Below are 52,847 nucleotides of genomic sequence, written 5' to 3' on the forward strand. Positions count from 1 at the left end.
ATCCTGAACTCTCTTGTACTGGTGATCTGCAGGAAGTGCCTAATCATTGGGGCGTTTTTAAAGATATTTATTGTGCGGGAAATGATAAAACTTTTGAATTCATTGAAGATGTGTTGGATGAGGTTATCGATTTATTCCCAGGTTCTTATATTCATATTGGTGGCGATGAAGCTCCAAAAGACCGTTGGGAGGAGTGTGCGAAATGCCAAGCCAGAATGCAAAAAGAAGGTTTGGAAAATGAACACGAATTGCAAAGTTATTTTATCAAACGAATTGATAAATACCTGAGTTCAAAAGGAAAAAAATTATTAGGCTGGGATGAGATTTTAGAAGGTGGTTTAGCCAAGAATGCTACGGTAATGTCGTGGCGAGGAATGACCGGAGGAATTGCTGCTGCTCGTCAGGGAAACCATGTGGTTATGACTCCGGGAACGCACTGTTATTTCGACCACTATCAAGCGGATAAGGATTTTGAACCCAAGGCCATTGGTGGATATACTTCTTTAAAGAAAGTCTATGAATTTGAACCTGTTCCCGAAGATTTGTTTACCGAGCAGAAAGAATTGATTTTAGGCGCTCAAGGAAATGTATGGACAGAGTATATGCATACAACAGATCAGGTGGAATATATGATCTTACCACGAATGCTAGCGCTTTCAGAAGTTCTCTGGGGAAAGAAAGATGCTAAAAATTGGTCTGCTTTTCAAGAACGACTTCAAGATCATTTTAAGCTTTTTGATAAAAAAGGATATCGCTATTCCAAAGGGACTTATCGCCTTAGTTTTGAAATGAGTTTTGATAGTGTTGAAAATCAAAAAAAGGTGGAGATTATCTCTGAGCAATATCAAGCTAAGATTTACTATGCGCTAAATGGTTTAGAGCCTGATACCACTTCATTTTTATATGAAGGTCCAATATCAGTTTCTTCGCAAGACAGTATTATTACGGCAGGTATCTTTGAGCAAGGAGAACTTTTGAGAGCTGTTAGCGTGTTTAAAATAAGGTAAAAATACCAATAGCGATTATCCCGAAAGGCAGGTCGTAAATTGCTTTTAAGGGGCTCTTTTTATTTTAGCTAATTCTTCTCGGTTTTACCAAGTACAAATTGATTGTATAAAAATAGTGCAATAATAGTTCCAACTCCAATGGTACTGAAGATTATCCAAATACTATAAGGGTGATAAGTGTCCCAAAGCATATTTGTTAAACCTCTTTGGTCGGTGTGTAGCAATTCGGCTGCTTTTTTAAAATAATCGTTTTGTGTAAAAGATTGACTGATAGCAGGTATATCCAAACCGCGTTTTGCCATTTCTATTTGTAGCAAACTTACTTTGTCGGATGTTGATTGGTAAACAGGACCTGAAAAAATACCCGCAAGGTAGTTACCAACGGCTACTGGTAAAAAAGAAGTCCCCATATATAATGCTTCTTTATTTTTTGGAGCAATGCGTCCAATATATTCTGTAAATTTTGGTGAACTTGCCATTTCTCCTAAAGAAAAGATAAGAATAGCAGCTATGATATAAAAACCATTATTGGTTCCGAATGATAAGCCAATACCCACAGACATGACAGCAATACCTGTTATTATAGCATTTATAGGTTTTAGTTTCATTACGAGTGTAGAAATAATAATTTGAAAGAGAATGATAAATCCGGCATCTAAATTCACCATCATTTCTGGAGCAATTATACCTTCCTTTGTTCCTACTGCAGAAGCTATTGTGGGAGAGAAGCTATTAATCCAGTCATAGATCATCTCGGTATTTACCCATTGATCAATAAAGTTTGGTAATGTATAGAACAGTTGGTTAAACATAGTCCAAAAGCCAATCATAATTATTAGAAACAATGTAAGCTTTATGTCTGAAAGAGCAACAACAATATTTTTAAGTGACTTTGTCAGAGAGATGAGAAATGGATCTGAATTCTTAACCCTGTCAGGCTCTTTATAAAAAAGAAGTACCAGTACAATATTGACAAGAATTGCAGATGCTGCCATCAAGAAAACAATATGCCAACCATAAATATGTCTTAATTTTGATGAAAATACCGGACCTATAAAACCACCAATATTCACTATCATATAAAATATTCCAAATCCTATGGATGATGTAGATTCGTCAGTTGTTTTTGTAACTGTTGCTGATACTATTGGTTTAAAAATTGCGGCTCCAAGTGCGACAAATAAAAACGTAACATAAACAGCCGTATAACTTCTAAATTGTCCCATTAGATAATACGAGGAGGCTAAAATTACAAATGCAATAATGAGCATTTTTTTGTAGCCAAAGCGATCGGCAAGAGCACCTGTAAATAGTGGAAGAAAATATAAAATGGCGGTCACAGTCCCCATAATACTTCCCTTTTGTGTTTGGCTAAATCCTAAAGCTCCTGTATCTGTAGACTGAGTAAGATATAGTGCTAATACAGTAAATAAACCATACCAAGCCCAACGCTCAAATAGCTCCATAGAGTTAGCAATCCAGAAAGTACGAGGGAATTTTTTAAAAGTGGTAACGATAGAACTCATAGGATTAGAATTTTTTACTCGGGCAAAAATAACAGAAGCAAATTGATTTTCAAGTAAAATGCCAAATTTTGTTTTAGATTTGTATGCTTTAAAGACAAAGTTATGCTTGTAAAACTATATCCGGAAAATCCATCACAACGACATTTATCCACTATTTATGAGTGTTTAATGGATGGAGGAGTTATTATTTATCCAACAGATACTGTTTATAGTTTTGGAGGAAATAGTTTGAGTATGAAAGCACTAGATAAAATTGCTCGTCTCAAAGGGATTAAAAAGGAAAAAGCGAATTTTTCTTTAGTATTTAACGACTTAACTCATCTTTCAAATTATACACGTCCCTTTGATAAAACTACATTCAAGCTTCTGAAGAAGCATTTACCGGGTCCTTTTACTTTTATTCTAGAGGCTAATAATCAAATTCCTAAATTATTTCAAAATAGGAAGAAGAGTATTGGTATTCGTATTCCGAATCATCCCATTCCCATGGAAATTGTGAGAATGCTTGGAAATCCAATGTTTTCGGCTTCTATCCATGCTGATGATAGCATTATCGAATATGAAACTGATCCTGAAATTCTTTATGATGCGTGGGGAGACAAAGTAGATATTGTGATTGATGCAGGATTTAGTGGTAATATGGCTTCTACCGTGGTAGATTGCAACGGTGGTGGTATAGAGATTATCCGACAAGGAAAAGGGGAGCTGGAATTTTAATCTGTAATTCAAAAAATAATATACTTGATTTCTTAACATTTTCTACCTTTTTAAGACGTAAATAATTTGTAATTTCGCAGCTCATTTTAAAAAGATACCGTGTCCGATAGCATAGTCATTATCCCAACTTATAACGAGAAAGAGAATATAGAAAGTATTATTCGTGCTGTTTTCTCGCTTTCCAAAGATTTTCATATACTGGTAATTGAGGATAATTCGCCCGACGGTACAGCTGATATTGTTAAGCGGTTGATGGAAGAGTTTCCGGAACAGCTTTTTATTGAAGAGCGTAAAGGAAAGCTTGGCTTGGGAACCGCATATATTCACGGTTTTAAGTGGGCTTTAAAGCGTACTTACGACTTTGTGTTTGAAATGGATGCTGATTTTTCTCATAATCCTGAGGATTTACTTCGTTTGTATAATGCTACCAAAGTAGATGGAAATGATGCTGCTATAGGTTCTCGTTATATTACCGGTGTAAACGTAGTTAATTGGCCTATGGGTCGTGTTTTAATGTCGTATTATGCATCTGCTTACGTTCGTTTGGTTACAGGCTTAAATATTAGAGATACAACAGCGGGTTTTATGTGCTATAAACGCAATGTGTTGGAAACAATGGATCTTGATGCTGTTCGTTTAACAGGATATGGTTTTCAGATCGAGATGAAATATTCGGTTACAAAACTTAAATTTAAGATTATTGAAGTCCCCATAATATTTACCGATCGTACTTTGGGAGAATCAAAAATGAATAAAAGCATTTTCCGTGAAGCTGTTTTTGGAGTGATGGCTTTACGTTTTCGGAAAATTAAAGCAAGAAAATAAAATTATTTTTAAATCGCTACTTGAGCCGATTTATGATGTGCTATCAGCGTCGCATTATACCAAAGAAGAGAATACGAAGAACGTAATCTATCCTTTTTTCCATATTTCTTTTCTCCCCTTTTATTAATAGAGGAGTTTCCAAACCTTTAATAGCTGTTACTAATGCAATTGCAGCCAATTCGGGGTCTTGTATGGAAAATTCACGACTTTTTACACCTTCAATAAGGATGTCCTGTAGTATATTAATTTCTCTTTTATGGTATTTTTTTCTCAGTTCTACAATAAAGTCAAGTTGATGTAATGATTCGCTTTTTATTACTTCGTAAAAGTTATTTAATTCTCGAATCTTATTTAGTCTTGTAAAAATATATAGCTTGAACTTTTCATTGGCAGGAACAGGTTGCTTAATTTGATTTAAAATATTATTAAATAATATATTAGATTCAGCATCGACAACCGCTTCATAGATTTCTTCTTTACTCTTAAAATAGTAATAAATGGAGCTTTTGCCTTTTCTTGCACCAACGGCAATGTCGTCCATAGTAGTCTTTTTGTAGCCGTATCTACTAAATACATCGCGAGCAACTTCTATTATTAATTCCTTGACTTTTAATTTATTGGCCATAAGTATTCATTTTTTCGACTAATGGTATTTTAAAGTCCAAAAATACGAATCTCTTGATTCAAATCAAAGATATTTAAAAGAAAAATATTAAGGCTGAATTATTTACCAATAAACTGACTTAAATTAGTTGCAATACTTAAATAATTAGGTGAGGCAACTAAATGTTGAGCATTGCGTGCGTAGCTTATTTGGAATTTATAAATATTTAATCCAAAGCCCCAAGAAAAACCAACTGTAGATAAACGGCTAGGGATAGTCATCTCTTTGCGTTTTAGGTAGTTGTAGCCTAATCTTAGACTTAGTGCTTTCATAGGCTTTAGCTCAGCCCCGATTACAATATGTCTCATTAACTTATCGGCAAAATCATCTATTCCTGTGCTTTGATTAATATCTTCATCATTAATAAAAGAATTTGCTTGGTCGGCAAAAACGTCGGTATAACTGAGATCCCACCTTTGTAAATTTGTAAGTAAAACAGAAAAACGTAATGGCAAGTGTGCTAATTCTTTAGAAAAGCCTGCTTGAATTTCAAAAGGAAGATTCTCACGAGTATTTGGTGTATATGTTTTAATTTGGGTCCCAATATTCCTGAAAATAATACTGGCACTCATCTTTCTTGCTGTCAATATATAAGTTGCGGCAACATCAACGGCAATACCAAAGGAATTATATGATTCGTAACTGGAATAAAGTCCTTTAAGATTTGCACCGATAAAAAAGGTAGAATCTAATGCTCTACTCCAGCCAATATTCAAAGCATAGTCGTTAGCTGTAAAGCTTCCGTATCGGTCTCCAGTTTCGCTTGCATAATCAAATTCTCCATAATCCATAAATTGCATACTAGCCACAAAAGTACCGAGTTTTTCAATTGTTCTGCCGTAGCTTACTGAGCCGTAATTGATATTAGAAAAATAATCAACAAAATTAAATTGTAACTGATTATGCATATTTGCAGATATTAAAGAAGGATTTTCTACTGCCAAGCTAATATCATTATCGTATACGCTTTGAAAATTGCCTCCTAAAGCGATGCTTCTTGCAGAAAAAGGTAAGTTCAAAAATGCATAAGTAGTTCCTGATTCGCTTTGCGAAAAAACAGATAAAGGAATAAAGAATAAAATTAAGATATAAGTAGTAAAACGATTTTGCACTATTATCGGCTTTTTAATTTAATAAACGAAAGCGAAGCTTTTAAATTGTTTGATAATTTTTTATTTCACAAAGATAAAAATCCCGGTAATTTATAATGTAAATAATGTGAAAATATGTTATGATATTTGTGCTTGCAACTAAAAAAGGTACATTTGTATAAAGATAATTTTATGGCTAAAATTTTAGTAATCGACGATGAGAGAAGTATTAGAAATGCAATTAAAGAGATACTTGAATTTGAAAAATATGAAGTAACTCTTGCCTCAGATGGCTTTGAAGGTATTTCTATGATTGAACAGAGTGAATTTGATGTTATTTTATGCGATGTAAAAATGCCGGGTAAAGATGGTATGGAAGTTTTACATGAAGCTATGAAATTAACGGAGACTCCTTTTATTGTGATTTCTGGTCATGGCACTATTGAATTAGCTGTTGAGGCTATTAAAAAAGGTGCCTATGATTATATTGCTAAGCCATTAGATCTTAACCGCTTATTAATTGCTTTACGGAATGCTATGGAAAAAGGCAAGCTGGAAGTAGAAACCAAAAAATTACGAAAAAAGGTTAGCAATAAATATAATATGATAGGTGAGTCTGATTCTATGAAACAGCTCCGTATTTTGATAGACAAAGTTGCTCCAACACAGGCGCGAGTATTTATTACCGGCGAAAATGGAACAGGGAAAGAATTGGTTGCAAGAGCTATATATGAGGCTAGCAATCGTTCTAAAGCCCCATTTGTAGAAGTAAATTGCGCAGCTATTCCTTCTGAGTTAATAGAGAGTCAGCTATTTGGCCATGAGAAAGGTTCTTTTACATCGGCTGTAAAACAACGTAAAGGCGACTTTGAACTTGCAAATGGAGGAACATTATTCCTCGATGAAATTGGAGATATGAGCTTATCGGCACAAGCTAAAGTTTTACGCGCCTTGCAAGAAAATAAAATTGTTAGAGTAGGTGGAGAGAAGGATATCCCTGTTGATGTTCGTATTATTGCTGCAACAAATAAAAAAATAAAGGAAGAAATAGCAAAAAATAATTTTAGAGAAGACCTTTATCATCGACTTAGTGTTATTTTAATTGAAGTGCCTCCTCTTCGTGAGCGTAAAGAGGATATACCATTATTGGTTGATTATTTTCTTAGAGATATTGCCGAAGCACAAAGAAAAAAGAAAACTGAAATAAGCGATAAGGCAATCGTTGCGTTACAAGAAAAATTTTGGTCAGGGAATATTCGTGAATTGCGTAATGTGGTGGAGCGACTCGTTATTTTAGCCGGAAGCAAGATAGAGGTTAAAGATATTGAGAGCTATGTTTAAGCAGGAGCTAATATATCTCGCAGTATAGGTCCTAATCCGGCAAAAAAGAATTCAACAGCAATTACCATTACTATTAGTCCCATTAGTTTTAGCATTATTTTGTTTCCCGTTTCACCTAATATTTTTGTTATTCTACTACCTCCTAAATAGATTATAAGTGTTAATAACATAGTAAAAATAATAGTGCCGAATAATATAGCTTTCAAAGTAAAGCTGTTTGAATCTTCCATCAAAACAATAGAGTTAGTAATGGCTCCAGGTCCGGCTATCATTGGAATTCCCAAAGGAGTAACAGAAATATCATCTACATAATCCTTAATGTTTTCTTGAGGAATATTCTTAAGCGAACTTAAACGGGCATTAAGCATATCGTATCCCATCATAAAGAAAATTATCCCACCGGCAATACGAAAACTATTTACCGAAATACCAAAAAAATCAAAAAGCATTTGTCCTCCAAATGCAAATATCATTAATGTAATAAATGCAGTTAATACAGCTTTTAATGCTGTTTTGGTACGTTCGGCTTTACTTAAGTTCGATGTCATTGTTAGGAAAACAGGCATAGAACCCAAAGGGTTTATAAGTGTAAAAAAAGAAGTAAAATACAATAAGCTTATGGTTAACAATTCGTGGGTGTTATTCATATTAATTTTTTTGCAAAAGTAGCAAATAAAGAAACGAATATGGATTAGATAAACCCAAATATACAGTTAAGCAGATCGAATATAGATTTACTTACTTGGTTCTCTTTCAATATCAATACCTTTAAAGGAAAAACATGTGCTTTTAGAAGCTTAATATTAATTCACTAAAACAAATAAGATGAAAAGTAAAGTTCGCAGTTTAAGTATTTTATTTATGCTGATATTTTTAACTACAGTAGTTGATGCTCAGTGGGTTACTGATACGGAATATGGATTTAAAATAAAAGTTCCAAATGCTTGGAGCAAAGATAAAACTCAGGATGGTACTGATAGGGTACATGATTTTTTAGATCCAACAGAGAATGTTTTTGTTGAAGTAAGAGCTTTTGAGACAGGAGAGGGGTTTACTCCCGATATTTTGGCTCAAGTTTTTGAAAGTTCCGGACTGCCGGGAGCACAACGTTTAGCTTTTGAAGATTATACATTAAATGGGACTTCCGGTAAGTTTGCAGGATATAAAACTACAATAAATGGTTTAACGGTTGGTATTGGAGCGTTTTATGCTGTTACTCGAGATTATTCTTACATTCTTTGGAGTTTGATTCCTATAGAAGTTTATAATCAGTATAGTGCGAAAGGCGATGCCGTTTTAAATACATTTACCTTAATTCCAAAAGTAAATAAGCCAAGATATGTAGCTAAACAAGAACCTCAAATTGAATTGATAGCATTCAAAATTAGTGATAGAATAACTGATGATTATGATATTACTGTTGAGAAGAAGAGGTTTCCTGTAGCAACCCCTAATATTTGGGTGGTTTATGATTGGAAAGGGAATGGAAACGGAAGTACGTTTGTTGTAGATTGGTATTATGAGGGACAGTATATCCGTGGTGCATCTAAGGAATTTAAAATGCCTGATTTTCAAGACGGATATGGTTATGCTAATATTGATATGGATGGAGCTTTTAAAGTAGGGAAATATACTGTTGAAGCCAAAGTTGATTCCAAAGTGTTGGGAACAATTAGTTTTGAGGTTTTTGCTGACCAATCAAATACATTTCAAATAAAGCCTCCCGAAAATAGTCGTAATTCAGCTTCAGCAACAGTATGGGGAAAAGCTAATTCAAGTTATAGTGTTTCTGCACCACAGAGAGCTTCATCATCAAAAGTGAAAACCGTAAAGCTTGGCGGTTCTAAAAACTATTATAATTTCAAAAAGGGGATTGTTAAGTCTTATGATGATGCTGATTTATTAAATGAACCTTGGTGTACAGAATTTCCGGCATTATGTGGTAATTGGGTTAAAACAGGAAAATCGCAGTTAAATCAGGTTAACTCGGCTCCGGCTTTGGGTTATATTAGTGATGGTAAAGGCTTTACGGATTGTCAGCAAGTACCTGTAAACGAAGTTCTTGTTTTTAAGTTGAAGGATGGAACTTATGCAAAAGTATTGATTATAAAAGATCAGTTTTCTAAGACCAACAATAGATGTAATCACGATATTACCTTACAAATAATCTATCCTGCTTTCTAATGCAAAAATAATAAGGGCATCTCAATTTATGAAATGCCTTTATATTCTTTTTTAAGCTTTTAAAATTAGTTTTTTGCTCTGCCTTTTAAATAGACAACAAGTCCAACTAAGCCAAAAATTATGGCGAGTCCCGGATAAAGGTTAAGACCTTCCGGAAGGTTTTCGTAAATTTCAATATCTACATAATCTCCCGATTGTAAATCTGCTTCTATTAAAATTGTTTGGTCTGATTTAGATTGATAGGTAAAGTCAAGACCGTTTTCTGCACGTTTAATTCCTCCTGTTTCTTCTGAGTCCGAGACTGTGGCAATTCTTTTTTCTCTTTTGATTAATTCGCCAGATTGCGTTTTAACGCTTACGATTAATTGAATTTCAGCCCATTGTTGAATCCCTGTTTCTTCGTCAACAGCCCAAAAAAACATCGTATAGCTGTTGCTTTCTTTAGCCTCAAGCTTTACCTTATGGATTTTGGTTTGCGTAAAACGTTGCTCATAAATACGATAATTACTTTTGGCATTAGTAAAATAGAAAAAGCCAACAATTCCCACTATCAGTAGGAGAAGCCCAAATTGTTTTTTATTCATTTTTTTAATCGATTATTGAACTTGGAACGATTTTGTTATGGGCTCTTTTTCTGTTCCTACAATTGTAATTACAACTTCGTAATTACCCATTGGCCAGCCATTATTAGGTCTGATTAGGCTTGAGTTAAGGTTGAGAGTACCTATATTTTCTCCTGAATTAAGAACAACTGCATCAATAGGAATTTTGTCTTGACCTAAATAAAACCAAGCAAATTCTACATCTGTATCGTTGGGTGCATTATTCAAATGGCAACTCAAAAATATTTCCGGAGTGTTAGTGTTAAATACAGGATTGTCAGCAGGACACTGATTATCGGTTATTGATGTACACATTTTAACATTCGTAATATTTGCTGTGCTAAAATTACAAGAGTTAAATACGATTGCGACACCAAAAAAAACAAGAATTGAGATAATTTTTTTCATAGGAGTATTTTTTTTATTTGTCCCCTAAATTAAACTTTTGCAATTTGGAAATAGAGGTAAATAAAAATATGAGCTATTTTGATCCATATTCGATGCTTATTCGTTAAAATTCGTTTAGAAAAAATAAAAATTAAATTGCTAATTAGTTAATACTGAACGAAACTTTGTAAAAAAATTTAAAAAGGCGGCGTCGCATCAATTTTTTTTATGCAAAGTTGTTTTTTGTCTATAAAAATATTTTATCTTTGTCGCGATGCGTTAATTTTAAGTGGGAATAATAATTGGCCTCCAGTCATTGATTTGATTGGAGGTTTTTTTTTGATTTGTGGTGGTTGATTATTAGATGAAAGAAATAATGATTAATTTAGTAATCAGAAAAATTGTTGTTGGAAATTAAATGTAAAATAATGAAGTCGACTAATATATTACCTGAAAAGGGGAATATTCTTATTTCGGAGCCCAGTTTGCAAGATTTTTATTTTGCTCGCTCGGTTGTATTGTTGGCGGAACACAATGAGGAAGGCTCTTTTGGGATTATTTTAAATAAGCCTGTAGACCTTAAGTTTAACGAGATTGTTAAAGATTTTCCACATTATGATGGGAAAGTATTTTTGGGAGGCCCCGTTAGCACTAAGAACTTATTTTTTATTCATACCAAAGGCGATTTGATTGAGAATAGCCAGCCTTTAGGTCAGGATTTGTTTTGGGGCGGGAATATTGAAGATGTTAAGATCTTGTTAGATAGTAAATTACTCGATTCGAAATCTATACGTTTTTTTGTTGGATATTCCGGTTGGTCAGAAAATCAATTAGATGAAGAATTGAAAACTGATTCGTGGCTTGTATCAAAAGTTAATCACAATAAACTAATATCCTATAAAGCCGAAAATATGTGGGCAAATGTGCTAAAGGATTTAGGAGGCGATTATGCTCTTTGGGCTAATTTCCCTTTAGACCCCAGTTTTAATTAAATTTGATGTGAAATCATAATTTTTGTATATTTGTATATTAATCAAGCGATTGGAGAGAATTGCTAAATTATCTAATTAAGAAAATTTCCATTATATGGATATTTATTTTCTTTTGGATCATTTATCATTAATCGTTAATTATCTGTCAGTAAATGTATTACGATGATTATTGTTTGTTTGGTCTAATTATTGTCTGCAAATCGGGAGATAAAAATGAAGTTAAACTTAAAATTATATTACCATGAGAAAAAATGTTCTTTTACTGGTTGTATCCCTTGCCTTAGTTTTTACAGGTTGTAATAAAACTAAAACGGATATAGACACATCTACAGATCGTACGTTCGAGATGAATAACGATTTGGCTTCTTTAAGCGAGCGATTTACGGTTGTAAATGAGCCTATAGAGTGGACTAACTATATTTATAAGTCCTCACAATTAAACCCAGTATCTTTTAATGAGGATTGGCGTTTATTACCTTATATATCCGGTACTGATACTTTAAGTGCTAGTTGTGTAGATGCTTTATCTGGATTTGTTTATGTTGGTTCGCATCTCAATAACTATAAAGTTACTCCTGCTGAGGCTTGGGGTGGCGAAATAGCAATTGTTGATTTATCCGGTCCTTCACTAGTGGGTTCTGCTTATGATCCTCTTGTTGATTATAACGATATGGAAATTAGTTCTTCAGATCCTAATAATTTATGGATTACAGGTGAAAATAATAATCGAGGTTCAGTTATTTTAAGAGTTGATGTAAGTGCTCTTCCTCCATTTGTATCTGCAGGTCCTACTTTGGAAATGTCTATTTTTGGGACTTCAGGAAATTCTATTACTATTGCTGGTAGCGATCTTTGGGTTTCTAGTGCAACTCATCCTACTACTCCAACTATTGGTGGAGGTTTATTGGCAATTAATAAAAACTTCCCTGCTCAAACCAATTATTCTTTTAACGTGGCTCAGGCTAAGCAATTTGATGCTGATGGTACACATGGTGTTTTACTTTACGGAAGTTCTCCAACACAGTCTTACATTCGTGTTTTCGATATGAATAACCTTTATAGCTTTGTTGATTATCCTTTAAACGGTTATGATGTTACCGATTTAGGTAAAAATGCTGTTGATGTTAGTCAGGGTTATGCTTATTTAGCAATGGGAGATGATGGTGTTATAAAGGTTGATCTTACATCAGGTGCTGTTGTAAATCAGTTCCTTAATTATGGAAAAGGTTATGCTAATGGTGTTAAAGTAGATGGTACATATGTTTATGTTGCTTACGGACAAGGTGGATTCTATTTATTAGATAAAACTGATTTATCTGCTGTTGGCCATTGGGATACTGTATATTCTTGTAACTATGTTGCAATTGATCCTGTTGAACTTCCTGCAACTTCAAATCACGTATATCTTGCAAATGGTAGAGCCGGTTTGATTTGTTTATCCAGAATATAATTCTTAATAATATATAAATAAAGCCCTGATAGATTTTCTATCAGGGCTTTATACTTTTAAGGCATTTATCTGTTTCTACAGATTCTTCAACTTTTCAATATCTCGTCTGTCTCTTTTTGAGGGTCGTCCTGCTCCACGATCGCGCCGTTCCGTTTTCATTTGCTTTATAAACTCTAACCTTTCGTATTCTTCTGCCGAAGTCAGGTCCTCATAGTTTTGAGCTGCAAGAGTTGCATTTACCCGGTTTTTAATAAGTTTAACAACTTTAATCTTTTTATTTAAGTTATTCACTTTAAATTCAATAATATCTCCAATTTTGAGATCGCGACTAGCTTTAGCTGCAATACCGTCAATTTTTATACGCCCACCTTTACAAGCTTCTGTGGCTAAGCTTCGTGTTTTAAATGCTCTGATAGCCCAAAGCCATTTATCTATGCGTATGGAGTCCATTTTTTATTTATCTCTAAAATACAAACGAATTGGTGATCCGTGAAAATCGTATTCTTCTCTAATCTTGTTTTCAAGAAAGCGTGAATAAGAGTCTTTAACTTCCTGCGGTAGATTACAAAAGAAAGCAAAGGCAGGATATGCCAAAGGAAGTTGAGTAATATATTTAATCTTGATATATCTATCGCGTGAAGCCGCCGGAGGAGGAGTTGCCTGTATAAGTGGTAATAAATGTTCGTTTAGTTTTGAAGTTGTAATTTTGCGACTCCTATTTTCTAAAACAAGATTTGCGGCATCAAGTGCTTTAAATAAACGTTGTTTATCAAGTACTGAAACAAACAAGATGGGAACATCTGTAAATGGAGCAATTTTTTCTTTAATCCTTTGCTTGAATTCCAAATGAGTATTTGATGATTTATCAACTAAGTCCCATTTGTTTACAACAATAACAAGACCTTTATTGTTTTTCTGAATCAGTCTTAAAATACTAATATCTTGAGCTTCAATACCTTCTTTAGCATCTATCATTAGAAAGCAAACATCGCTACTTTCAATAGCTCTTATGGAGCGGAGAACAGAATAAAACTCAATATTTTCATGAACTTTTTTCTTTTTGCGAATTCCGGCAGTATCTACCAATTCAAATTCGTATCCAAAGCGTTTATATACTGTGTTTATAGTATCTCTGGTAGTTCCTGCAATTTTTGTAACTATATTTCTGTTATCACCAAGCAGTGCGTTTATAAAAGATGATTTTCCTACGTTTGGACGTCCTACAACAGCAAATTTTGGTAAATCGGATACTTCTTCTTCGGGTTTTTCTTCGAATTTCTTTACTACATCATCAAGTAAATCGCCCGTACCGCTTCCGTTAATAGCCGAGACACTATATACTTCACCTAATCCAAGAGCATAAAACTCTGTTGAGTCGTAATAACGTTTGGTATTGTCTACTTTGTTTGAAACAAGGAAAACGGGTTTATTCGTTTTGCGTAACATTTCTGCAACATCTTCATCCATTGGTGTTATTCCGTCTATAACATCCACTAAAAAAACAATCACATCTGTTTCGTCTATGGCAATTTGAACCTGTTTGCGAATCTCTTCTTCAAAAGTGTCCTCGGATCCTATAACGTATCCACCTGTATCTATAACGTCAAATTCTATACCGTTCCAATGCGAAACGCCATAGTTTCTGTCGCGAGTTACTCCACTAGTTTCTTCTACAATAGCATCACGCGAATCTGTAAGCCTATTAAAAAAGGTTGATTTTCCGACATTTGGTCGCCCAACGATTGCAAGAATATTTTTCATGATTTATTTTTTGAGGGTGCAAAAATACTAAAATTCCGCTATTTAGCTAATTATAAATAGAATAGCTTATGATTTAGCTATTTTGGCAAATTTTGTACAAATTTCGTATTTCTAATGCAGCTTTTTGTTTGTTTTTTTCGAGTAGTCTTTGAGCGGATTTTGTGTAATATTGATGGGTTTCAAGGAATTCAACTTGAATTTTAAGCCATTCAACTAAATTATAATTATGTTTTCCCATTAACTTCCACTCATAACGTAATTTGGTACTTCTGATAAAAAAATAATCTCTTCCCAAATAATCTAAATCAGCATCACAAATAATATTTTCCAGAATACAATTTGCTTTTTCCATTAGCTTAGTTTTTCTGATTAAACCTGATATTATTTTGATTTCATCGTTTGAATAAGAAAATTTGGGTAGTTCTTTTTCGCAAATATTAATAGATTCTTCTTCATGATTTTCATAATCAATGAGCATTCCGCTATCGTGATATAATGATGCTGTTAGTAGTAAAAGAGTATCGTAATCATTAACATTTTCCAGTCTGGCAAGCTCTTTTGCAGCATAATATACATTAATGGTATGCTCCAAATTGTGATAAACGAGATTAGGATTCAATTCACTATGAAGGCGATTAATTATATATTGTTTTGCTCGATAAAATTCCATACTAAATAAAATATGTAACTAAATTACATCTTTTTAACACCTTGGCATTGTGAATTTATAAATATGTGAATAAATTAACTTTTTTACAAGAATCTTACTAATAAGCTGAATTGAATATTTTTTTCGTTTTTAACAATAGGGCTAATTTTTAATCGTATTGTAAAGGTATTCTTTATCTTTGACACATATTATGAGCTTTAAAACATTTTTACAATTTGGTATATTCTTATTAGTCATATTTATGGCTATGGTTGCGTGTAGAAAGGATGATATAATAACAACTGATTCATCAGTTCGATTGAGCTTTTCAAATGATACTATTACTTTCGATACTATTTTTACCACTATGGGATCGGTTACTAAGCAGCTGAGAATATATAATAATGAGGATAATAGTGTTATTATTTCAAAAATTACTCTTGCCGGAGGATCAAATAGTCCATATCAGATTAATGTTGATGGTCGTGGTGGTACTTCATTTAATAATATTGAATTGGCAGGGGGTGACAGTCTATATATTTTTGTAAGAATTACAATCGATCCGACAAATCAGAATATTCCTATGATTGTTCGAGATTCTGTTATCTTTGAACTAAATGGAAATCAACAAGATGTAGATTTATATGCTTGGGGTCAAGATGCTCACTTTATTATGCCAAATCTAAGCATTGATGGATTACCTCCTCTAAATATTATTGCCGGAGAGAATGAGACCGTAAGATGGACTAGTGATAAACCTTATGTTGTTGTTGGATATGCCGTAGTTGATTCGATGGCTAATTTAATAGTCGATCCCGGTACTCGAATTCATTTTTATAATAATTCAGGTTTGTGGATTTATAAAGGTGCTAGTATTCAGGTTAATGGAACTTCAGAGAGCCCTGTTGTTTTTCAAGGGACACGATTAGATGAGGATTATAAAGATTTACCCGCACAATGGGATAGGATTTGGATTAATGAGAGTGCTGTAAATAGTAGTTTTAATTACGCTATAATTAAAAATGGAACAATTGGAATACAGGCTGAGACTTTAAACGAAAGTATGGGTAACACTTTGGTTTTGAATAATACTCAGATTTTAAATATGTCGGGATGGAGTATTTTTACGCGTTTCTATCAGATTGAAGCCAATAACCTTTTAGTGGTTAATGCAGGCAGTAGCTTATTAAATATTACAAGCGGAGGTAGCTATAGTTTTAAAAACAGCACTTTTGGAAATTATTGGAAATATGGTGTTCGTAAAGATCCTTTATTGCATATAAGTAATTATTATATTTTGCCAACAGCCGAAGGAGATATCGTTTATACAGGAGTGCTTGAAGAAGCTTATTTTGGCGATTGTATTTTTTATGGTCAAATGGATGATGAAATTTTAGTTGATCCATATCCCGAGACTGAGAGTGAATTTTCCTACCTTTTTGATTATTGTTTACTTAAAAGCTCTCTTGAATCAGATTTGAATTCGCAAAATAGTGTTTTTAATGAAGACCCGTTATTTATTGACCCTTTTGAACTTGATTTTCATTTAGATACATTATCGCCGGCAATTGATAGAGGAATCCCAATGGGAAATACCTTTGATTTAGATGCTGTTTTACGCGATGAAAAACCAGACTTAGGTGCATTTGAATATGTAACTCAATCAACTAATACAAAAAGAAGATGATAGGAACATTTGTAAATTTCGGAACCGTTATACTAGGCAGTACAATAGGTTTAATTATTCATCGAAATCTTCCTATACGATATGTTCAACTCGTATTTCAGATTATGGGCTTGTTTACTTTGGTATTAGGTTTTAAAATGGCTTTAGAAGGGCAGCAATTATTGGTAATGATTTTTAGTTTAATTTTAGGTGGACTCTTAGGAGAAGTGTTGAAAATTGAAGACTGGATAAATTCTTTAGGCAATCGTGTAAAGCGATTAACTAAAAGTAAAAACGATTCTTTTAGTGAAGGATTAATTACGGCTTTTTTACTTTTTTGTGTAGGTTCAATGACTATTTTAGGTGCCATTGAGGAAGGAATGGGAGGAAATCCTGAATTACTTCTTGTAAAATCGTTGATGGATGGTATTTCTTCTATTGCACTCACCGTTGCTTTTGGTGTTGGAGTGTTATTTTCGGCTATACCATTGCTATTATTCCAAGGGGGATTAACATTATTGGCAAGTCAACTTGGAGAATTTATAGATCCCGTAACCATAACCGAAGTAACCGCTGTGGGTGGTGTAATTCTTATAGGCTTAGGAATAAATCTTTTAGAGATTAAGAAAATAAAGGTAGTGAATCTTTTACCTGCAATGCTGATAGTTCCTTTATTAATGGAGCTTTTTGTAAGATAATTGTGGGATTAATAAAATACCCATAATCAAGTTCAGCTATTCCAAAATAATACAATATTGTAGTTTTCCGTATTTATTTTTTTTCAAAATTAGTCCAGTAGTCTTTTACTGTTTGTTTCATTTCTTTACGAAGCATAAGGATTCCAAAAAGATTAGGTAAAGTCATCATAGCAATAGCAATTCCTGAAAAAGTCCAGATAATTGTAGTATCGGTAAAACTGGCAACAAAAAATCCAAGAATATAAACAACTCTATATGGCATTACCCATTTTGAACCCCAAAGATAGGTTACTGCTCTGTCGCCGTAGTACGACCAAGCAATGGCAGTTGAAAAAGCAAATAGAAGCAAGCCGATAGTAACAATATATTCTCCATAATCACCAAAATACCCTTTTCGGAAAGCACGGATAGTTAGAGGTGCGGAGTGTAAAAGTGATTTTCCTCTAAAAGTTAGATTTGTATTCTGTACATCTCCGTTTTTAACCAAAACTTTGCCGCTATATGCTTCACCATTATCAAATACTTTAACATCTTCTGCAATTGAGCGAGCATGAAAAATGCTTAAGTTATTTTGTATTTCACCATCAACAACATCTAACTCACCGGAGAAAAATGCAATATCTGTTTCTTGATTTAGAATATAGGTTTTGAGTGTATTTTTATCTGCACTATCATTTTCATCATATATTTGATTGAAAATTTTTGTTTCAGAATATTGGAAATTGGTTTCCTGTTTTTCGTTCCAAACACCCGATGAAACAAGTGCAAGTCCGGTTAGCGTGCAAATAACCATAGTGTCGATAAATGGCTCTAAAATAGAAACCATACCTTCTGATACAGGCTCGTGTGCTTTTGCAGCAGCGTGTGCAATAGGAGCGGAGCCTTGTCCGGCTTCGTTGGAGAATAATCCGCGATTTACGCCACGATTAAAGGCAAAAGCAAAAGAGGCTCCAAGAAACCCACCCGTTGCAGCAGTTCCATTTATTACATCACCAAAAATAAGTCCCAAGGAAGGAATAATATTTTCCCAGTTGAAAAATATAACAGAAAAAACACCAACAATATAAATTAAAGCCATGCCGGGAACCAACTTATCTGTAACCTTTACAATGCGTTTGATACCACCAATAATTACAAAACCTAGTATTACGGCTAAAACGCCACCTGTAATTATTGGTTGGATTCCGAAAGTTGAAAATACAGAACTTGAAATACTATTAATTTGAGGCATATTTCCTGTGCCGAAAGATGAAATAATAGTAGCAAAAGCAAATATTGCTGCTAACCATTTCATATTTAAACGGTTTTTCATATAATACATTGGTCCGCCACTAATACTACCATCGGGAGCAATTTCGCGGTATTTATGCGATAAGGTTACTTCTACAAATTTGGTTGTCATTCCAAAAAATGCAGTAACCAGCATCCAAAATAAGGCAGCAGGACCTCCTAAATGAATGGCAAGAGCAACACCCGCAATATTTCCTGTTCCAACTGTTCCGGAAAGTGCTGTAGCTAAAGCCTGAAAGTGGGTGGCGTCTCCTTTGTCGGTATCTTTATCGTATTTGCCTCTTACAATACGAAGAGCGTGATTGAAATAACGTATTTGTGGAAATTTTAAATAAATAGAAAAGAATAATCCTGTTCCCAAAAGAGCAAAAACAAACCAAGTTGATCCACCGATGTATGAGTCTATATTAGCTAAAAAGGAGTTTAGTTCTTGCATGTTTGTATTTTTGTTTGCGAATATAAAAAAATTAGAGGTTTAAACGATTTCATTTTTTTTTGATAATCGAAGTAATAGTTTCTTGCTAATACTTATGGTTTGTTTTGAGCTTGGGAATGATTTCTAAAAAAGAGGCTGTCTGCATTAGCAGACAGCCCTTTAATATTTTTACAAATCTCTTTATTTCAAATGTTCAAACAAAAAGTTTGTCATTTTTGTGTATAGATTTAATGAAGTGTTTTTTCCCGTATAAATCCCGTGATTACTGTTAGGGTAAGCCATATAATCGAACTGTTTGTTTGCTGCAACTAAGGCTGTTACCATATCGAAAGAATTTTGAGGATGGACATTATCATCGGCTCCGCCATGAATTAAAAGATAGTTTCCTTTTAACTTTTCTACGTGGTTAATAGGAGAGTTGTCGTCGTACCCATCCGCATTTTCTTGTGGAGTACGCATAAAACGTTCAGTATAGATATTATCGTAATAACGCCAGTTTGTTACCGGAGCAACTGCAATTCCTGTATTAAAAACATCTGCACCTTTGGTCATAGCCAAAGAACTCATATATCCACCATAACTCCAACCAAAAATAGCAATTTTGCTTGCATCAACATAAGGTTGTTGTGCCATATGTTTTGCGGCTTCAATTTGATCTTGAATTTCGTATTTACCCAATTGTAAATAGGTCATTTTTTTAAATTCTTCACCACGGAATCCCGTACCACGATTATCAACAGAAACAATGATAATGTCGTTTTGTGCTAGCATTTGATACCAAGCACCACGACTACCACTCCAACGGTTTTGAACTGTTTGAGAACCCGGACCACCATAAACATAAAATAACACAGGATATTTTTTATTCTCATCAAAGTTAGGAGGAAGAATACGGTAGGCGTTTAACTCTATATTTTCGCTATTTTTAAGTTTGAAAAATTCTTTTTGTAAAAACCCGAATTCTTGTGTAGTTGCTGCTAATTCTTTATTTTCTTGCAATGTTTTAATCAGCTTTCCTTTTCTGCTTTTTAAACTGTAAACAGGAACATGATTGGCATCGCTCCAGTTGGAAATATAATAATTAAAATTTGAGCTGAAATTAACTGAATTCCAGCCTGTTGTTGTTTCTATGGGGTTTAGTTCTCCTTTTAAACTAACGGCATAAACTTCTCGATTAATAGCGGAGCTCTTTGCAGCATTAAAATAAACCACTTTCCTTTTGCTGTCGAAACCTAAAATACGGTCGATATCCCAAGAGCCGTCGGTAAGTTTCTTCAGCAATTCGCCCTTCATGTTATAGTAATATATATGTTTGTATCCTTCTGATTCACTTGTGAGAATAAAGCCTTGATTAGCTTCTTTTTTGCCTGAGATAAAATGCAAATCATCGGTAATATCAACATAATATTTATTTGATTCGGTATAGATAGTTTCTGTATTTCCTGTTTCAGGATCTGCTATAAGAAGCTCAAAATTATTTTGCAATCGGTTTAAACGAGATATAGATAGTGCATTGTCAGAATTTGTCCACTGAATTCGAGGAATATATATGTCGGTTTCAGTTCCGATATTCATACTTTTAATTTCACCGGTAGTAAGAGAGTAAGTATGGATACTCACTACAGAATTATCTTCTCCTGCTTTAGGGTATTTGTATTTTTCGTGTCTTGGGTATAAATCACCGTAATAGGTGAGTTCATATTCTTTGACTTGACTTTCGTCGAATCTGTAAAAAGCAATGTATTTGCCATTTGGCGACCAGAAAAAAGCTTTGGTGAAACTAAATTCTTCTTCGTAAACCCAGTCGGTAGATCCATTAATAATGTTTTCTATTTTTCCGTCGGTAGTAATTTGCTGCTCTGTATTTTTTTCTAAATCAACTAAAAACAGATTATTTTCACGTACAAAAGCTATCTTAGAACCATCAGGAGAAAAAGTAGCTAAGCTTTGTTTTCCATTAGGAGAGAGTGCTTTTAATGTGCTTGTTGCCAAATCGTAAATATAAAAATCGGCTTTAGTACTATGACGGTAAATTGCTTCGGTATTTGTCGATATTAAAACTTGTGTTTCGTCTTGGTTAAAATGATAAGAATTAATACGGATTAGTGTAGAATCTTCTAAAAATAACTTTGAGGCATCTACTATAAGCCGAGTTTCTTCGCCTGTTTTATAACTCGATTCAACTATGCCACGTGCATTTAGTTGGCAATAATGGTTGCCATCTTTCATAGATGCAATTCCACGAACAGATTTTGCGTAGAACTGTCGACTTTTAAAAATATCGTTAAGACTAATCTTTGATGTGGTATTTTTTTGACTAAAGCCCTGAAATACAAGTATTAATCCTAAGATAAGAGATAGAGATTTTTTCATGTTTGTGTTTTTTTGTTTAGCTGAACAAAGGTAATAATTATCGTGAAACAGCCTCTTGTAGAGTAATGAAAAGAAGTTTATGCTTTTTTTAATGTAAAGGCAAAAGTTGTTCCCAGCCCAATTGTGGACCGTACATTAATTACTTGTTTGTGGGCTTCGATAATATGTTTAACAATAGCTAAGCCAAGTCCGGTACCTCCAAAATCGCGTGAGCGTGCTTTGTCTGTTCGGTAAAAACGTTCAAAAATACGAGATAGCTCTTCTTTTGCTATTCCCGAACCATTATCGCTTACTTCTATTAAGATATTTTCATCCATTTCAAAAAAACCAAGTCTGACTTTTCCGTTTTTTGCCGCACCATATTTAATTGCGTTACTGATTAGATTAGCAAGGAGAGTATGGAGATGTTCTCTATCGGCATAAACAAAGATTGGCTGGTCATATTTTTTTATAAAAATAAGTTGACAAGATTTTTTGTTAGCTTTTTCCTCGTAGATATCAAATATTTCCTTTGTCAGATCAAGAATATTAAAACGGCTTTTATTTAAGATTAATTCTCCCGATTCAATTTTAGAAATGGTATCAAGTTCTTCAACAATTTTAATTAAACGCTCTACACTTTTTTCGGTACGGTTAAGGTATTTAAGGTTTATGTTTTCATCTTTTAAACCTCCATCCAATAAAGTAGAAATATAGCCCTGAATATTGAAAAGAGGAGTTTTTAATTCGTGCGAAATATTACCAATATATTCTTTTCGGTAACGCTCTAAACTTTGAAGCTCTTGTATCTTTTCTTGATATTCTTTACTCCAGGCAATTACTTCGTGGTGTACATTTTCTATGCTAGGTATAGCTTGTTTACGCTCAAGGATTTTGGTGCTTTTATTTCGTTTTTGATCTTTTATAGTTTTGTATATTACTTTTATTTTTTGGTAGATATAGTTTTCTGTATGCAGACGAATAATCCAAAAAGTAAAAATAGCAAAGATGAAAAAGACGCCTAAGAAGTAGCCAATTTCAATGTTAGAAATAAGATAAATATAAGCTAAACCCATAAAATAAAACAGGCTAATAATTCCTGTCATTCGAAGTGATAATCTGGTGGATTCACGCATATCAATACCTATTTTAAGTCGTTAAATTTGTAACCAACTCCTTTTACGGTTTTAATGCAATCAACCCCAATTTTTTCTCTAATCTTACGCATATGAACATCAATGGTGCGATCGCCCACTATTACCTGATTTCCCCATACTTTAGCGAATATTTCTTCACGAGCAAATACCTTATTAGGTTTGGATGTCAACAATAGGAGCAGCTCGAATTCTTTTTTAGGTAAATTAATTTCTTGCTCTTCTTTTATAACTAAATAACGTTCTTCGTCTATTGTAAAAGCGTTAAAACTAGAAATGCGATTTGTTTCGTTAGGATTGTTTTTGTCAGAATACCGTCTTAAAATAGAATATATTTTACTTATAAATAACTTTGGTTTAATAGGTTTAGTAATATAATCATCTGCGCCTGCATTAAAACCGGCTATTTGTGAGTAATCTTCGGCGCGCGCAGTAAGAAAAACAATCAGGCTGTTTTTTAATTCAGGAATTAACCTTATTTCTCCACAGGCTTCTATACCATCCATTTCGGGCATCATCACGTCTAGAATTATAAGCTGAGGCAATATTTTCTTGGCTAATTCAAGTCCCTTTTTTCCATTATTTGCAGTAAAGGTTTGAAAACCCTCGCGTTTGAGATTGTAACTTAGAAATTCAAGAATATCAGCCTCATCATCAACTAATAATATCTTTATGTTACCTGTATTCATTATTTTATTTTTTTAATATCACAAAGTTATTTAAAAATGTTAAAGCCTAGCCGTTTCAATATTAAACAATTGTTAAGTGCTCTACAGATAGAATTATAGAAAATAGAGTTTGTTTTCTATCCACATATTACTACTTTTGAATAAAATATAGAGCTTCGCAAACTATGGCTACATTTAATATACTAATTGTTGAAGATGAACTTATTAGCTCAAAACTACTCCAGAATTATTTAATTGGGATGGGACATAATGTTGTTGGAGTTGTGCCAAGTGGAGAAGAAGCCATTGCCTATGTTATTGAAAATAATCCGGATTTAATTTTAATGGATATTGAATTGTCGGGAAAACTAAATGGAATTGAAACCGTTGAAATTATTCGTCAAACAAAAGAAATCCCAACTTTATTTTTAACAGGTCAAACCGATAGGGCTTTGTTGGAAAGAGCTAAAGCTGTGGAGCCTATAGGCTATTTGCTAAAGCCTGTTCAGGCTATTCAGTTGGAGATAATTATTGAGATGACACAGAAAAAAATTCTGGTCGATCAAGAATTAGAAAATTATCAGAAATATTTAGAACGTTTGGTTGTAGACAGAACTAAAGGATTATTAGAGGAAGTAGAAAAGCATAAAAAGTCGTTAAAAAAGATTGAAGAGAATGAAATAAAATTAAGCGCTATAACTTCATCGGCTAATGATGCTATTATTATGTTTAATGAATATGGTCAGATTAATTTCTGGAACTTAGAAGCAACTAGGGTATTTGGCTATAAGGATGAAGAGATTATAAATCATAATATTCGAGTGCTTTTTTCGTCTGATAGTTTGAATGATGAATATAAGCAAAGTATAGAGCTTATTCAGGATGTTATTGAAAATAAACATCTCAGTAAAAATGTGGAACTCTCTGCTACTCACATGGATGGAAGAAGCCTGCCTATTGAAATGTCTATGGCAACCGTAGAGATTAGTGGAGGTCTTAATATTGTTTGTATTGTAAGGGATATTACAGAACGTAAAAAGTATCTTGAAGAAATTGAACGCTTTAAGTTGATAGCCGATATAGCAAATTATGGATTGGCAATTACTGATTTAGATGGACGTATTATTTATTTAAATAAATATTTTGCTAAAATTCATGGTTATGAGACTGAGGAAATTCTTGGCGAGAATTTTGATTTACTAAGTGCAGAAAATTCGCCTTATGATTTTAGTAGAATGGCTGAGCTTACTTTAAAGCAGGATGGTTTTGAGAGCGAAGAAATCTGGCACGTTAAAAAAGATCAACAACTACTTCCATTATTTTTGAATACTACTCTTATCAAGGATAAAAAGAATAACCCTACTTTCTTTGCTTTTTCAGGTATTGATATTACCCAAAATAAAGAATATGAAAAAAATATATTAAAATCTAAAAGTATTGCCGAAGATTCTGATCGTATGAAATCAGCCTTTCTTTCAACTATATCCCACGAATTACGTACTCCTTTGAATGCTATTATTGGCTTTTCGGAATTGATAAAAATAGGGGGGCTGGATACTGAAGATATAAATGATTTTAATGAAGAGATACTTGGTAGCGGATTACATTTGCTTTCTATTGTTGAGGATATATTAGATGTTTCTTTACTTGAAAAGCACGATTTGAAAATAGAACGTACGGAATTTTCATTGAATGTATTTTTGAAGCATATGTATGATAAGTTTAAAGATAGTAAGCGTTACGAAAATAAAGCCATCGAATTGTTAATGAAGGTAGATGTTAAGAGTGGCGATCCTTCCGTAGATCAAATTAATACAGACATTAAAAAACTAGAGCATATTTTTACCAAACTGCTTGATAATGCATATAAATTTTCTGACGAAGGGAAAATCGAATTTGGATATAATCGACGTAACTATAAGTATGAATTTTATGTAAAAGATCAAGGGGTGGGTATTGAGAAAGAGAAACTTAAACTTATCTTTGATAATTTTGAACAAGCAACAAATGATGAAAATCTTGTACATAATGGTTTAGGTCTGGGTTTATCCATTGTTCGTCACTTACTTGATGTTATGGGTGGCGAAATTCGGGTTGAATCAGAAGTGGGCAAAGGATCAACATTTTATTTTACTATTGAAAATTAATATTAAAAAAATGAACAATACTGATTTTAACATTAACAATTATGTTTGGGAAGGCAAGAATGTTTTAATTGCCGAGGATATTATGAGTAATTACAATTTCTTACGTCTTCTTTTGAAGAAATCTAAAGTGAACGTTCTTTGGGTTGAAAATGGAAGAGATGCGATAGATACTGTATTGAATAATGATACTATTGATTTGGTATTGCTCGATATTAATTTGCCTTTGCTTAATGGCTATGAAGTTGTTAAACAGATAAAAGCAAAAAAACCTGATTTACCTGTAATTGCACAAACAGCATATGCTTTGGGTGGAGATAGAGAAAAAAGTATTGCTGCCGGTTGCGATGATTATGTTTCAAAACCCATCTCCATTTCGGTTCTTTTAAAGAAAATAGATGCCTTTTTAGGTAAGAAATAATCAGCTGTAATTATTTATTATTTATCCAGGAGAGTGTTTCTTTCAGCCCACTGAATTTAGCTCGCTTTAAAGCACTTCCACGAAATATTTCACCAAATTCCATTTCTGTCATTGTATCCCAATCCTCTTTTCGTAAATTCATAAGCTCGGGAATTGGTTTTAGCATTTCTTCTGAATGTGGTATAATAAATTTATTGTTCCAAGGGCATACATCCTGACAAATATCACATCCAAATATCCAATCATTGTACAGTTCAGCATCACTCCGCTTTGCAAGTTTGGGAAATTCAATAGTTTGATAAGATAAACATTTTCTGGCATCCACTTTTCTGTTATCATAAATAGCATTAGTCGGACAGGCATCAATACAGCGCGTACAGTTAACACAATAATCTTTTATTTCGTTTGTATTATACTTTAGTTCTAAATCAAGAATTATATGGCCTATAAAGAAAAAAGAGCCTCCTTTTCTATTTATTAACAAACTGTTTTTCCCTATCCAGCCTAAGCCACTTTTTTTTGCCCATGCTCTATCTAAAACCGGTGCTGAATCAACAAAAACACGAAAGATTATATTTGGATAATACTGTTTGATGTAATCAGCCAAAAGATTTAGTTTTTTCTTTATTACATAGTGATAATCTTTACCGTAAGCATATTTAGATATTTTGTAGTTATTTTTAGTTTCTAATTGTTTTTCGGGATAATAATTCTGTAAAACGCTAATAACTGATTTAGCTCCCGGAACTAATAATCGGGGATCGAGACGCTTTTCTTTATTGCGTTCCATATATCCCATTAAACCATGTCGCCCTTCTTCAAGCCATTGGTTTAGATTATCTTCTTCCTCTTTTAAAAAATCTGCTGCCGAAATCCCACAATCAGTAAATCCTAAATCTTTTGCTTTAGATTTTATCAATGCACTTAGTTCGCTTGCCGATTTTATATTTACTTTTAATGGCATAGACATTGGAAAAGGAGAGATGTTAATTAATCGAAAAGTCCCGATTGACTGGCAGAACGGAATTTTCCAAGATGACGGTAAGCAGCATCTGTAACTTCTCTTCCACGTGGAGTTCTCATTATAAAACCCTCTTGGATTAGAAAAGGCTCGTAAACTTCTTCTATAGTTCCTGTATCTTCACCTACTGCCGTTGCAATAGTGCTAATTCCTACCGGACCTCCTTTGAACTTATCAATCATAGTTGATAAGATACGGTTATCCATTTCGTCTAAGCCGAATTTATCAACATTTAATGCGTTTAGGGCATATTGTGCAATTTTCAAATCAATTTTTCCATCGCCTTTTATTTCGGCAAAATCGCGTACGCGTCGGAGTAAGAGGTTTGCAATTCTGGGAGTTCCTCGGCTACGACGAGCAATTTCATTTGCAGCTTCAATATGTATGGGCACTTTTAAAATTCCTGCCGATCGAGTAACTATTTTTTCTAGGGTTTTTGCATCGTAATAATGTAAACGTGCATTTATGCCAAATCTTGATCGGAGAGGGGCGGTGAGCAATCCGGAACGTGTTGTTGCACCTATTAGTGTAAATTGGTTAAGCTCAATTTGTACTGTTCGGGCATTTGGTCCGGATTCAATCATAATGTCAATCTTATAGTCCTCCATAGCTGAGTAAAGATATTCTTCAACTACAGGACTTAAACGATGTATCTCATCAATAAACAAAACATCACGATCTTCGAGATTTGTAAGTAAACCTGCTAAATCGCCAGGTTTATCCAAAACGGGACCGGAAGTAATTTTTATTCCAACATCAAGCTCATTAGCAATAATAATAGAAAGTGTAGTTTTTCCTAAACCCGGAGGTCCATGAAGTAGAACATGATCCATAGCTTCGTCTCTTCTACGTGCCGCATTAACAAAGATATTAAGGTTCTCAACTACTTTTCCTTGACCGGAAAAATTGATAAACTGACCCGGTCGAAGCAACTGTTCAACATCTTTTTCTTTAGCATCTAAAGATTCTCCGCTGGCATCTAAGTTTTCGTTCATTTAGCCCTTTAGTTTAAATTGCTGTTTGAGATATTATAAATTGTGCTTTAAAATATTATTGAATTTCGACAAATGTAAGAATATTTTATGTTATGTATAGCTTGATTATTATAAACAAAGACCTTTATCTGTTTCGTTTTTTTCCTCGACTATTTAGTCTTATTCATTATTTTAGTGTAAGCTCGGGGCTTATTAGTAAATGTTTTTATTAATGTTCTTTTTTAAATAGCAAGACATAGCTCTTATTTAGATTTTATTTTGGCTTGAGCAAGAGTATTTTGGCTCACGAATATATTAATTTCACAAAAAAAAACTTCGTTATAAAATTTTCAAACAATGATTATTTCCTAATAAAGTCGGAAGCTTTTGAAAAAAATATATACCTTAGCGCAAGTAATACGGTTTAGTTTCTGTACTTCAAAAGAATTTTTTATTAAACTCTTTTAAGGAAGCTTAATTACTGAAGATAGGAGTATTGGTTGAATTAAAATCAGGTCGTATGAAAGATATTATAGTTGCTATGGATTTTTCAAGAGGTGCAATGCGCGCCTTAGATTATGCTATAAAAATAGCCAATAATACTCAATCTGATATTTTACTCGTTTGGGTCGATTCTCAGAGCACCAAAGAAATTTCTGCCGGTTTATGTAAGAATGAGCTTCGCCGAGATGCTAAAATTGAGCTTCAGAGAATTGTGAAAGAAAGGATGAATCTGCTAAAAGGAGGTAAGTTTAAAATAAAATTACGTAAGGGTAAGGTTTATCAAGAGCTGGCTTCACAGGCTAAAACATCTGATTCTGAATTAATAATAGTGGGAACGCATGGGATATCCGGTTACGAAGAGTTTTGGATTGGAAGTAATGCATTTAAAATTATTTCTTATGCTGCTTGTCCTGTAATTAGTATTCGTTATAATTATAATGTTAGAAAACCAATTGAAAGAATAATTGTCCCTATCGATAATTCCATAGACTCCATTAAAAAAATTCCAATGGCTGCTAAAATGGCCAAAGCTTTTGGAGCAGAAATTCACTTATTATCAGTTTATACCACGACATTAGTTTCTTTGAAAAAGAAAGTTGATAGAGTTGTTATGGAATCCGGAAAATATTTAAGCAAAGAAAGCGTTCCTTTTGTAATTGATGTTGTGCAATCAAATAATTTGCCGGTTACTGTAGTTGATTATGCTGAAAAAGTTAAGGGAGATATGATAGTGATTATGACAGATCAGGAAAAAGCTAACTTAAGTATCTTGATGGGAGATTATAGTCAGAAGATAATAAATTTATCTTCAATACCAATTTTAAGCGTTAAACCAGAAAGTTTATTTAATTAATGCAAAAAACTAAATACGTTTTATTTACTATTTGTGTAGTTCTTCAGCTATCTGTAAGTGCTCAAACAGAATCTCTTAAAGATATATTCCCTCCTCTGAGTAAGGAGCAGCGTTTAGATTCACTTATAATGTTACATAAGGAGTTGAATGCAATTAATAGTTCTATTCCCGGCTATCGAATACAAATTTATTTTGAATCAGGAAATTATTCGAAGTCGAAAGCCGTAGAAGTTAAGAAAGCTTTTGAATCAGACTATCTCGGTTACAGTGCGTATATATCATTTAATGAACCATATTATCGTGTCAGGGTGGGAGACTTTAGAACAAAAATTGAGGCTGTAGGTTTTTTAAAGAAAATACTGAGAAAATATCCCAACGCCTTTGAGGTAAAAGATATGATTTCTTTTGGTAATTTTGAAAGTGTAACTAAATTTTAAGTATATTTACCCCAATTAAGGGGTCAAAATTTATTTTTTATGAGAGCAATAGTTGTTGGTATCGATTTTTTAAATGAGTCGCTTTCTGCTTTAAAATTGGCTGTTATTATTGCAGCTAAAGCTAAATCTGATATTATTTTAGTTTTTGTAAATAAGTACGATAAGTCGAAACCTATTTTTAAAACTCCGGAAGATAAGCTGAAGGAAGAGGTTGAAGAAAGGTTTAAAGGTTTGATACTAAAATATTCAGATAAAATCCCTGCTAATAAATTTTCCTATCGCTTTAGAGAAGGTAAAAAAATATGTGATGTAATTAATGACGAAGCAGAGAATTGGCGAGCAGAGCTAATTGTTTTAGGTACTCAAGGGAAAATAGGACTAAAGTTATTCTCTCATTCTTTAGCTTTTGAAGTAATTGAAAAATCTACTACTCCTGTTATTACTGTTAGAGATGGAGCTAAAATTTCAAACGAAATTAAGAAGGTGTTAATTCCAATTGATGATACTCTGGAAACCCGTCAGAAAGTTCCATTTACAGTTCGTATGGCGAGAATATTTGGTGCCGAGATTCATATGTTGGCAATTTATCATTCTGCAGTACAGACTGTTAGAGATAATGTAGAGCGTTATACTCGTCAATCTGCTGAGTACTTAGAAGCCAATAATGTTAATTTTATTGTAAAATCAATAGACACTAAAGATGTTGTTAATGAAACTATTAAGTATGCCGAGGAGATTGATGCTGATATTGTTTCTATTATGACTACTCAAATTGGTGTTGTTTCAAATCTTTGGAAAGGGACTTTTGCAGAACAACTCATAGATCAATCATCAATTCCGGTTATTACTGTACCTCCCAAAGAATTGATGCGAACTTTGTCTCGCTAAAATTAAAAAAATAAACAAGGGCGTGATATTTATTATCACGCCCTTGTTTATTATAAAAGTGTTATGTTTTAAATGTATTTAGAAATTACACTTAACAATTCATTTGTTCTGATTGGCTTTAAAATATAGTCGTCACTTCCGGCAGCAAAACTTTTTTCGCGTTCTCCAGCAAAAGCATAAGCAGTTTGTGTGATAATCGGAATATTTTTATTTAAATTCTTAATTAAACGGATAGCTTTATAGCCATTCATAATTGGCATATTAATATCCATTAATATCAAATCTATTTGGACATCCGTTTTACAAGCATCATAAGCTTCCTTGCCATTTTTTGCCCATAAAACCTTTGCTTTTGTAGGTTTAATAGCGTGAAGAAGAAATTTGTAATTGTGATTAACATCTTCAACAACCATTATCGTCTTATCAGACCAATCGTACTTAAATGGTGTTTCTGTACTCATTTTTTTAGTTTTAGATTATATGCGAAATTATAGTATACCAAAAATAACAATTTTTATTGATATTAAAAATAAAACCTTAGAGTTCAATTTTAATTTCTGTTGATAGCATTCAAATCATTAAAAGCAACTTCAAGACGCTTGATTATTGATTCTTCTCCGGCTCTAAGCCACTTTCTTGGATCATAGTACTTTTTGTTAGGTACTTCATCGCCTTCGGGATTACCAATTTGAGATTGTAGATAATCTTTCTTTTCTTTATAATATTCATGAACACCATCCCAAAATGCCCATTGTGTATCAGTATCGATATTCATTTTTATAACGCCATAAGAAATTGCTTCTCTAATATCCTCCTGACTAGACCCTGAACCTCCATGAAAAACAAAATTTACGGGTTGGGGGGCTGTATTGAATTTTTTCTCGATATATTTTTGAGAGTTATCTAAAATTTTAGGAGTAAGTTTTACATTTCCTGGTTTATAAACTCCATGTACATTTCCAAAAGAAGCAGCAATGGTAAAGTTTGGACTAACTTTTAAAAGCTCTTCATAAGCATATGCAACTTCTTCGGGTTGTGTATACAGCTTAGAACTGTCTACCTCACTATTATCTACTCCATCTTCTTCTCCACCGGTGATACCTAATTCTATTTCTAAAGTCATCCCCAATTTAGCCATTCTAGCTAAGTATTTCTTCGATATCTCAATATTTTCTTTTATTGGCTCTTCCGATAAGTCGAGCATATGTGATGAAAATAGAGGTTTCCCGTTTTTTTCATAAAATTTTTCTCCGGCATCTAAAAGACCATCAATCCAAGGTAATAATTTCTTGGCTGCATGGTCGGTATGCATAATTACTGCAACACCGTAAATTTCTGCCAATTCATGAACATGTAACGCAGCTGTAATACCACCTGCAATTGAGGCTTGTTGTTTGTCGTTTGGGAGAGCTTTTCCTGCATAAAATGAGGCTCCACCGTTAGATAATTGAATAATTACCGGAGAGTTTACTTTTTTTGCACTTTCTAAAACAGCATTAACAGTATCTGTACCTGTTACATTAACCGCAGGTAAAGCAAATTGATTGGCTTTAGCTATTTTGAAAACTTTTGCTATATCTTCACCAAAAAGAACTCCGGGTTTAATGTGGTCGAATATTTTATCTGACATAATATTAATTTTTTGTAATATAAAAATGATTTTGATTAAATAAATCGTAATCGTTTAGCACGACTATGATTCGTCTTCAAAAATACGTAAAACAATTGTGAAATATCGATAAAAATATACAGATCGACTCAAATAATTCATTTTTGAATACATTTAATATTAAACAATCAAATAAAAGATTATTTTAGTTCAGCTTTTTTTATCTTTGAAAGACTATAAAATTAAATTTTAATGCTTTATAGAACTATAAGTATTTCCTCTTTTAAAGTGTGTATAGCCATTACTTTTATTCTGGGCTATAGCTTATCTTTTACCTATGCTCAACAACAAAGCTCTTCCGAATACTTTAAGAAAATAGATGATTTAATAAATCAAGATTTAAATAAAGCCTTAGATTATTCTATAGTTTTAGAAAAAGATTATCCTGGATTTAAAGAAGAGTTGATGCTCAAACAAGCTCAGATATTTTCCGGCTTAGGAAAGTTCAGTCAAGCCGATTCTTTATTGAGTTTAGTTAGTAGTTCAAGCATTAAAAATACAAGTCCTGAATATAGAGCTAACCTTTTTATTCTTAAAGCTGTTGCTTTGAGGTATATCGAAAATTATTCTGATGCTGTGCTTCAGGTTAATAAAGCAGAGATAATATATGCCGAACTTGATCCTCAATCTGTTCCCTATGATGTAAATATGCAGTATGCACAAATTTATTCATTGTTAGGAAATTATTCTAAGGCATTAGACTATATAGACATAAGTCTGAAAAAAGGTAAGGATTTAAATAGTGAACAAGAATTTGCATTACTTTTTCAAAAAGTATTATTGTATGACCAACTGAATAATTTAAAAGAAGAATATAATTCTTTAGAGCGTTTAAACAATCTATGTAAAGGCGATAGTTTATCAATTTATTTAGGAAAATTGAAATTAGCTTGGGCAGACTATTATTTGTCGGTACATAATTATGAGCTGGCATTAAAATTTTTAAATGAGTCAGAAAATGTTTTCCAAGAAAAAAATTATAGAAGGTATTTATATTCTGTATACATTAAAAAAGCAAGGGTTTTTGCTATAAAACATAATGAATTTGCCCAAAAATTATTTTTACAGCAAGCAATTATCCAAGCTGAAAATTTAGGCGATATATCTTTGATTTTTGAAGCAAAATTGAAATTAGCCGACTTATTCTATCTTCAAAATGAAAACGATAGTGCTTTTAGGTATGTTAATTCAGTGATCGATAATTCGCCATTTCTTAAACAAAAGATAATGGCTTATGATATCTTAAAATCCATTTGTTTAAGAAAGAATAATTATATTGATGGATTAAGTGCTCTTGAAAATCGGCAGATATTAAGTGATAGCTTAAATACATTTGAATTGAATAAGGCACTTGCTTCAGGTCAATTTGATTTTGATAATTCTAAGTATGAAGAGGATAAAGTGGAAATTGAAAACCAGTTAGCAGTGTATAAACTTGCAAGTAAGAACCATATACTTTTAATACAATTTATTGGGGCGGCTTTGCTATTAGCGATGATTTTTGGTTTTTCTTTGTATTTCTTTATCAAATCACAAAACGAAAGAAAGAACAGTTTGTTATCTCAAAAGCTGATATATTTACAATTAAATGCTCATTTTATTTTTAATTCTTTAACGGCAATTCAGGGTTTAATACTAAAAAGTAAGATAGTTAATGCAGAGCATTATCTTCAAATATTTGCTGATTTAATGCAAAATATTATAAAGTTATCTACTCATCCTCTTATTCCACTACATGAAGAGTTGAGTTTTTTAATGGCTTATATGCAACTGCAAAAGTTGCGTTTTGGAAATGATTTAAATTATGAAATTTCTATAAGTGATGAGATAGATCCACAGCAAATTAGCATTCCGCCATTTTTGATTTATCCTTATTTGGAGTATGCAATTGAATTTCGTATACAAAAAAAAGGAGCAAAAGGATCTATAAGTATTCAATTTATGATAGAAGAGAATAAATTACTTATAGAATTGGAAGATAATGGAATAGGATTTTTAGTGCCACAACAAGCATTCTTAAAACGACCAAATCAGGATGAGATTTTATTATTTGAATTAACATCTAATCGTTTAAGAGAGCTTAATTCATGGCGTTCTAAAAACTATCAAATGAATTTGATTAATTCAATAGATGAAAAAGGTGAGGAGAAGGGTATTTTACAGTTTAAAATAAAGATATAGCGTAGATGTCAGTACTTGTTAATTTTGCTATTTTCCCGACGGATAAAGGGACTAGTGTAAGTAAAGAGGTTAGTGAAGTTTTAAAGACCATTATCAATAGTGGTTTTGATTATAACTTAAATGCAATGGGAACCGTTTTTGAAACCAAAACAATGGAACAGGCATTGCAAATAATTCAAGAAGCATATAATGTTTTAAAGCAGCACGAAAGAGTGTATTTGGTTGTAAATATGGATATTCAGAAAAATAAAGATGGTCGTATTTTAACTAAAATACAATCTGTTGAAAATAAGCTTAAAACGCGGAGTTAAGGCTATTAGAAATTAACTAATTTATTTTTCTTCAATATGATATTTTATCTGCATTCCGTGAATAAAGTTACGTAGAATCTGATCTTTACAGTTACGGTATTGCTTTTGTGCAGGATTACGAAAGAAAGCACTTAATTCATGTTTCCCAACACGCATATCAACTAGTTTAAGAATTTCTAGTATGTCGTCATCTCTTAGGTTTAAGGCAATTTTCAGTTTTTTAAAAATAATATTATTATTTAATTTTTTTTCCGGCTTTGCTTGTTCTCCCTCTCTTTTACCACGTCTATCGTTTATAAATCCATTTAAAAATGTGGCAAATTGCACGTCATAAATTGTCTGAAAGTCGGGATCATCATCTTTTTTTAACCAGTTACTTATTTCAGAACGTGTTACTTTTGTGTCGGCTAAAGCAAATAAATCTATCATTTTTGCATCGCTAAAATTAAAAGTATATCGAATACGGCGTAGTATATCGTTATTATTCATAAGGGTTTATTTGTATTTCAGATTGCAAAGCTAAGCTAAAAGAAGGAATAAAAAAGCTGCAAATATTCCTCCCAAAAGCGGTCCAAAGAAAGGAATCCATGCATAGGTCCAGTCGCTTGAGCTTTTGCCTTTTATGGGTAAAATAGCATGCATTATTCTTGGGCCTAAATCTCTTGCCGGATTTATTGCATAACCTGTTGTGCCTCCTAAAGATAGACCTATACTCCAAACCAGAAAAGCAACAGGTAACGCTCCAATAGAACCTAATCCTATTGGTGTATTCTGTGTTGTTATAGAGGCATCAGTAAAATATAAAATGGTGATTAATAAAACGAAAGTACCAACAATTTCACTTAATAAGTTACGAAACGTATTTCGAATAGCAGGAGCTGTACAAAAAACAGCTTTTTTACAATCTTTATCTTCTGTAGCGTCAAAATGATCTTTATATATCAACCACACTATAAATGAACCTGTCATTGCTCCAATAAATTGTGCTGAAATATATGATGGTACTAGATTCCACGAAAATTTATCTGCAATAGCTAATGCAACCGTAACAGCAGGATTAATATGAGCACCACTATATGGTCCGGCTACCACCACTCCAACAAAAACACCTAATGCCCAGCCCGTTGTTATAACTATCCATCCGCTTTTATTTCCAAAAGTTTTGTTTAATACCACATTTGCTACCACACCACCTCCCAAAATAATAAGTAGTGCTGTTCCAATAATTTCAGCTATAAAAGGAGTCATATTATTTGGTTTTTATTTTGTCCAATATTGTAAAGTATTTATTGCTTTTTCCCAGTTTTTTATTCCGGTTTCAAATGTATCTCTTTCTTTTGAGGGAGAGAAGCGTACGTCTGTTTGCCATATTTTTTGGATCTCTTCAAGATTATCCCAAAAACCTACAGCCAATCCGGCTAAAAATGCTGCTCCCATAACTGTTGTCTCGATTATTTTTGGACGTACCGTAATAGTGTTTAAGACATCAGATTGAAATTGCATTAGCAGATTATTAACTGTTGCTCCACCGTCAACCCTAAGTTCTTTAATTAGGATTCCGGAGTCGGCTTCCATAGCTTTTAACACATCCATGGTTTGATAAGCTATAGATTCTAATGCCGCTCTTGCAATGTGAGCATCTGTACTTCCGCGTGTGAGTCCAAATATTGTTCCTTGTGCGTATTGATTCCAATGAGGTGCTCCTAATCCCGCAAAGGCAGGGATAAAATAAACTCCTTCTGAGCTTTCTACAGAACGTGCCAGTTTTTCTACTTCGTCGGAAGTTTTAATAATTTTTAAACTGTCACGTAACCATTGCACAACTGCTCCTCCAATAAAAATACTTCCCTCAAAAGCATAATGTGTTTTGCCGTTTATTTTCCATGCTACTGTTGTAAGTAGTTGGTTCTTTGATAGTAAAGGCTTTTCTCCAATATTCATTAACATAAAACACCCTGTTCCGTATGTGTTTTTTACCATACCGGCTTTGGTGCACATTTGACCAAATAACGCTGCTTGTTGATCTCCGGCAATTCCTGAAATAGGAATTTTACTAGCAAATAAAGTCGTTGTGGTATATCCATATATCTCACTCGATTGTTTTACTGTGGGGAGCATACTTTTAGGAATAGTAAATAGCTCTAATAATTCATCATCCCATTGCATGGTATTGATGTTAAAAAGGAGTGTTCTGGAGGCGTTGGTAACATCGGTTATGTGTAATTCTCCTTTGGTCAGATTCCAGATCAACCAAGTGTCAATAGTGCCCAAAACAAGTTCGCCGGCTTCGGCACGAGCTCTTACGCCTTTTACATTATCTAATATCCATTTTACTTTAGTTGCCGAAAAGTAGGAATCAATTACAAGGCCGGTTTTTTTTCGTATCAAATCGGTTTTTCCCAATTCTTTTAGCTCATCACAATATTTTGCAGTTCTTTTATCTTGCCAAACAATAGCATTATAAACAGCTTCTCCGGTTTTTTTATCCCAAACAATAACGGTCTCACGTTGATTGGTTATGCCGATAGCAGCAATATTCTCGGCACTCAAACCTTTTTTAGTGGTAGCTTCAGCTAGTATGCCTACCTGCGACGACCATATTTCTGTTGGGTCATGTTCTACCCAACCGGGTTTAGGAAAATATTGTGTGAATTCTTTTTGTGCTATGGAAACTATATTTCCTTTTTTATCAAAGATGACTGCGCGAGAACTTGTTGTTCCTTGATCAAGGGCGAGAATGTATTTTTTCATAAAAATGCTTTCTTTAATAGTAGTAAAATTAAGAAAAATATAGATATTCCGTTTATAGTAAAAATTAGAAAGCTAATATTCTTCCAATTGAAGAAGAATTTGTTCCCATTTATCCATTTGTTCAAGTGCTTTTTTTAAACGAGGAATAACCAATTCGCTTCTTGAAACAGCTCTATCCATTATTTTTTGTGCACGAAGCATTTCCCTGGAAGCATCATTAGCAATTTTTGCAGTTTTAGTTCCATTGTCTTGAAACCGGGTTTTAATTATTTGCAACATACGACGTGCTTCCACTGCTTCTTTTCTGTTCTTCGATTTGGCTTTTTTTTGATAAGGTAGTAATTCGGCTTTATAATTACTTTCTAAGTATTTAAAGGCTCTTTTTGCTTTTTTGAAGGTATTTAGACTGCTTTCATATTGTTGTGATGCAGCTTGGTATGTGCTGTCAATAGCGTTAAGTTGTTTATCGAAAATAAGAGCTGTTTTTTTATAGCTATCGAAATTCTTTTGTGCTATTTCTTTTTTAGCTTGATTATCTTTATCAACAGTTTGAGCTTTTAAGCTTTGCAAGAAAACTAAAAAGAAGCTGATAAGTAAAGAAATAGACAAACGTAGCATATCAATAAAATTATACGTTTAATAATTTTTGATAAATTCTAAAGTTTTCGTCTTCAAAGCAACAAAAAATAATATGATTAATATTTTTGGGATTTGATTTTTGGAAACTTATTACAGTATGTATAGCTAATTCAGCTGCTCTTTCTTTAGGAAAACCATATACTCCCGTACTAATATTTGGAAAAGCAATAGATTGACACTCAACAGTATCTGCGAGTTGTAAACTTTCCCAATAGGCGGAAATTAGAAGCTTTTCGGCAATATCTACCGGATGAAGCTCATAAATTGGGCCAACAGCATGAATAATATGTTTTGCTTTTAACAAAAAGCCGGGTGTAATTTTAACGAGTCCTGTTTTGCAACCGTTAAATTTTTTACAAGCTTCTAATAATTCCTTTCCGGCAGCTTTATGAATAGCTCCATCTACGCCACCACCACCTAATAAACTGGCATTAGCTGCATTTACAATGGCATCGACTTTCAATTTAGTAATATCAGCCTGAATGAGTTTAATGGTCATTATATTAAGTTTTATATATACTTATTTCTTTTTTCTAAGGTAATCCGAAATTCCGGAAACAAAATCCTCAAAAGAGCTGTATTTTTTTCCGATATACTCCGGATGTAAACCTAATTTTTTGGCATTATTACCAGTATAAGGTCCAAAGCAAACAACAGTTTGTTTGTCAATAAGTTCTGTTGACGTAAGCTTTATTAAGGCTTCAATTTCGGCAGTGCTCGTAAATGCAATTATGTCAATCTTTCCATTTTTAAGTAACTCTATTTCGCTTAAAAAGTTTAGAGAATCGGATAATTGAGTGATATATCCTTCTGCTTTTGTTACGTTTGCTTTTAGTCCTTTGAGATTTCGAATAAAGTTGGGGATAACGTTGGGTTCTGTAAGCCCGATAACCAATGGGGCAACAACTACAATATTTTTCCCCTGAATATTTGGTAATTTTCTTAATGCATCTACAATACCATTAGGACCTGATTCTATTGGTTCAATGGCGGCAATGATATTGTATTTTTCTTTTAGATAATGAATGTCATTTCCAATAGCGCAGAATTTTAGTTCAGAAATATTATTTGAGAATATTGTATCTCGATTTGATTTGTAAAAGAAAGCATCCATAGCTTTACGACTTGGTAAAATTACCCAATCGATATTTTTAGAATGCTGCCAAATACTATCGACATCATGGGTGTTGGGATTTATTATTGTTTCTACACTTGGTAACAGAACCGCTTTTCCTCCGGCTTCTTCAATAATATTTGCAAAACGAAGAGCATAATTGGAGGGAGCAGTAACAAGAATAGTTTTACCGTTTAAAGATTTTTTGGAGCTGTCTTGTGATTTACAGGATGTTAAAAAAATAACTATTGATAATATTATTATGCTTGAAGAGGAGAATATTTTCATCATTTTTTTAATCATATTTGTTTCATTACTATAAGTTGTGCATTTTCATAGCCTACAACTTCTATTTTTTCTCCTTTTTCAATATAGCCTATCTTAGCAACAGCATCGTAGTACGTATTTTCTATTTTTATTTTTCCCGAAGGTCTTAAAACCGTTTGTGCAATTCCTTTAGAACCTAATAAGTTTGCATAAGATGAATCTTTTATACTAAAGCCGTCTTCTTTTTTTTGAACGCTCATTAAGCTTAATGAGCTAAAATGCTCATTGCCAAATAATTTACTCGTTAGGTAGTAAGAAATTATCAAGCCCAAAAGCGAAGCAAGACTAACATAAAGCAAAGAATAAACTAATTTAGTGATATCAGGTATTTCAAAATGAAAACCAACATTACGTACAGTTGCAAGTGCCAAGGAGCCAATAATAAACAGTATTCCCGTAATCCCGCTAATTCCGAAACCCGGAATAACAAAAATCTCGATGGCAAGCAGAATAACACCAGCTATGAAAACAGCAATTTCCCAATGTTCTGCTAAACCTTCAATATAGTGAGGTGCAAAATATAATATTGCTCCTAAGATTGCGGCAGCAAAAGGAAATCCAATGCCGGGAGATTGAAGTTCGAAATAAATTCCTCCAACTATCATCATAATTAAAATACTACTGACCATAGGGTTAATTAAAAAGCGAATAATCTTATCTGTTGCTTTTAGTTCTTGTTTTTTAACTTGATAGTTTTCGATTTTTAGATATTGTAAAAGATCTGTAATGTTTTTTATTTCAGCTTCGCAAAAGCCATTTTCTATAGCTTCGGAGGGTGTGAAAGTGAGAACCATTGTAGAATCGATAAGCCCGGGAATAACAATACGGGGATCTACCATTGCTTGTGCTATTTGTGGATCTCGACCATTTGCTTCGGCAGTAGAACGCATCATGCTTCGCATATACGATTGGTATTTGTCGGGCATTGCTTGTCCTGTTTGGTTTACTACTGTAGCAGCACCAATATTTGATCCGGGAACCATATAAATACTATCGCAGGCGATGGAAATTAAAGCTCCTGCCGAAGCTGCATTGTTGTTAATGAGTACGTAAACAGGAATATCACAATTTAAAATTCGGGTACGTATGGAGTCGGCAGCATCTACTTGTCCGCCGTAGGTATTCATATTGATGATGATTAGTCCGGCATTTAAAGCTTTTGCTTCCTTAAATGCTTTTTGTGTTTTATGCCAAACGGGAGCTGCTATTTCTTCCTGAATATCAAATTGATATATTATTTTGTTTTTATTGTTAACAGTGGTAGAGTCGGTATTTTGACCAGCTGCATAATATCCTGAAAATTCTAAAATAACAAAGAGTAAAAATATATATTTTGATTTCATATTATTGGTTTAAGCGGTTTTGGTATTCAACTTTTTATGTGCTTCGCGATATCTTCGTTTCCAAGCTTTTCGTTTCCAACTTTTACCCCAATCTATATTTGTCCACATACGTTCGTGCAAATAATAAATAATCAACTTAGCAAAAAAATCTATTCCCGTTATCGCTCCGGCAGTTTGTAAGGTTTCGTTCATCGACTTGTCTGTCAGACTTCTAAAAATAACGAATGTTATTATAAAAGTTGTAAACGAAGCTATTATCCTCCAACTTATTGCTTTTAAAAGACTTCGTAATGGTGATTCTTTTAGTCTTTTATCTTTTTTTGAGTGTTTCATACTTATACTTTATCAAAGATAGTGAATAATACTTAGTATAGTTTGAGTTATGTTAATTGTATTAAAAGTGATTTTTTATCTGAATTAGAAATTCTTCTGAGATATTTTTGTTTACTGCAACAATTTCTTCTCCAAAAAGATAATCTTCTTTACCTGAAAAATCAAAGACTTCTCCTCCTGCATTTTTAACCAAAATAATGCCGGCTGCAATATCCCAAGAGTTTAGTCCATATTCGTAAAAGCCTTCGTAGCGCCCACAAGCAACATAGGCTAAATCAACAGCAGCAGAGCCTAAACGTCTGACTCCACGACTGTTTCTCATTAAATAGACAAAAAATCGCATAAAGTTATCGAGTTTACCATAATCCTGATAAGGAAAACCTGTAGCGAATAGTGAATGGTCGACATTTGTAATTGAGGATACGTGAATCTCTTTTCCGTTGAGATAGGAGGGAGCTCCTTTCCAAGTATAAAAACATTCGTCGAGATTAGGTTCGTAGATTACGCCTAAAATTAATTCGTTATTTTTTTTGAGAGCGATACTAACGGAATAAAGTGGTACCCCGTGGATGAAGTTTGTTGTCCCATCAAGCGGATCAACAATCCAATTGTAAGTTTCTCCAACTTTAGTACTTGTTCCTTCTTCGGCAATAAAGCCGGAATCAGGAAGTAGTTTACTTAGAGCTTCAACTATCTGTTTTTCTGCTTCTTTATCAACGTGAGTAACGAGGTTATGAAGGCCCTTTTCCTCTACATCGCTTTGCTTAAGTATTTTAATTTCTTTTAAAAGAAATTGACCAATGTTTTTGCTTAATTCAACAACCTTACGGGTAAGCAACTGATAATCATCCATAGACAAAAAATGAGAACAGAAAAAGTATTTAAATTTTCTCTGATACGATTTTACTTGTCAAATGTAATTAAAAAGTCGCCATTATCGTCTATATTATTAAGATAAACTTTTTCAATCGTATTGACTTTTTTTGGATTGTAAACTGCTTTTACCTGTATGTAATTTTCGGTAAATCCCTGAATAAAATCTTTGTTTTTTCTGTCTTCCCAAAGTATGGAAGCTTGAGTATCAAAATTTTCTTTATGAAAGAGTCTCGCTTTTCTCTCTCCCAAATTATGTAGTTTTTCGCTCCGTTCTTTTTTCACTTTTGATGAGACTTTGTTGCTAAACTGCTTGGACTTTGCTTCCGGTCTGTCAGAATAAGTAAAAACGTGCAAGTAGGAGACAGGGAGCTCATTAATAAAATCATGTGTGTTCATAAAATCTTCGTCTGATTCTCCCGGAAATCCAATGATAACATCGGCTGCAACACAGGCATTGGGAAGTAGGTTTTTTATTTTTCGTACACGATCGGCAAAAACTTTTCTTTGGTATTTGCGTTTCATCAGACTTAGTATTTTATCCGATCCTGACTGAAGAGGGATATGGAAATGGGGCATAATTACTTTAGATTTGGCCACCAATTCAATAATCTCATCTGTCAGGAGGTTAGGCTCTATTGAGCTTATCCTGATTCGTTTTATGCCTTTTAGTTTTTCTAGTTCCTGCAAAAGTTCAAAAAGGCTACTTCCATCTTTTTCGCCAAAAGTGCCAATATTAACTCCTGTTAGAATAATCTCTTGAGTCCCTTGATTAGCAATAATTTTCGCTTCATTTATCAGGTTTTCAATACTGTCGTAGCGACTACGGCCACGAGCATAAGGAATAGCGCAAAAAGTACAGAAATAATCGCAGCCGTCTTGTATTTTTAAAAAGCTTCTGGTACGGTCGCCTAAAGAATATGAAGGAGAAAAAATCTTACTTTGATTAATATTTCCTGTAATGGTATAACAATTGTCGTATGTTTTTTCTACATGCTCTAGCAGTTTGTATTTTTCTTCATTACCTAAAATGTAATTGACGCCATCAAATTTTTGCATTTCCTCAGGTCGTAATTCGGCATAACATCCCACAAGAGCAATTTGAACGTTTGGATTTTTTTTTCGTACTTGTTTTATGAGCGATTTACATTTCTTTTCAGCATTATCGGTAACGGTACAAGTGTTAATTACAAAGAGATCGGCTGTTTCTTTGTTTTCTGCTTTTTCATATCCTTTTTCGTAAAAAGAACGGGCAATAGTAGAAGTTTCTGCAAAATTTAATTTACAGCCAAAAGTATGGAAAGCTATTTTTTTAGGTTTTGAATTCATCGGGGCAAAGATAGAAAAAGGTGTCGGAGAATTTTATACACTTTTTGTTAATCAGAGTAATTAACATAAATTTTGTCTTTGTTTAGCTTAAAGTTGATTTGTAAATGTAATTAATCTTATTTTGTTTTCAACTTTAGACTTAAAAAAGCCATATCTTCTTTTGAAAATATGGCTTTAGGTATACTATCTGACAAATATTGTGTTATAAGTGATGTTTCATTTGAGCATCCATAACAGAAACCATAATCATATTAACTATTTCGTTAACACTACTTCCCATTTGTAGTACATGAGCCGGTTTATTCATGCCATTTAGTACCGGACCAATAAGTTCGAAGCCTGAAGTTTTTTGAAGTAACTTATAAGCTATGTTAGCCGCTTCAAGACTAGGGAAAATTAATGTATTAACACGTCTTCCAAGTATTTGAGAGAAAGGAAAACTCTCCTCCATTAGTTTTTGATCAAGAGCAATATTTGCTTGTATCTCACCATCAACATGTAGTTTTGGATATTTTTGGTGCAGCATTTCTACGGTTTTTTTAATCTTAGCAGTTTTTTCATCGCTTGCCGAACCGAAATTAGAATATGAAAGCATGGCTATATTTGGCTCCATATTAAAACCTTTTACCATTGCAGCAGTTTGTAATGTAATCTCCATAAGTTCCTCCGACGTAGGATTTTTATTTACTGTACAATCGCTTAGGAAAAGAGGACCGTCTTTTGTTAATAGAATATATGTGCCACTTACAATATTTTCATTTTCTCTTTTGCCAATAACTTGCAAAGCAGGTCGTATAGCAGAAGGATAGTTACTTGTTAATCCTGATAGAAAAGCATCGGCAAAACCGTTTTCAACTAACATAAGACCGTAATAAGTTGATGATTTTAATTTTTCTTTTGCCGATTTTAAAGTCATCCCGTTACGTCTGCGTTTTTCGAAGAGTTGTTGAGCATAAGGTAGATTTCTTTTTTTCTCTTCCTTGGATTTCATATCAATGATTTCCACGTTTTTCAACTCTAGTTCGTTTTCTTTAATAAGATCTATGATTTTCTTTTTGTCACCAAGTAGGACAGGGGTAGCAAGTTTTTCATTCACTGCAATTTCTGCAGCTTTTAATGTGCTATAGTGTTCAGCATCAGCTAATAATATTCGTTTCGGATTGTTTTTACAAGCCGTTTTCATTTGATGTTTAACAGGATTGGTTAATCCCATTCGTTTTATTAACTCATCTTCGTATTTGTCCCAGTCTTTAATAGGATTGCGTGCTACGCCCGATTCCATTGCTGCTTTTGCAACCGCTTTTGCAACAACCGTTATCAGTCGAGGGTCGGTAGCTTTAGGAATTATATAATTCTTTCCAAATTTTAGATTATGGATACCAAATGCAATATTTACTTCTTCAGGAATAGGTTCTCTTGTCAGAGCTGCAATAGCTTTGGAGGCTGCAATTTTCATTTCATCATTAATACCGGTAGCTTTTACATCTAATGCACCCCTGAAAATATAAGGAAATCCAAGTAGGTTATTAATTTGATTGGGATAGTCGGAACGCCCTGTGCCCATAATGATGTCAGGCCGGGTATTTGTAGCTTCTTCGTAAGATATTTCCGGTGTAGGATTTGCCATAGCAAAAACTATAGGGTTGTCAGCCATTGTTAGCAGATATTCTTTTTTTAAGACTCCGCCAGCAGATAAACCAAGAAATATATCAGCTCCTTTAATTCCTTCTGCTAGTGTATGAATATTTTTATCTGTGGCAAATTTGCTGTTTACTATGCTTAAATCTGTTCTATCTTTAGTAAGTATGCCTTTAACATCCGACATAATGATGTTTTTAGGGTTTACACCAAGATTAATATACATTTGTGTGCAAGCGCAGGCTGCTGCTCCTGCACCACTAACGAAAAGTTTAATTTTACTTATGTCTTTACCAACAATTTCCAAAGCATTCATTAATGCAGCACCTGTAATAATTGCTGTTCCATGTTGGTCATCGTGCATAACAGGTATATCAAGAGCTTCTTTTAATTTTCGTTCTATCTCAAAACATTCAGGAGCTTTTATGTCTTCAAGGTTGATGCCGCCAAAAGTAGGAGCAATGGCTTTTACTACTTCTACAAATTTATCAGGATCTTTTTCGTCGACTTCAATATCAAATACATCAATATCGGAAAATACTTTGAAAAGCAAGCCCTTACCTTCCATTACTGGTTTTCCTGCATCAGCACCAATATTTCCTAATCCCAAAACTGCTGTACCATTAGAAATAACTGCTACCAAATTTCCTTTGTTAGTGTATTTGTATATATCGTGGGGATTTTCTTGTATTGCTAAACACGGGTATGCAACGCCGGGTGTATATGCTAATGATAAATCTTTTTGAGTGGAATAAGGCTTAGTGGGAACAACCTCTGTTTTACCCGGTCTTCCCTCTGAGTGATACTCAAATGCTTGTTTTTTTAATAACTTTTCCATTATTTTAATTTTCTTTATTCGTGTTGCGATTTAATATCGCTAATTATCAGTATTTTACTGATCCTGTTCTGAATGCAAAAATACAGAAATTAGAACGTTAATTTTTGCCTTGATTGTATAGTATAGCACATACAAATATTTAATAAAATGTAAATTTTTATGATAAATGACGTACTTTTATATTCCGTATGACACTTTAGCTTTTTTGGAGATTTATTAGTTCTCCCAAATATTACAAAATAAACAAAATGAAACGGTTTCTAGCTCTACTACTAATTCTTCTGATTTTTTCTCAAAACTTAAAATCTCAAAATGAAGATTTGCAAACAAGTCGCTTTGAGCTAAGCATAATGCCTTATTCCTTAATTGATTATAATCCACGTTTGCGTCTTGGGTTCGAATATTATTCAAGTGATAAGTTGGGCTATAGCATGGATTTTGGTATTGGAGCAGGCAATAGCATTTTTAATCAGGTATTTGAACGTGAAAAGAGTCAAGGTTATGCTTTGTATGAGTTTAGAGCAGAGTTAAAATACTTCTTCGTTCTCAAAGAATACATCGCTTTTTATGTTGGTCCCGAGTTTTTCTTCATCACAACAGAGGATGTTTTAGAATATGGTTGGTATCGAAAAGAAGATTATCCCCAACAAAATGATCTTGATATGATTACGAGTTATGACCGCGCTGATTTTTATAGGCAAAAGTATGGAATGCATATAAAAGCAGGTTTAAAATTAATTGCTTTTAAAAGAGTTGATTTTGATTTCTATACAGGAATAGGAGTCGCGTATAGAATTGTAGAGTATAGAAATGTTAATAATCCTGTAGACGAGAAGTATCGTATATTAAGTGATTTATGGTCGGAGCACCATGCTTCCGAAGGAGAATCATTTTTATTTCATATCGCATTGGGAATAAAAGTTGGGATTATACTGTGGGAAAAATAATAGCATAATAGCTTTCTACTGCAAGGTAAATTTAGTATATTTGGTCTGTATAAAATATTGCTTAGAAGTTACAAGGGGAAAGAAAAAGCAATATGCGTTAAATTATAGGGTTCGTAAGTTTGTTCAAATTAATTTGATCGATGTAAAACTCGATAGTTAAAACCTGAAAACATATTATGCAAAAACGTATCCCCATTTTATTCGTCGTTTTATTAATAATAAATTCAAACCTGTATTCGCAGCATTATAGGAATGTTGACAATATAGTAAAAACCTATCCGCAATCGATTAAGAAACTAGAAGATTTAACAGATTTAATTAATCAAGATTTTAGTCTGACCGATGAAAAAGCCAGGGCAGTATATAGATGGATTACCTCTAATATTGCTTATGATACAGAAGCCGAATCATCTTTGCAAAAGCGCTATTCATTTTCAGATTCATCTCAGATTGCTACCATCGAAAGGAAGATAAGAGCTAAATGGGCCAAGCAATGTGTGAGATCAGGAAAGGCTGAATGTGAGGGGTATGCAACACTTTATAAATGTTTTTGCGATTTAGTTGGTGTGGAATGTGTGATAATTCCGGGAAATACAAAAAGGCATGAAGATGATATTGGAGATTCATCATTAAAGACTAATCATGCTTGGAATGCCGTAAAAATAGATGGTGAGTGGAAATTTGTTGATGTAACTTGGGGTGCCGGATATATAGATTATTCTACTAATACTTTTTATCGTGTTTTTGATAAAACATATTTTTTAGCTTCTCCTGATAGGTTTTTTTACAACCATTTTCCAAATGATACCTCTTATTTATTTGTGAATAGAACAGTTGAGGAATATATTGACTTACCTCTTTATTATAGTGAATTTTTAAAGTTGGATTATGAAATTATAGAGCCTGATTATGGTATTATAAGAGTAAAGGGAGGTGATCTTGTTTCATTTAGGATTAAGTCTCTAAAAGGAGTAGAGTCATTATCTTATTCCTTTGATGAAGATATTTTATATGATATTAAAGTTTATAAGGATGATGGAGATTATGTTTTTAAGATTCAATTTCCTGAAGAACAAAGAAGTATTTTAAATCTATATTATAAAAGGAGAGGATTTGTTACTTTTAAAATAGAGAATATTTAGATATAGCATTGATTCTTGATCCTGCATTAAACGCCGTATATAACATTTCTTCAGGAGTCTGTCTGCCGTGAAAAACACTTATTTTAATGGAAATTGTTTGCTTTTTCATAAGAATATTGAAATAATTTATGCGTAAAAATTAGGTGTTATATTGTAATTATAGGTATAAAAATAAATAATTACGGAATAATAGCTATGGATAATTACGGGTATGAAAACAAAAAGGAAACAAAATTCAAATCTCATTCGATAGGGAAACTTAAAAGAACTAAATGCAGCTTGCTTTTTTTAAAGAGGGGAAGCCTTCTTTTTTGTGTTCGGATTTGAAGAGCATTAAAATAAACCACTCATTTTGTGGGCAATTTAAAATATTAATGTAACTTTGGAAATATAGTATTATTAGCGCATTATACCAATGACATATTTAATTATAAATCTTTCCGGTTTTAAACGTTTAAAAACATTTTTTAATGATTGATATTCAAATATTTTCTTCTTTAAGAAGTTTGCGTAACAGTTAATGTATGTGTAATTTATATGTAAATAAGTTGGTAGTAGAAAATGAAAAATGAAAAAGTCAAATGATAAATTTTCAAATATTTCTGATTCGTTGATAAATAAATGGCAAGAAATTGCAAATTTATTGGTCAATATTATTGGTATTCCTGCGGCTTTAATAATGAAAACCGAAAATGAATACATGGAAGTATTTATTTCGAGTAAAACCGAAGATAATCCATATAAAGCGGGAGATAGGAGAGAGTGGTACGGTCTTTATTGCGAAACAGTAATTAAATCTCAAAAAAAACTATTTATTCAAAATGCACTTAAAAATAAAAACTGGAACAATAATCCTGATATAAAACTCGGAATGATTGCATATTTGGGATATCCTATTAATTTTCCTGATAGTACACCTTTTGGAACAATTTGTATTCTTGATAATAAGGAGAATAAATTCAGTAAAACATACGAACAGTTAGTACTTACATTTAGAGATATTATTGAAAATGATTTATTACAACTTGATGCTATCCAGGCAAAAACAATAGAATTTGACAATATCCTTCGCAAAAAAAATAAACTACTGACAATTGCCAAAGATAGGGCAAAAAAAAACAAATTAAAGTATAAGTTCCTTTCATCCGTTTCTTTTGAAGGAATAATTATACACGATAAAGATGGTGATATTGATGTGAATAGGTCTTTCAAAAAACTGCTTGGATATTCAAAAAAAGACTTAAGCGGAAAAAAATTAATTGAACTTTTGGTTTCTGAGAAATTTAAGAGAATTGCTTATGAGAACTTTAATAAAAACTACGCCCCACCGTACGATTTAGAGCTTGTTAAAAAAGACGGTTCGGTAATTCAGGTTGAAGTAGAATCGAGAAATACTAAAACCGCATCAGGACAGATAGTTCGTGTAACAGCCATTAGGGATATAAGCAGACGTAAGGAATCAGAAAAAAAACTTGCAACGCTTTCAACAGCAGTAATGCAAAGCTCCATTTCTATTGTAATTACCGGAGCTAAGGGGAATATCGAGTATGTCAATCCTGCATTTACCAAAATATCAGGCTATACGGCACAGGAAGTCATTGGGCAAAATCCCCGCATTTTAAATGCCGGATTACTACCCAAAGAAATTTATGTCGAAATGTGGAATACAATTACAAAAGGTAATATCTGGAAAGGCGAATTATGTAATAAAACAAAACACAATAAAATATTTTGGGAAAGGGTTATTATCACTCCCACATTTGGTGATGACAAAAAAATAGTAAATTATCTTGCTATAAAAGAAGATATAACCGCACAAAAAAAACAGTATAAAATTACAGAAAGAGAAAAATTATTTAATGAAAATCTTATTGATTCCTTACCCGGTATATTCTTCTTATATGAGTATATAAACAACGAAGCAAGGCTAATTAAATGGAACAAAAACCATGAAGAATTGCTTGGCTATACCACTGAAGATTTACAAAATATGGCTGCAATTGACCTATTTCCGCAAAATGATTTAAAGATTTTAACAAGAGAAATAGAAAAAATGGTGAGGGGAAATGAAATAAATGTAGAATTAAATGTTAAACATAAAAGGGGGTATGTAATTCCTTATCTTTTTGATGCATTAAGTTTTAAAGACAATGAAACACTTTTTTTTACAGGAATTGGGGTTGATATTAGCAAAGGTAAAAAAACTGAACAAGAATTAGTAAGAGCCAAAGAAAAAGCAGAAGAATCCGACCGTTTAAAGTCAGCATTTCTAGCTTCAATGAGCCATGAAATAAGAACGCCTCTAAATTCTATTATTGGGTTTTCAAACATAATAGCTGAAAGCTCTGATAATCCCCAATTTGAAGGCTTTTCAAATATAATTAATAAACAAAATGATTTACTGTTACAGCTTGTAAACGATATTTTGGATTTTTCTAAATTCGAAGCTGGGATTATAGAAACTACACATCAAAAATTTAGTATTAACAATATTGTTGAAAATGTTTTAAATACCTTTAAATTAGAATGTCCAAGTAATATCGAATTAATTCCAAAGAAATTAGCCGATTCTTTAATCATTATTAGTGATGAGGTACGACTTATGCAAGTTTTTACTAACCTTATTTCCAATGCTTTCAAGTTTACTGAAAATGGAAAAATAACTTTTGGCTTTGATTTAGATGAACACTTAGAGATAAGAGGTTTTGTTAAGGATACCGGGAAAGGGATTCCAAAAGATAAACAAAGCATAATTTTTGAGCGCTTTACAAAACTTGATAAGTTTACACAAGGAACGGGCTTAGGATTGGCAATTGTAAGGTTTATTATTGAAACAATGGGAGGTAAAATCTGGATAGAGTCAGAACCCGGAAAAGGTTCATGTTTTTATTTTAAAATTCCATTTAAAATAGATGTCCCGAATAATTTAAAAAAGAAAAGTAAATTACAAGCAGATATGTCTGAAAATATCAGCTCGGGAGCCACAATTTTGATTGCAGAAGATAATGAAAGTAACTTTCTGTATTTAAAAGAATTACTAGGCAGATATGAACTTAATATTCTTTATGCTGCCGATGGTAAGAAAACTGTAGAAATGTGTAAAGCAAATACTGATATAGCTCTCGTGTTGATGGATATAAAAATGCCATTACTTAATGGGTATGAGGCCACAAAACAGCTTAAAAAGATATTCCCTCAATTACCTGTCATTGCACAAACAGCTTATGCTTCAGATAATGACAGAATTAAAGCAAAAGAAGTCGGTTGTGATGATTATATCTCAAAACCGATTAGGAGGGAAGTTCTATATGAAATACTGGAAAAATATTTATAATGCATAGACAAACTGTGTCAGACTGCGCAATAACCTCTAATTTTCAATAAATCCAAAATAACTTCCAATTTTTGATAAAATCAACACTTATCAGCAAGCGTATCTAATTTATTGTAAATAATATCAAATTTCTTTTATTAACCTGTGTTCGAGATAAGCAATAATCTAAAAAAGAATGAGTTGGCAGGATTCAGCTTTAGTTTCGTATTTTATACTTGGTTTTTTAGGTAAGAAAGAATATGCAATAAGTCCTGAAATCATATTGGTCAAAAAGTTAGCGAAGCTTCTGTGACGAGAATGTTCAACTTGACATATATTTTTCAATACATCGTTAATCGTTTCGATAACAGATCGTTTACGAAGCATAATTTTATCATACATTTCACCTTTATTATTTACAACTATATGTAGTTTAAATCCAAAGAAGTAGCCTATTGTTGATTTTTCTCTTTGTGCAATATCTTTAAAAACCTTATGATTGAAAATTCTCTTATTCTTACATACTCGAATAGGTGTTGAATCAACAAAAGCAATACCTGTACTTTTTCCAAGTCGAAGTGTTTTTAGAAATATGGTCATTGGAAGCAGTACTTTTTGTTGAAGTTCTACGAACCTGTTATAAGAAACAGTTTCCGGGAAATAATCTTGAAGATGCTTTTATAAAACCTAATATTTGTTATTTGCAAATCTAAAGGTTTGCTCTGATGTATTTGGTTTTATGGAACATAAGTATGAACGGGTTAATCTTGCGTTCAGTAGGTATAAAAAGAGCAAAAGGAATAATTGGATTGATTAATTTCACCTATAATTTATTTAGATACGAACAAGTTGTTAGATTAAACATTGTGTAGTTAGTTAGTTAGTTAGTTAGTTAGTTAGTTAGTTGAAAATATTTATTGTTTTTTATTCAAATATGAAATTTTAAAAAAAAGTAATTTTTAGAATCCACTTTATGATATTTTTTCGTATACTGTAGGGCAAAACTTTTAATTTTTTTGTTATGAAAGACGGAAATTTAAAAATAGGATTGATAAGTTTGTTATTTCTGATATCAAATTTCGTTTACGGACAAATTGTTAAAGAATATTCGTTTACCGTACCCTCACGCGGCGAAAAAGTTTTTGAAATTACGGTTCCCGAAGGAGCAAAGTCCGTAAAAGCAGTAATAAGCGGACAAACGGAAATGGTCGGCTCGGAAATAATAGGTTCCGACGGCAAAACTGTTTTGAGTAAAAATTCGACATGGTCTAATATGTCAAATTGGCGAGCGGATTTAAAATGCTCGGCATCTGTTGCAGAAAACGACAGGCAAAAACCGGGAGTGTGGAAAATTAAAATAATCGGGCAAGTGCATAAGAGCAAAGCGGAAAAAATAA

At 33.0% G+C, this 52,847-nt stretch carries 49 protein-coding genes; 20 read left to right on the forward strand and 29 right to left on the reverse strand.

Annotated elements, in window-relative coordinates; genetic code table 11:
- On the forward strand, positions 1–1,007 hold a 1,007-nt coding region (locus tag J7K39_11265; GenBank protein MCD6180469.1), incomplete at its 5' end, for a family 20 glycosylhydrolase.
- A gap of 68 nt (positions 1,008–1,075) precedes the next feature.
- On the opposite strand, the gene J7K39_11270 is transcribed toward J7K39_11265, so the two are convergent.
- The gene (locus J7K39_11270; protein MCD6180470.1) at positions 1,076–2,533 is read right to left on the reverse strand and encodes an MFS transporter; all 1,458 of its coding nucleotides are present in this window, start codon (positions 2,531–2,533) and stop codon (positions 1,076–1,078) included.
- 102 nt (positions 2,534–2,635) lie between these two features.
- On the opposite strand from J7K39_11270, the gene J7K39_11275 reads away from it, so the two are divergent.
- Both J7K39_11275 and J7K39_11280 read left to right on the forward strand, forming a co-directional pair.
- Positions 2,636–3,250 (forward strand): threonylcarbamoyl-AMP synthase, encoded by a 615-nt coding sequence (locus J7K39_11275; GenBank protein MCD6180471.1) that lies wholly within the window; start codon positions 2,636–2,638, stop codon positions 3,248–3,250.
- Between the two features lie 99 nt (positions 3,251–3,349).
- Positions 3,350–4,075, forward strand: a complete 726-nt coding sequence (locus J7K39_11280; protein MCD6180472.1) for a polyprenol monophosphomannose synthase — start codon at positions 3,350–3,352, stop codon at positions 4,073–4,075.
- 43 nt (positions 4,076–4,118) lie between these two features.
- Here J7K39_11280 and J7K39_11285 read toward each other — a convergent pair whose 3' ends face one another.
- Both J7K39_11285 and porQ read right to left on the reverse strand, forming a co-directional pair.
- Entirely contained in the window at positions 4,119–4,700 is a 582-nt protein-coding gene (locus J7K39_11285; GenBank protein MCD6180473.1) for a TetR/AcrR family transcriptional regulator, read from the reverse strand.
- 98 nt (positions 4,701–4,798) lie between these two features.
- Positions 4,799–5,851 (reverse strand): type IX secretion system protein PorQ, encoded by a 1,053-nt coding sequence (gene porQ, locus J7K39_11290; protein ID MCD6180474.1) that lies wholly within the window; start codon positions 5,849–5,851, stop codon positions 4,799–4,801.
- Positions 5,852–6,022: 171 nt separating this feature from the next.
- On the opposite strand from porQ, the gene J7K39_11295 reads away from it, so the two are divergent.
- Complete coding sequence (locus J7K39_11295) at positions 6,023–7,171, forward strand: sigma-54-dependent Fis family transcriptional regulator (GenBank protein MCD6180475.1); 1,149 nt, start codon at positions 6,023–6,025, stop codon at positions 7,169–7,171.
- On the opposite strand, the gene J7K39_11300 is transcribed toward J7K39_11295, so the two are convergent.
- Positions 7,168–7,818: an NAAT family transporter gene (locus J7K39_11300; protein ID MCD6180476.1), complete on the reverse strand. Its 651-nt coding sequence runs from the start codon at positions 7,816–7,818 to the stop codon at positions 7,168–7,170. The two genes, J7K39_11295 and J7K39_11300, sit on opposite strands and share 4 nt — an antisense overlap.
- Before the next feature lie 178 nt (positions 7,819–7,996).
- On the opposite strand from J7K39_11300, the gene J7K39_11305 reads away from it, so the two are divergent.
- A complete protein-coding gene (locus J7K39_11305; protein MCD6180477.1) occupies positions 7,997–9,355 on the forward strand; it encodes a hypothetical protein in 1,359 nt (452 codons plus the stop codon).
- Positions 9,356–9,420: 65 nt separating this feature from the next.
- On the opposite strand, the gene J7K39_11310 is transcribed toward J7K39_11305, so the two are convergent.
- Together J7K39_11310 and J7K39_11315 are read right to left on the reverse strand one after the other, a co-directional pair.
- Positions 9,421–9,939, reverse strand: a complete 519-nt coding sequence (locus J7K39_11310; protein MCD6180478.1) for a hypothetical protein — start codon at positions 9,937–9,939, stop codon at positions 9,421–9,423.
- Between the two features lie 12 nt (positions 9,940–9,951).
- Positions 9,952–10,365: a hypothetical protein gene (locus J7K39_11315; protein ID MCD6180479.1), complete on the reverse strand. Its 414-nt coding sequence runs from the start codon at positions 10,363–10,365 to the stop codon at positions 9,952–9,954.
- A gap of 407 nt (positions 10,366–10,772) precedes the next feature.
- On the opposite strand from J7K39_11315, the gene J7K39_11320 reads away from it, so the two are divergent.
- Complete coding sequence (locus J7K39_11320; GenBank protein ID MCD6180480.1) at positions 10,773–11,336, forward strand: YqgE/AlgH family protein; 564 nt, start codon at positions 10,773–10,775, stop codon at positions 11,334–11,336.
- Positions 11,337–11,577: 241 nt separating this feature from the next.
- Positions 11,578–12,786: a hypothetical protein gene (locus J7K39_11325; GenBank protein MCD6180481.1), complete on the forward strand. Its 1,209-nt coding sequence runs from the start codon at positions 11,578–11,580 to the stop codon at positions 12,784–12,786.
- Positions 12,787–12,861: 75 nt separating this feature from the next.
- Here the strand turns inward: J7K39_11325 and J7K39_11330 are convergent, their stop codons facing one another.
- From J7K39_11330 to J7K39_11340, 3 genes are all read right to left on the reverse strand, one after another.
- Positions 12,862–13,236, reverse strand: a complete 375-nt coding sequence (locus tag J7K39_11330) for an RNA-binding S4 domain-containing protein (protein MCD6180482.1) — start codon at positions 13,234–13,236, stop codon at positions 12,862–12,864.
- A gap of 3 nt (positions 13,237–13,239) precedes the next feature.
- Positions 13,240–14,547, reverse strand: a complete 1,308-nt coding sequence (gene der, locus J7K39_11335; GenBank protein MCD6180483.1) for a ribosome biogenesis GTPase Der — start codon at positions 14,545–14,547, stop codon at positions 13,240–13,242.
- A 73-nt stretch (positions 14,548–14,620) separates the two neighbouring features.
- Entirely contained in the window at positions 14,621–15,217 is a 597-nt protein-coding gene (locus tag J7K39_11340; GenBank protein MCD6180484.1) for an HD domain-containing protein, read from the reverse strand.
- A 190-nt stretch (positions 15,218–15,407) separates the two neighbouring features.
- Between J7K39_11340 and J7K39_11345 the strand changes: the two genes are divergently transcribed.
- Together J7K39_11345 and J7K39_11350 are read left to right on the forward strand one after the other, a co-directional pair.
- Positions 15,408–16,883, forward strand: coding sequence for a hypothetical protein (locus J7K39_11345; GenBank protein ID MCD6180485.1), 1,476 nt, complete (start codon positions 15,408–15,410; stop codon positions 16,881–16,883).
- Positions 16,880–17,560, forward strand: a complete 681-nt coding sequence (locus J7K39_11350; GenBank protein MCD6180486.1) for a DUF554 domain-containing protein — start codon at positions 16,880–16,882, stop codon at positions 17,558–17,560. The genes J7K39_11345 and J7K39_11350 overlap by 4 nt, the downstream gene beginning before the upstream one ends.
- Positions 17,561–17,633: 73 nt before the next feature.
- Here the strand turns inward: J7K39_11350 and J7K39_11355 are convergent, their stop codons facing one another.
- The 4 genes from J7K39_11355 to J7K39_11370 form a co-directional block, all read right to left on the reverse strand.
- A complete protein-coding gene (locus J7K39_11355) occupies positions 17,634–19,286 on the reverse strand; it encodes a sodium:alanine symporter family protein (protein MCD6180487.1) in 1,653 nt (550 codons plus the stop codon).
- Positions 19,287–19,466: 180 nt separating this feature from the next.
- A complete protein-coding gene (locus tag J7K39_11360) occupies positions 19,467–21,659 on the reverse strand; it encodes a S9 family peptidase (GenBank protein ID MCD6180488.1) in 2,193 nt (730 codons plus the stop codon).
- A gap of 77 nt (positions 21,660–21,736) precedes the next feature.
- Positions 21,737–22,774 (reverse strand): sensor histidine kinase, encoded by a 1,038-nt coding sequence (locus J7K39_11365; protein MCD6180489.1) that lies wholly within the window; start codon positions 22,772–22,774, stop codon positions 21,737–21,739.
- Positions 22,775–22,782: 8 nt separating this feature from the next.
- The gene (locus J7K39_11370; protein ID MCD6180490.1) at positions 22,783–23,481 is read right to left on the reverse strand and encodes a response regulator transcription factor; all 699 of its coding nucleotides are present in this window, start codon (positions 23,479–23,481) and stop codon (positions 22,783–22,785) included.
- 164 nt (positions 23,482–23,645) lie between these two features.
- Here J7K39_11370 and J7K39_11375 point away from each other — a divergent pair, with 164 nt between their 5' ends.
- Both J7K39_11375 and J7K39_11380 read left to right on the forward strand, forming a co-directional pair.
- The gene (locus tag J7K39_11375; GenBank protein MCD6180491.1) at positions 23,646–25,607 is read left to right on the forward strand and encodes a PAS domain S-box protein; all 1,962 of its coding nucleotides are present in this window, start codon (positions 23,646–23,648) and stop codon (positions 25,605–25,607) included.
- Positions 25,608–25,617: 10 nt separating this feature from the next.
- Positions 25,618–26,025: a response regulator gene (locus J7K39_11380; protein MCD6180492.1), complete on the forward strand. Its 408-nt coding sequence runs from the start codon at positions 25,618–25,620 to the stop codon at positions 26,023–26,025.
- Positions 26,026–26,035: 10 nt separating this feature from the next.
- On the opposite strand, the gene queG is transcribed toward J7K39_11380, so the two are convergent.
- Positions 26,036–26,995, reverse strand: coding sequence for a tRNA epoxyqueuosine(34) reductase QueG (gene queG / locus J7K39_11385; protein ID MCD6180493.1), 960 nt, complete (start codon positions 26,993–26,995; stop codon positions 26,036–26,038).
- 20 nt (positions 26,996–27,015) lie between these two features.
- Positions 27,016–28,041 carry a Holliday junction branch migration DNA helicase RuvB gene (ruvB, locus tag J7K39_11390; GenBank protein MCD6180494.1) on the reverse strand — a complete coding sequence of 342 codons (1,026 nt, stop codon included), beginning with the start codon at positions 28,039–28,041 and terminating at the stop codon, positions 27,016–27,018.
- 499 nt (positions 28,042–28,540) lie between these two features.
- Between ruvB and J7K39_11395 the strand changes: the two genes are divergently transcribed.
- The 3 genes from J7K39_11395 to J7K39_11405 are packed head-to-tail and all read left to right on the forward strand — an operon-like array spanning position 28,541 to position 30,702.
- On the forward strand, positions 28,541–29,377 hold the full coding sequence (locus tag J7K39_11395; protein ID MCD6180495.1) for a universal stress protein: 837 nt from the start codon (positions 28,541–28,543) through the stop codon (positions 29,375–29,377).
- Positions 29,377–29,814: an SPOR domain-containing protein gene (locus J7K39_11400; protein ID MCD6180496.1), complete on the forward strand. Its 438-nt coding sequence runs from the start codon at positions 29,377–29,379 to the stop codon at positions 29,812–29,814. Before J7K39_11395 ends, J7K39_11400 begins: the two co-directional genes overlap by 1 nt.
- A gap of 39 nt (positions 29,815–29,853) precedes the next feature.
- A complete protein-coding gene (locus tag J7K39_11405; protein MCD6180497.1) occupies positions 29,854–30,702 on the forward strand; it encodes a universal stress protein in 849 nt (282 codons plus the stop codon).
- A 68-nt stretch (positions 30,703–30,770) separates the two neighbouring features.
- On the opposite strand, the gene J7K39_11410 is transcribed toward J7K39_11405, so the two are convergent.
- Together J7K39_11410 and fbaA are read right to left on the reverse strand one after the other, a co-directional pair.
- Complete coding sequence (locus J7K39_11410) at positions 30,771–31,163, reverse strand: response regulator (protein MCD6180498.1); 393 nt, start codon at positions 31,161–31,163, stop codon at positions 30,771–30,773.
- A gap of 89 nt (positions 31,164–31,252) precedes the next feature.
- Positions 31,253–32,332: a class II fructose-bisphosphate aldolase gene (fbaA, locus tag J7K39_11415; GenBank protein MCD6180499.1), complete on the reverse strand. Its 1,080-nt coding sequence runs from the start codon at positions 32,330–32,332 to the stop codon at positions 31,253–31,255.
- A gap of 231 nt (positions 32,333–32,563) precedes the next feature.
- Between fbaA and J7K39_11420 the strand changes: the two genes are divergently transcribed.
- Positions 32,564–34,552 carry a histidine kinase gene (locus J7K39_11420; GenBank protein MCD6180500.1) on the forward strand — a complete coding sequence of 663 codons (1,989 nt, stop codon included), beginning with the start codon at positions 32,564–32,566 and terminating at the stop codon, positions 34,550–34,552.
- A gap of 5 nt (positions 34,553–34,557) precedes the next feature.
- Positions 34,558–34,863, forward strand: a complete 306-nt coding sequence (locus tag J7K39_11425) for a thiamine-binding protein (GenBank protein ID MCD6180501.1) — start codon at positions 34,558–34,560, stop codon at positions 34,861–34,863.
- A 21-nt stretch (positions 34,864–34,884) separates the two neighbouring features.
- Here the strand turns inward: J7K39_11425 and J7K39_11430 are convergent, their stop codons facing one another.
- The 11 genes from J7K39_11430 to J7K39_11480 all read right to left on the reverse strand — a co-directional run bounded on the left by J7K39_11430 (position 34,885) and on the right by J7K39_11480 (position 46,048).
- Entirely contained in the window at positions 34,885–35,352 is a 468-nt protein-coding gene (locus J7K39_11430) for a DUF1456 family protein (protein MCD6180502.1), read from the reverse strand.
- Positions 35,353–35,382: 30 nt separating this feature from the next.
- Complete coding sequence (locus tag J7K39_11435; protein MCD6180503.1) at positions 35,383–36,111, reverse strand: aquaporin family protein; 729 nt, start codon at positions 36,109–36,111, stop codon at positions 35,383–35,385.
- Between the two features lie 12 nt (positions 36,112–36,123).
- A complete protein-coding gene (gene glpK, locus J7K39_11440) occupies positions 36,124–37,614 on the reverse strand; it encodes a glycerol kinase GlpK (protein MCD6180504.1) in 1,491 nt (496 codons plus the stop codon).
- A 72-nt stretch (positions 37,615–37,686) separates the two neighbouring features.
- The gene (locus J7K39_11445) at positions 37,687–38,232 is read right to left on the reverse strand and encodes a hypothetical protein (protein ID MCD6180505.1); all 546 of its coding nucleotides are present in this window, start codon (positions 38,230–38,232) and stop codon (positions 37,687–37,689) included.
- Positions 38,233–38,242: 10 nt separating this feature from the next.
- The gene (locus tag J7K39_11450; protein MCD6180506.1) at positions 38,243–38,752 is read right to left on the reverse strand and encodes an O-acetyl-ADP-ribose deacetylase; all 510 of its coding nucleotides are present in this window, start codon (positions 38,750–38,752) and stop codon (positions 38,243–38,245) included.
- Between the two features lie 21 nt (positions 38,753–38,773).
- Positions 38,774–39,658, reverse strand: a complete 885-nt coding sequence (locus J7K39_11455; protein MCD6180507.1) for a uroporphyrinogen-III synthase — start codon at positions 39,656–39,658, stop codon at positions 38,774–38,776.
- An 8-nt stretch (positions 39,659–39,666) separates the two neighbouring features.
- Complete coding sequence (locus J7K39_11460; GenBank protein MCD6180508.1) at positions 39,667–41,037, reverse strand: nodulation protein NfeD; 1,371 nt, start codon at positions 41,035–41,037, stop codon at positions 39,667–39,669.
- Between the two features lie 9 nt (positions 41,038–41,046).
- Positions 41,047–41,370 (reverse strand): DUF2061 domain-containing protein, encoded by a 324-nt coding sequence (locus J7K39_11465; protein MCD6180509.1) that lies wholly within the window; start codon positions 41,368–41,370, stop codon positions 41,047–41,049.
- A gap of 61 nt (positions 41,371–41,431) precedes the next feature.
- On the reverse strand, positions 41,432–42,223 hold the full coding sequence (locus tag J7K39_11470) for an inositol monophosphatase (GenBank protein MCD6180510.1): 792 nt from the start codon (positions 42,221–42,223) through the stop codon (positions 41,432–41,434).
- A 50-nt stretch (positions 42,224–42,273) separates the two neighbouring features.
- Positions 42,274–43,572, reverse strand: coding sequence for a tRNA (N(6)-L-threonylcarbamoyladenosine(37)-C(2))-methylthiotransferase MtaB (gene mtaB / locus J7K39_11475; protein MCD6180511.1), 1,299 nt, complete (start codon positions 43,570–43,572; stop codon positions 42,274–42,276).
- Positions 43,573–43,774: 202 nt separating this feature from the next.
- Positions 43,775–46,048: an NADP-dependent malic enzyme gene (locus J7K39_11480; GenBank protein MCD6180512.1), complete on the reverse strand. Its 2,274-nt coding sequence runs from the start codon at positions 46,046–46,048 to the stop codon at positions 43,775–43,777.
- Positions 46,049–46,296: 248 nt separating this feature from the next.
- On the opposite strand from J7K39_11480, the gene J7K39_11485 reads away from it, so the two are divergent.
- The 3 genes from J7K39_11485 to J7K39_11495 all read left to right on the forward strand — a co-directional run bounded on the left by J7K39_11485 (position 46,297) and on the right by J7K39_11495 (position 51,471).
- Entirely contained in the window at positions 46,297–46,995 is a 699-nt protein-coding gene (locus J7K39_11485) for a hypothetical protein (protein MCD6180513.1), read from the forward strand.
- 176 nt (positions 46,996–47,171) lie between these two features.
- On the forward strand, positions 47,172–48,137 hold the full coding sequence (locus tag J7K39_11490; protein ID MCD6180514.1) for a hypothetical protein: 966 nt from the start codon (positions 47,172–47,174) through the stop codon (positions 48,135–48,137).
- A 568-nt stretch (positions 48,138–48,705) separates the two neighbouring features.
- Complete coding sequence (locus tag J7K39_11495; GenBank protein MCD6180515.1) at positions 48,706–51,471, forward strand: PAS domain S-box protein; 2,766 nt, start codon at positions 48,706–48,708, stop codon at positions 51,469–51,471.
- Positions 51,472–51,636: 165 nt separating this feature from the next.
- Here the strand turns inward: J7K39_11495 and J7K39_11500 are convergent, their stop codons facing one another.
- Positions 51,637–52,050, reverse strand: coding sequence for a transposase (locus J7K39_11500; GenBank protein MCD6180516.1), 414 nt, complete (start codon positions 52,048–52,050; stop codon positions 51,637–51,639).
- Between the two features lie 421 nt (positions 52,051–52,471).
- Between J7K39_11500 and J7K39_11505 the strand changes: the two genes are divergently transcribed.
- On the forward strand, positions 52,472–52,847 hold a 376-nt coding region (locus J7K39_11505; GenBank protein ID MCD6180517.1), incomplete at its 3' end, for a hypothetical protein.

The organism is Bacteroidales bacterium (assembly GCA_021157585.1).
In the GTDB taxonomy this organism is placed as follows: Bacteria; Bacteroidota; Bacteroidia; order Bacteroidales; family UBA12170; genus UBA12170.

Bases quoted from the DNA above. Each gene is read 5' to 3' on its own strand.
- J7K39_11360 (MCD6180488.1), bottom strand. From the start codon at position 21,659: ATGAAAAAATCTCTATCTCTTATCTTAGGATTAATACTTGTATTTCAG.
- J7K39_11480 (MCD6180512.1), bottom strand. From the start codon at position 46,048: ATGGAAAAGTTATTAAAAAAACAAGCATTTGAGTATCACTCAGAGGGA.
- J7K39_11380 (MCD6180492.1), top strand. From the start codon at position 25,618: ATGAACAATACTGATTTTAACATTAACAATTATGTTTGGGAAGGCAAG.
- J7K39_11495 (MCD6180515.1), top strand. From the start codon at position 48,706: ATGAAAAAGTCAAATGATAAATTTTCAAATATTTCTGATTCGTTGATA.
- J7K39_11275 (MCD6180471.1), top strand. From the start codon at position 2,636: ATGCTTGTAAAACTATATCCGGAAAATCCATCACAACGACATTTATCC.
- J7K39_11310 (MCD6180478.1), bottom strand. From the start codon at position 9,939: ATGAATAAAAAACAATTTGGGCTTCTCCTACTGATAGTGGGAATTGTT.
- queG (MCD6180493.1), bottom strand. From the start codon at position 26,995: ATGTCTATGCCATTAAAAGTAAATATAAAATCGGCAAGCGAACTAAGT.
- J7K39_11435 (MCD6180503.1), bottom strand. From the start codon at position 36,111: ATGACTCCTTTTATAGCTGAAATTATTGGAACAGCACTACTTATTATT.
- J7K39_11325 (MCD6180481.1), top strand. From the start codon at position 11,578: ATGAGAAAAAATGTTCTTTTACTGGTTGTATCCCTTGCCTTAGTTTTT.
- J7K39_11445 (MCD6180505.1), bottom strand. From the start codon at position 38,232: ATGCTACGTTTGTCTATTTCTTTACTTATCAGCTTCTTTTTAGTTTTC.
- fbaA (MCD6180499.1), bottom strand. From the start codon at position 32,332: ATGTCAGATAAAATATTCGACCACATTAAACCCGGAGTTCTTTTTGGT.
- J7K39_11270 (MCD6180470.1), bottom strand. From the start codon at position 2,533: ATGAGTTCTATCGTTACCACTTTTAAAAAATTCCCTCGTACTTTCTGG.
- J7K39_11340 (MCD6180484.1), bottom strand. From the start codon at position 15,217: ATGGAATTTTATCGAGCAAAACAATATATAATTAATCGCCTTCATAGT.
- J7K39_11470 (MCD6180510.1), bottom strand. From the start codon at position 42,223: ATGGATGATTATCAGTTGCTTACCCGTAAGGTTGTTGAATTAAGCAAA.
- ruvB (MCD6180494.1), bottom strand. From the start codon at position 28,041: ATGAACGAAAACTTAGATGCCAGCGGAGAATCTTTAGATGCTAAAGAA.
- J7K39_11350 (MCD6180486.1), top strand. From the start codon at position 16,880: ATGATAGGAACATTTGTAAATTTCGGAACCGTTATACTAGGCAGTACA.
- J7K39_11430 (MCD6180502.1), bottom strand. From the start codon at position 35,352: ATGAATAATAACGATATACTACGCCGTATTCGATATACTTTTAATTTT.
- J7K39_11370 (MCD6180490.1), bottom strand. From the start codon at position 23,481: ATGAATACAGGTAACATAAAGATATTATTAGTTGATGATGAGGCTGAT.
- J7K39_11410 (MCD6180498.1), bottom strand. From the start codon at position 31,163: ATGAGTACAGAAACACCATTTAAGTACGATTGGTCTGATAAGACGATA.
- J7K39_11395 (MCD6180495.1), top strand. From the start codon at position 28,541: ATGAAAGATATTATAGTTGCTATGGATTTTTCAAGAGGTGCAATGCGC.
- mtaB (MCD6180511.1), bottom strand. From the start codon at position 43,572: ATGAATTCAAAACCTAAAAAAATAGCTTTCCATACTTTTGGCTGTAAA.
- J7K39_11330 (MCD6180482.1), bottom strand. From the start codon at position 13,236: ATGGACTCCATACGCATAGATAAATGGCTTTGGGCTATCAGAGCATTT.
- J7K39_11400 (MCD6180496.1), top strand. From the start codon at position 29,377: ATGCAAAAAACTAAATACGTTTTATTTACTATTTGTGTAGTTCTTCAG.
- J7K39_11295 (MCD6180475.1), top strand. From the start codon at position 6,023: ATGGCTAAAATTTTAGTAATCGACGATGAGAGAAGTATTAGAAATGCA.
- J7K39_11490 (MCD6180514.1), top strand. From the start codon at position 47,172: ATGCAAAAACGTATCCCCATTTTATTCGTCGTTTTATTAATAATAAAT.
- J7K39_11355 (MCD6180487.1), bottom strand. From the start codon at position 19,286: ATGCAAGAACTAAACTCCTTTTTAGCTAATATAGACTCATACATCGGT.
- J7K39_11345 (MCD6180485.1), top strand. From the start codon at position 15,408: ATGAGCTTTAAAACATTTTTACAATTTGGTATATTCTTATTAGTCATA.
- J7K39_11405 (MCD6180497.1), top strand. From the start codon at position 29,854: ATGAGAGCAATAGTTGTTGGTATCGATTTTTTAAATGAGTCGCTTTCT.
- J7K39_11320 (MCD6180480.1), top strand. From the start codon at position 10,773: ATGAAGTCGACTAATATATTACCTGAAAAGGGGAATATTCTTATTTCG.
- J7K39_11425 (MCD6180501.1), top strand. From the start codon at position 34,558: ATGTCAGTACTTGTTAATTTTGCTATTTTCCCGACGGATAAAGGGACT.
- J7K39_11455 (MCD6180507.1), bottom strand. From the start codon at position 39,658: ATGATGAAAATATTCTCCTCTTCAAGCATAATAATATTATCAATAGTT.
- J7K39_11485 (MCD6180513.1), top strand. From the start codon at position 46,297: ATGAAACGGTTTCTAGCTCTACTACTAATTCTTCTGATTTTTTCTCAA.
- J7K39_11500 (MCD6180516.1), bottom strand. From the start codon at position 52,050: ATGACCATATTTCTAAAAACACTTCGACTTGGAAAAAGTACAGGTATT.
- J7K39_11285 (MCD6180473.1), bottom strand. From the start codon at position 4,700: ATGGCCAATAAATTAAAAGTCAAGGAATTAATAATAGAAGTTGCTCGC.
- J7K39_11460 (MCD6180508.1), bottom strand. From the start codon at position 41,037: ATGAAATCAAAATATATATTTTTACTCTTTGTTATTTTAGAATTTTCA.
- J7K39_11300 (MCD6180476.1), bottom strand. From the start codon at position 7,818: ATGAATAACACCCACGAATTGTTAACCATAAGCTTATTGTATTTTACT.
- J7K39_11305 (MCD6180477.1), top strand. From the start codon at position 7,997: ATGAAAAGTAAAGTTCGCAGTTTAAGTATTTTATTTATGCTGATATTT.
- J7K39_11450 (MCD6180506.1), bottom strand. From the start codon at position 38,752: ATGACCATTAAACTCATTCAGGCTGATATTACTAAATTGAAAGTCGAT.
- J7K39_11420 (MCD6180500.1), top strand. From the start codon at position 32,564: ATGCTTTATAGAACTATAAGTATTTCCTCTTTTAAAGTGTGTATAGCC.
- glpK (MCD6180504.1), bottom strand. From the start codon at position 37,614: ATGAAAAAATACATTCTCGCCCTTGATCAAGGAACAACAAGTTCTCGC.
- der (MCD6180483.1), bottom strand. From the start codon at position 14,547: ATGAAAAATATTCTTGCAATCGTTGGGCGACCAAATGTCGGAAAATCA.
- J7K39_11365 (MCD6180489.1), bottom strand. From the start codon at position 22,774: ATGCGTGAATCCACCAGATTATCACTTCGAATGACAGGAATTATTAGC.
- J7K39_11375 (MCD6180491.1), top strand. From the start codon at position 23,646: ATGGCTACATTTAATATACTAATTGTTGAAGATGAACTTATTAGCTCA.
- J7K39_11465 (MCD6180509.1), bottom strand. From the start codon at position 41,370: ATGAAACACTCAAAAAAAGATAAAAGACTAAAAGAATCACCATTACGA.
- J7K39_11315 (MCD6180479.1), bottom strand. From the start codon at position 10,365: ATGAAAAAAATTATCTCAATTCTTGTTTTTTTTGGTGTCGCAATCGTA.